The organism is Lentzea sp. NPDC003310 (assembly GCF_040610935.1).
GTDB lineage: Bacteria > Actinomycetota > Actinomycetes > Mycobacteriales > Pseudonocardiaceae > Lentzea.
The window spans coordinates 112905-167491 of sequence record NZ_JBEXNC010000008.1; the positions used below are offsets into that span (position 1 = coordinate 112905).

Annotated in this window: 61 protein-coding genes and 1 tRNA gene (2 of these 62 cut by a window edge); 32 read left to right on the forward strand and 30 right to left on the reverse strand. The window is 70.6% G+C overall.

The window, feature by feature from the left end; translation table 11 throughout:
* The 4 genes in view from ABZX02_RS17680 to ABZX02_RS17695 are tightly spaced (each overlapping or abutting the next) and all read left to right on the forward strand, a layout consistent with a single transcriptional unit that may run on beyond the window.
* Window positions 1-168, forward strand: the 3' portion of a protein-coding gene (locus ABZX02_RS17680) for an ABC transporter permease (protein ID WP_355299344.1). 813 nt of this gene lie to the left of the window's left edge; 168 of the gene's 981 nt are visible here — the last part of the coding sequence; its start codon lies beyond the left edge, outside the window; its stop codon occupies window positions 166-168.
* Window positions 161-1045 carry an ABC transporter permease gene (locus tag ABZX02_RS17685; RefSeq protein ID WP_355299346.1) on the forward strand — a complete coding sequence of 295 codons (885 nt, stop codon included), beginning with the start codon at window positions 161-163 and terminating at the stop codon, window positions 1043-1045. Before ABZX02_RS17680 ends, ABZX02_RS17685 begins: the two co-directional genes overlap by 8 nt.
* Window positions 1039-1941, forward strand: coding sequence for an ABC transporter ATP-binding protein (locus ABZX02_RS17690; RefSeq protein ID WP_355299348.1), 903 nt, complete (start codon window positions 1039-1041; stop codon window positions 1939-1941). The genes ABZX02_RS17685 and ABZX02_RS17690 overlap by 7 nt, the downstream gene beginning before the upstream one ends.
* Entirely contained in the window at window positions 1923-2555 is a 633-nt protein-coding gene (locus tag ABZX02_RS17695; protein WP_355299350.1) for an ATP-binding cassette domain-containing protein, read from the forward strand. The genes ABZX02_RS17690 and ABZX02_RS17695 overlap by 19 nt, the downstream gene beginning before the upstream one ends.
* On the opposite strand, the gene ABZX02_RS17700 is transcribed toward ABZX02_RS17695, so the two are convergent.
* The 5 genes from ABZX02_RS17700 to ABZX02_RS17720 are packed head-to-tail and all read right to left on the reverse strand — an operon-like array spanning window position 2527 to window position 6630.
* Window positions 2527-3051, reverse strand: coding sequence for a class F sortase (locus tag ABZX02_RS17700; protein ID WP_355299351.1), 525 nt, complete (start codon window positions 3049-3051; stop codon window positions 2527-2529). The two genes, ABZX02_RS17695 and ABZX02_RS17700, sit on opposite strands and share 29 nt — an antisense overlap.
* Window positions 3051-3788 (reverse strand): DUF4397 domain-containing protein, encoded by a 738-nt coding sequence (locus ABZX02_RS17705; RefSeq protein WP_355299353.1) that lies wholly within the window; start codon window positions 3786-3788, stop codon window positions 3051-3053. The genes ABZX02_RS17700 and ABZX02_RS17705 overlap by 1 nt, the downstream gene beginning before the upstream one ends.
* 26 nt (window positions 3789-3814) lie before the next feature.
* A complete protein-coding gene (locus tag ABZX02_RS17710; protein ID WP_355299355.1) occupies window positions 3815-4711 on the reverse strand; it encodes a PfkB family carbohydrate kinase in 897 nt (298 codons plus the stop codon).
* 28 nt (window positions 4712-4739) lie between these two features.
* Window positions 4740-5480 (reverse strand): hypothetical protein, encoded by a 741-nt coding sequence (locus ABZX02_RS17715; RefSeq protein WP_355299357.1) that lies wholly within the window; start codon window positions 5478-5480, stop codon window positions 4740-4742.
* 25 nt (window positions 5481-5505) lie between these two features.
* Window positions 5506-6630, reverse strand: coding sequence for a GAF domain-containing protein (locus tag ABZX02_RS17720; protein ID WP_355299358.1), 1125 nt, complete (start codon window positions 6628-6630; stop codon window positions 5506-5508).
* Between the two features lie 128 nt (window positions 6631-6758).
* Between ABZX02_RS17720 and adh the strand changes: the two genes are divergently transcribed.
* The 6 genes from adh to ABZX02_RS17750 all read left to right on the forward strand — a co-directional run bounded on the left by adh (window position 6759) and on the right by ABZX02_RS17750 (window position 12154).
* On the forward strand, window positions 6759-8282 hold the full coding sequence (gene adh / locus ABZX02_RS17725; protein WP_355299360.1) for an aldehyde dehydrogenase: 1524 nt from the start codon (window positions 6759-6761) through the stop codon (window positions 8280-8282).
* Window positions 8279-8632, forward strand: a complete 354-nt coding sequence (locus ABZX02_RS17730; protein ID WP_355299851.1) for a DUF779 domain-containing protein — start codon at window positions 8279-8281, stop codon at window positions 8630-8632. The genes adh and ABZX02_RS17730 overlap by 4 nt, the downstream gene beginning before the upstream one ends.
* A 9-nt stretch (window positions 8633-8641) precedes the next feature.
* Entirely contained in the window at window positions 8642-9496 is an 855-nt protein-coding gene (locus tag ABZX02_RS17735; protein WP_355299362.1) for a hypothetical protein, read from the forward strand.
* Window positions 9493-10323 (forward strand): hypothetical protein, encoded by an 831-nt coding sequence (locus ABZX02_RS17740; protein ID WP_355299363.1) that lies wholly within the window; start codon window positions 9493-9495, stop codon window positions 10321-10323. Before ABZX02_RS17735 ends, ABZX02_RS17740 begins: the two co-directional genes overlap by 4 nt.
* Before the next feature lie 80 nt (window positions 10324-10403).
* Entirely contained in the window at window positions 10404-11678 is a 1275-nt protein-coding gene (locus ABZX02_RS17745; protein ID WP_355299364.1) for a hypothetical protein, read from the forward strand.
* A gap of 89 nt (window positions 11679-11767) precedes the next feature.
* Entirely contained in the window at window positions 11768-12154 is a 387-nt protein-coding gene (locus ABZX02_RS17750; RefSeq protein WP_355299365.1) for an SgcJ/EcaC family oxidoreductase, read from the forward strand.
* Here ABZX02_RS17750 and ABZX02_RS17755 read toward each other — a convergent pair.
* From ABZX02_RS17755 to ABZX02_RS17765, 3 genes are all read right to left on the reverse strand, one after another.
* Window positions 12151-13149, reverse strand: coding sequence for a chitinase (locus ABZX02_RS17755; RefSeq protein WP_355299367.1), 999 nt, complete (start codon window positions 13147-13149; stop codon window positions 12151-12153). The genes ABZX02_RS17750 and ABZX02_RS17755 overlap by 4 nt on opposite strands.
* A 693-nt stretch (window positions 13150-13842) precedes the next feature.
* A complete protein-coding gene (locus tag ABZX02_RS17760) occupies window positions 13843-14787 on the reverse strand; it encodes an SDR family NAD(P)-dependent oxidoreductase (RefSeq protein ID WP_355299369.1) in 945 nt (314 codons plus the stop codon).
* On the reverse strand, window positions 14784-15728 hold the full coding sequence (locus tag ABZX02_RS17765; RefSeq protein ID WP_355299371.1) for an SDR family NAD(P)-dependent oxidoreductase: 945 nt from the start codon (window positions 15726-15728) through the stop codon (window positions 14784-14786). The genes ABZX02_RS17760 and ABZX02_RS17765 overlap by 4 nt, the downstream gene beginning before the upstream one ends.
* Before the next feature lie 113 nt (window positions 15729-15841).
* On the opposite strand from ABZX02_RS17765, the gene ABZX02_RS17770 reads away from it, so the two are divergent.
* Window positions 15842-16393 carry a helix-turn-helix domain-containing protein gene (locus ABZX02_RS17770; protein WP_355299372.1) on the forward strand — a complete coding sequence of 184 codons (552 nt, stop codon included), beginning with the start codon at window positions 15842-15844 and terminating at the stop codon, window positions 16391-16393.
* On the opposite strand, the gene ABZX02_RS17775 is transcribed toward ABZX02_RS17770, so the two are convergent.
* Window positions 16329-16799, reverse strand: coding sequence for a MarR family transcriptional regulator (locus ABZX02_RS17775; protein WP_355299374.1), 471 nt, complete (start codon window positions 16797-16799; stop codon window positions 16329-16331). The two genes, ABZX02_RS17770 and ABZX02_RS17775, sit on opposite strands and share 65 nt — an antisense overlap.
* 65 nt (window positions 16800-16864) lie before the next feature.
* On the opposite strand from ABZX02_RS17775, the gene ABZX02_RS17780 reads away from it, so the two are divergent.
* Genes ABZX02_RS17780 through ABZX02_RS17790 form a run of 3 tightly spaced genes read left to right on the forward strand, consistent with a single transcriptional unit; the run spans window position 16865 to window position 20042 of the window.
* Entirely contained in the window at window positions 16865-17398 is a 534-nt protein-coding gene (locus tag ABZX02_RS17780; protein WP_355299375.1) for a hypothetical protein, read from the forward strand.
* Window positions 17399-17409: 11 nt separating this feature from the next.
* Window positions 17410-18924 carry an alkaline phosphatase D family protein gene (locus tag ABZX02_RS17785; RefSeq protein WP_355299377.1) on the forward strand — a complete coding sequence of 505 codons (1515 nt, stop codon included), beginning with the start codon at window positions 17410-17412 and terminating at the stop codon, window positions 18922-18924.
* Window positions 18921-20042: a hypothetical protein gene (locus ABZX02_RS17790; RefSeq protein WP_355299379.1), complete on the forward strand. Its 1122-nt coding sequence runs from the start codon at window positions 18921-18923 to the stop codon at window positions 20040-20042. Before ABZX02_RS17785 ends, ABZX02_RS17790 begins: the two co-directional genes overlap by 4 nt.
* A gap of 1 nt (window position 20043) precedes the next feature.
* On the opposite strand, the gene ABZX02_RS17795 is transcribed toward ABZX02_RS17790, so the two are convergent.
* Window positions 20044-21078, reverse strand: a complete 1035-nt coding sequence (locus ABZX02_RS17795) for an aldo/keto reductase (protein WP_355299853.1) — start codon at window positions 21076-21078, stop codon at window positions 20044-20046.
* Window positions 21079-21144: 66 nt separating this feature from the next.
* On the opposite strand from ABZX02_RS17795, the gene ABZX02_RS17800 reads away from it, so the two are divergent.
* From ABZX02_RS17800 to ABZX02_RS17810, 3 genes are read left to right on the forward strand one after another with little or no spacing between them, the layout of a single operon-like run.
* A complete protein-coding gene (locus ABZX02_RS17800) occupies window positions 21145-21807 on the forward strand; it encodes a hypothetical protein (protein WP_355299381.1) in 663 nt (220 codons plus the stop codon).
* 22 nt (window positions 21808-21829) lie between these two features.
* Window positions 21830-22219 carry a MerR family transcriptional regulator gene (locus tag ABZX02_RS17805; protein WP_355299383.1) on the forward strand — a complete coding sequence of 130 codons (390 nt, stop codon included), beginning with the start codon at window positions 21830-21832 and terminating at the stop codon, window positions 22217-22219.
* 10 nt (window positions 22220-22229) lie between these two features.
* A complete protein-coding gene (locus ABZX02_RS17810) occupies window positions 22230-22898 on the forward strand; it encodes an MOSC domain-containing protein (protein WP_355299385.1) in 669 nt (222 codons plus the stop codon).
* Here ABZX02_RS17810 and ABZX02_RS17815 read toward each other — a convergent pair.
* From ABZX02_RS17815 to ABZX02_RS17825, 3 genes are read right to left on the reverse strand one after another with little or no spacing between them, the layout of a single operon-like run.
* Window positions 22895-23299 carry a protein-tyrosine phosphatase family protein gene (locus tag ABZX02_RS17815; RefSeq protein ID WP_355299386.1) on the reverse strand — a complete coding sequence of 135 codons (405 nt, stop codon included), beginning with the start codon at window positions 23297-23299 and terminating at the stop codon, window positions 22895-22897. The genes ABZX02_RS17810 and ABZX02_RS17815 overlap by 4 nt on opposite strands.
* Window positions 23300-23323: 24 nt before the next feature.
* Complete coding sequence (locus tag ABZX02_RS17820) at window positions 23324-23713, reverse strand: DUF1304 family protein (RefSeq protein WP_355299387.1); 390 nt, start codon at window positions 23711-23713, stop codon at window positions 23324-23326.
* The gene (locus ABZX02_RS17825) at window positions 23710-24099 is read right to left on the reverse strand and encodes a cupin domain-containing protein (RefSeq protein ID WP_355299389.1); all 390 of its coding nucleotides are present in this window, start codon (window positions 24097-24099) and stop codon (window positions 23710-23712) included. The genes ABZX02_RS17820 and ABZX02_RS17825 overlap by 4 nt, the downstream gene beginning before the upstream one ends.
* An 88-nt stretch (window positions 24100-24187) precedes the next feature.
* Here ABZX02_RS17825 and ABZX02_RS17830 point away from each other — a divergent pair, with 88 nt between their 5' ends.
* Together ABZX02_RS17830 and ABZX02_RS17835 are read left to right on the forward strand one after the other, a co-directional pair.
* Window positions 24188-25177 carry a helix-turn-helix transcriptional regulator gene (locus ABZX02_RS17830; protein WP_355299391.1) on the forward strand — a complete coding sequence of 330 codons (990 nt, stop codon included), beginning with the start codon at window positions 24188-24190 and terminating at the stop codon, window positions 25175-25177.
* A gap of 65 nt (window positions 25178-25242) precedes the next feature.
* Window positions 25243-26589: an FAD-dependent monooxygenase gene (locus ABZX02_RS17835; RefSeq protein WP_355299393.1), complete on the forward strand. Its 1347-nt coding sequence runs from the start codon at window positions 25243-25245 to the stop codon at window positions 26587-26589.
* Here ABZX02_RS17835 and ABZX02_RS17840 read toward each other — a convergent pair.
* Together ABZX02_RS17840 and ABZX02_RS17845 are read right to left on the reverse strand one after the other, a co-directional pair.
* The gene (locus ABZX02_RS17840; protein WP_355299395.1) at window positions 26529-27002 is read right to left on the reverse strand and encodes a hypothetical protein; all 474 of its coding nucleotides are present in this window, start codon (window positions 27000-27002) and stop codon (window positions 26529-26531) included. The two genes, ABZX02_RS17835 and ABZX02_RS17840, sit on opposite strands and share 61 nt — an antisense overlap.
* A gap of 16 nt (window positions 27003-27018) precedes the next feature.
* Window positions 27019-27420, reverse strand: a complete 402-nt coding sequence (locus tag ABZX02_RS17845; RefSeq protein WP_355299396.1) for a VOC family protein — start codon at window positions 27418-27420, stop codon at window positions 27019-27021.
* Window positions 27421-27522: 102 nt separating this feature from the next.
* Here ABZX02_RS17845 and ABZX02_RS17850 point away from each other — a divergent pair, with 102 nt between their 5' ends.
* A complete protein-coding gene (locus ABZX02_RS17850; protein WP_355299398.1) occupies window positions 27523-28488 on the forward strand; it encodes a WYL domain-containing protein in 966 nt (321 codons plus the stop codon).
* On the opposite strand, the gene ABZX02_RS17855 is transcribed toward ABZX02_RS17850, so the two are convergent.
* Complete coding sequence (locus tag ABZX02_RS17855) at window positions 28442-29107, reverse strand: Clp protease N-terminal domain-containing protein (RefSeq protein ID WP_355299399.1); 666 nt, start codon at window positions 29105-29107, stop codon at window positions 28442-28444. The genes ABZX02_RS17850 and ABZX02_RS17855 overlap by 47 nt on opposite strands.
* A gap of 93 nt (window positions 29108-29200) precedes the next feature.
* Between ABZX02_RS17855 and ABZX02_RS17860 the strand changes: the two genes are divergently transcribed.
* From ABZX02_RS17860 to ABZX02_RS17870, 3 genes are all read left to right on the forward strand, one after another.
* A complete protein-coding gene (locus tag ABZX02_RS17860) occupies window positions 29201-31033 on the forward strand; it encodes a protein kinase (protein ID WP_355299401.1) in 1833 nt (610 codons plus the stop codon).
* A 7-nt stretch (window positions 31034-31040) separates the two neighbouring features.
* Entirely contained in the window at window positions 31041-31778 is a 738-nt protein-coding gene (locus tag ABZX02_RS17865) for an SDR family oxidoreductase (RefSeq protein ID WP_355299403.1), read from the forward strand.
* A gap of 178 nt (window positions 31779-31956) precedes the next feature.
* Window positions 31957-33231, forward strand: a complete 1275-nt coding sequence (locus ABZX02_RS17870; protein ID WP_355299405.1) for a glycosyl hydrolase family 18 protein — start codon at window positions 31957-31959, stop codon at window positions 33229-33231.
* Here the strand turns inward: ABZX02_RS17870 and ABZX02_RS17875 are convergent.
* Together ABZX02_RS17875 and ABZX02_RS17880 are read right to left on the reverse strand one after the other, a co-directional pair.
* Entirely contained in the window at window positions 33124-33522 is a 399-nt protein-coding gene (locus ABZX02_RS17875; RefSeq protein WP_355299407.1) for an SMR family transporter, read from the reverse strand. The genes ABZX02_RS17870 and ABZX02_RS17875 overlap by 108 nt on opposite strands.
* Complete coding sequence (locus ABZX02_RS17880) at window positions 33523-33837, reverse strand: multidrug efflux SMR transporter (RefSeq protein WP_355299409.1); 315 nt, start codon at window positions 33835-33837, stop codon at window positions 33523-33525. It abuts the gene before it with no gap.
* A gap of 41 nt (window positions 33838-33878) precedes the next feature.
* Here ABZX02_RS17880 and ABZX02_RS17885 point away from each other — a divergent pair, with 41 nt between their 5' ends.
* Window positions 33879-34751, forward strand: coding sequence for a 5'-nucleotidase (locus ABZX02_RS17885; protein ID WP_355299411.1), 873 nt, complete (start codon window positions 33879-33881; stop codon window positions 34749-34751).
* Here the strand turns inward: ABZX02_RS17885 and ABZX02_RS17890 are convergent, their stop codons facing one another.
* From ABZX02_RS17890 to ABZX02_RS17910, 5 genes are all read right to left on the reverse strand, one after another.
* The gene (locus ABZX02_RS17890) at window positions 34752-35438 is read right to left on the reverse strand and encodes a DUF2625 family protein (protein ID WP_355299412.1); all 687 of its coding nucleotides are present in this window, start codon (window positions 35436-35438) and stop codon (window positions 34752-34754) included.
* 8 nt (window positions 35439-35446) lie between these two features.
* Window positions 35447-36169 carry a hypothetical protein gene (locus tag ABZX02_RS17895; protein ID WP_355299414.1) on the reverse strand — a complete coding sequence of 241 codons (723 nt, stop codon included), beginning with the start codon at window positions 36167-36169 and terminating at the stop codon, window positions 35447-35449.
* A 59-nt stretch (window positions 36170-36228) separates the two neighbouring features.
* Window positions 36229-41694 (reverse strand): carboxyl transferase domain-containing protein, encoded by a 5466-nt coding sequence (locus ABZX02_RS17900; RefSeq protein ID WP_355299416.1) that lies wholly within the window; start codon window positions 41692-41694, stop codon window positions 36229-36231.
* Between the two features lie 232 nt (window positions 41695-41926).
* Complete coding sequence (locus ABZX02_RS17905; protein WP_355299418.1) at window positions 41927-42418, reverse strand: Gmad2 immunoglobulin-like domain-containing protein; 492 nt, start codon at window positions 42416-42418, stop codon at window positions 41927-41929.
* Window positions 42419-42496: 78 nt separating this feature from the next.
* Window positions 42497-42580: transfer RNA gene (locus ABZX02_RS17910), tRNA-Tyr, on the reverse strand.
* Between the two features lie 231 nt (window positions 42581-42811).
* Here ABZX02_RS17910 and ABZX02_RS17915 point away from each other — a divergent pair.
* The 3 genes from ABZX02_RS17915 to ABZX02_RS17925 are packed head-to-tail and all read left to right on the forward strand — an operon-like array spanning window position 42812 to window position 46136.
* A complete protein-coding gene (locus ABZX02_RS17915) occupies window positions 42812-45367 on the forward strand; it encodes an AAA family ATPase (protein ID WP_355299420.1) in 2556 nt (851 codons plus the stop codon).
* Window positions 45360-45698, forward strand: a complete 339-nt coding sequence (locus tag ABZX02_RS17920) for a hypothetical protein (RefSeq protein WP_355299422.1) — start codon at window positions 45360-45362, stop codon at window positions 45696-45698. The genes ABZX02_RS17915 and ABZX02_RS17920 overlap by 8 nt, the downstream gene beginning before the upstream one ends.
* Before the next feature lie 9 nt (window positions 45699-45707).
* A complete protein-coding gene (locus tag ABZX02_RS17925) occupies window positions 45708-46136 on the forward strand; it encodes a DUF4383 domain-containing protein (protein ID WP_355299424.1) in 429 nt (142 codons plus the stop codon).
* Window positions 46137-46143: 7 nt separating this feature from the next.
* Here ABZX02_RS17925 and ABZX02_RS17930 read toward each other — a convergent pair whose 3' ends face one another.
* The gene (locus ABZX02_RS17930) at window positions 46144-46617 is read right to left on the reverse strand and encodes a TspO/MBR family protein (RefSeq protein WP_355299425.1); all 474 of its coding nucleotides are present in this window, start codon (window positions 46615-46617) and stop codon (window positions 46144-46146) included.
* Window positions 46614-46922, reverse strand: coding sequence for a hypothetical protein (locus ABZX02_RS17935; protein ID WP_355299427.1), 309 nt, complete (start codon window positions 46920-46922; stop codon window positions 46614-46616). The genes ABZX02_RS17930 and ABZX02_RS17935 overlap by 4 nt, the downstream gene beginning before the upstream one ends.
* 128 nt (window positions 46923-47050) lie before the next feature.
* Between ABZX02_RS17935 and ABZX02_RS17940 the strand changes: the two genes are divergently transcribed.
* Window positions 47051-47215, forward strand: coding sequence for a hypothetical protein (locus ABZX02_RS17940; protein ID WP_355299429.1), 165 nt, complete (start codon window positions 47051-47053; stop codon window positions 47213-47215).
* A gap of 52 nt (window positions 47216-47267) precedes the next feature.
* On the opposite strand, the gene ABZX02_RS17945 is transcribed toward ABZX02_RS17940, so the two are convergent.
* The gene (locus ABZX02_RS17945) at window positions 47268-48035 is read right to left on the reverse strand and encodes a polyprenol monophosphomannose synthase (RefSeq protein ID WP_355299431.1); all 768 of its coding nucleotides are present in this window, start codon (window positions 48033-48035) and stop codon (window positions 47268-47270) included.
* Complete coding sequence (gene lnt, locus ABZX02_RS17950; RefSeq protein ID WP_355299433.1) at window positions 48019-49509, reverse strand: apolipoprotein N-acyltransferase; 1491 nt, start codon at window positions 49507-49509, stop codon at window positions 48019-48021. Before lnt ends, ABZX02_RS17945 begins: the two co-directional genes overlap by 17 nt.
* 148 nt (window positions 49510-49657) lie before the next feature.
* Here lnt and ABZX02_RS17955 point away from each other — a divergent pair, with 148 nt between their 5' ends.
* From ABZX02_RS17955 to ABZX02_RS17970, 4 genes are all read left to right on the forward strand, one after another.
* Complete coding sequence (locus tag ABZX02_RS17955) at window positions 49658-50866, forward strand: transposase (protein WP_355299435.1); 1209 nt, start codon at window positions 49658-49660, stop codon at window positions 50864-50866.
* A gap of 55 nt (window positions 50867-50921) precedes the next feature.
* Window positions 50922-52280, forward strand: a complete 1359-nt coding sequence (locus ABZX02_RS17960; protein ID WP_355299437.1) for an AMP-binding protein — start codon at window positions 50922-50924, stop codon at window positions 52278-52280.
* A 28-nt stretch (window positions 52281-52308) separates the two neighbouring features.
* The gene (locus ABZX02_RS17965) at window positions 52309-52914 is read left to right on the forward strand and encodes a TetR/AcrR family transcriptional regulator (RefSeq protein WP_355299439.1); all 606 of its coding nucleotides are present in this window, start codon (window positions 52309-52311) and stop codon (window positions 52912-52914) included.
* A 125-nt stretch (window positions 52915-53039) separates the two neighbouring features.
* Entirely contained in the window at window positions 53040-53234 is a 195-nt protein-coding gene (locus ABZX02_RS17970) for a PspC domain-containing protein (protein ID WP_090064506.1), read from the forward strand.
* On the opposite strand, the gene ABZX02_RS17975 is transcribed toward ABZX02_RS17970, so the two are convergent.
* The 3 genes from ABZX02_RS17975 to ABZX02_RS17985 form a co-directional block, all read right to left on the reverse strand.
* A complete protein-coding gene (locus ABZX02_RS17975) occupies window positions 53209-53379 on the reverse strand; it encodes a DUF397 domain-containing protein (protein ID WP_355299441.1) in 171 nt (56 codons plus the stop codon). The genes ABZX02_RS17970 and ABZX02_RS17975 overlap by 26 nt on opposite strands.
* A 10-nt stretch (window positions 53380-53389) precedes the next feature.
* Window positions 53390-54208, reverse strand: coding sequence for a helix-turn-helix transcriptional regulator (locus ABZX02_RS17980; protein WP_355299442.1), 819 nt, complete (start codon window positions 54206-54208; stop codon window positions 53390-53392).
* Window positions 54209-54301: 93 nt separating this feature from the next.
* Window positions 54302-54587 carry the end of a hypothetical protein gene (locus ABZX02_RS17985; protein ID WP_355299444.1) on the reverse strand. It continues 503 nt past the right edge of the window, so 286 of the gene's 789 nt are visible here — the last part of the coding sequence; the start codon falls outside the window, past its right edge; the stop codon is at window positions 54302-54304.

Here is a 54587-nt window from a genome sequence, read left to right on the forward strand (position 1 = left end):
TTCTCGTGGCCCGGCATCGCGCGGGCCACCGTGGAGGCGGCGCTGAACGTCGACTTCGCCCTGCTCGGCGCGCTGACCGTGATGGCGACCGGCGTGGTGCTGGTCGGCAACCTGCTGGCCGACGTCCTCTACGCACTGGCCGACCCGAGGGTGGCGCTCGATGGCTGACCTGACCTGGCGTCCCGCCCCGCGCAGCCGCCTCACCGCCGCGTCGCCGCCGCGGTCGCCGAAGTGGCGGCTGCTGCCGTCGGCGGTCGTCCTCGGGCTCGTCGCGGTGACCGTGCTGGTGGTGCCGCTCTTCGTCGAGCTCAACGAGCAGTACGTCGACCTCGCGATCGCCAATCAGCCGCCGTCCGCCGCGCACCTGTTCGGCACCGACGAACTGGGCCGCGACGTGCTGCTGCGCTGCGTCTACGCGCTGCGCGTCTCGCTCACGGTCGGCGTGGTCGCCGCGGTGATCTCCGCGGTCGTCGGCACGGCGGTCGGCGCGCTGGCCGGGTCGATCGGCGGCTGGTTCGACCGGCTCCTGATGCGCGTGGTCGACGCGATCGCCTCGGTGCCACACCTGCTGCTGGGCATCGTGATCGTCGCGATCCTGCGCCCCAGCCTGCACGCCGTGATCATCTCGATCGCGCTGACGCACTGGCTCACCGCCGCCCGGATCGTGCGGTCCGAGGTGTTGTCGTTGCGCACCAGGCCGTTCATCGACGCGGCGATCGTCGGCGGCGCCTCGCGGCTCCAGGTGCTGACCCGGCACCTGCTGCCGAACGTCGCCCCGCAGGTGCTGCTCGCGACCACGCTGATGGTGCCGCACGCCGTGTGGCACGAGACGGCGCTGTCGTTCCTGGGCCTCGGCCTTCCGCCGCACGCGGCCAGCGTCGGCAACATGATCAACGACGCCCAGCGCTCGCTGCTGATCGGCGGCTGGTGGATGTCGCTCGCTCCCGGCCTGCTGCTGATCGTCACGACGCTCGCGGTGTCCGGCGTGAGCGGCGTGTGGCGGGACCGGCTGAACCCCAAGCGGCGCACGGAGTTGACGTGGTGAACCTGGAGATCGACCGGGTGTCGGTGCGGTTCGCGCTGCAGGGCGCGACCGTCGAGGCCGTGAACGACGTGTCGCTCGTGCTGCGGCCCGGCGAGTGCGTGGCGCTGGTCGGCGAGAGCGGCTGCGGCAAGACCGTGCTGGCCTCGGCGCTGCTCGGGTTCCTGCCGGGCAACGCGGAGACCTCCGGCAGCGCGCGGCTCGGCGACGTGGACCTGCTCGCGGCGTCCGACCACGAGCTCGCGACCACGATCCGCGGCCGCCGGATCGGCCTGATCCCGCAGAGCCCGGCGAGCCACCTCACGCCGGTCCGCACGGCGCGGGCCCAGTTGGAGGAGGCCGCGCGGGTCCTCGGCGGCGACGCGGCGCGGGCGGCCGAACGGGCCGGCCTGCTGCCCGAGCACCTCGACCGCTACCCGCACGAGCTGTCCGGCGGCATGGCGCAGCGGGTCGCGAACGCGCTGGCGCTCGTCGGCGACCCGTCGCTGCTGATCGCCGACGAACCGACCACCGGTCTCGACCGCGACCTCGTGGACGGGCTGCTGGCCGAGTTCCGGCGGCTGGTCGACGACGGCCACGCCGTCCTGCTGATCACGCACGACCTCGCGGCCGCCCACCAGGTCGCCGACCGGATCGCGGTGATGTACGCGGGCCGGATCGTCGAGGTCGGACCGTCGCACGAGGTGCTCGACAACGCCAAGCACCCGTACGCGAGAGGTCTCGCCAACGCGTTGCCGGACCGGGACTTCGTGCCGGTACCGGGCCAGCCTCCCCTGCTCACCGACCTGCCCGCGGGCTGCGCGTTCGCCCCGCGCTGCGAGCAGGCCACAGCGATCTGCGAGGACCGCCCCGTGCTCACCGACTCGCCGCACGCCGTCGCGTGCCACCGCCCGTGCTGACCGGCCTGGGCATCACCGCGGGCTACCGCGCCCCGGTGATCACCGACGTCAGCCTGACCGTCCAGCCGGGACAGACCGTGGGGCTCGCCGGGCCGAGCGGGTCCGGGAAGTCCACTTTGGCGCGCGTGCTCGCGTTGCTGCACAAGCCGTTCGCCGGCACCGTCGAGATCGACGGCGAGACGGTGACCGGGTACCGGTTCCAGGCCCGTCAGCGCACGAAGATCGGCGTGCTGTTCCAGCAGCCCCGGCTGTCGGTCGACCCGCGGTTCACGCTGCGCCAGGCCATCGCCGAACCGGGCGCGGACCGCGTGGACGAGCTGGCCGAGAAGGTCATGCTCACCGACGACCTGCTGGGCCGGCGCCCGCACGAGGTCAGCGACGGCCAGCTGCAACGCGCCTGCCTCGCCCGCGCGCTCGCGCTGAACCCGCGGTACCTGATCTGCGACGAGATGACGACGATGCTCGACGCCTCGACCACCGCGGCGCTGGTCGGCGTGATCCGGGACTACCAGCGCGAGTCCGGCGCGGGCGTGCTCGCGATCTCGCACGACGCCGTGCTGCTGGACAGGTGGGCGGACGAGACCGTCAGACTTTCAGCACCGCCGTCACGATGACGTTCTCCCGGTAGCTGCCCGCAGCCCGGTCGAACTCTCCCCCGCACGTCACGAGCCGCAGCTCCGACAGCGGCGTCGGCCCGTACACCTCGGCCGTCGGGAACGCCGCCTTCTCGGTCTTGCGCGAGCCGCTGACGACGAACGTGAGCTTGCTGCCGTCCTCGCGCTCGACCAGCACCTCGGCCCCCGGCTGCAGCTCGGGCAGCCGGAAGAACACGCCGGGCCCGGTCTTCGAGTCGACGTGCCCCGCGATCACGGCCGGACCGGCGTCACCGGGCGCGATCCCCTTGGCGAACCAGCCGGCCTGGTCCGCACGGGTCGGCGGCTCCAGCGCGCCCGCCGAGTCGACCTTCAGCGCTTCCAGCGTCGTGTCGACGCCGATCGACGGGATCAGCACCGTGACGGGTTCGGGCACCTCGTCGCTGCCCGGCCCCTTGACCACGTAGATCAGCGTGACCAGCACCGCCACGCCCATCAGGAGCTTGCCCTTGGCCATCAGCCGAACCGGAACAGCCGGCCGCGCACCGAGTACATCGCCACGCCCACGATGAGCGCGATCACCAGGGCGGTGAGCCAGTCCCAGCCGCCCGCCATGCCGCCGAAGCCGGTCTCCTGCCCGCCCGACGGGACGACCTCGGCGCCCTTGGCGTCGGTGCGCAGCTCGATCCGCCGCGCGTTGACCAGCAGCGAGTAGACGCCACCGGGTTCGAGCGGCGCGTCCAGCGTCGTGGTGTCCTTGCCGCGCTGCCGGACCTCCAGCGGCTCCGCGCCGGGCGGGACCAGCACGTACCCGGTGGTGGAGTAGGGCTGCACACCGCGGTGCGGGGTCGTGGCGCCGCGCGCCACGTCGGTCTCCGCGTCCCCGGCGTTGATCACACGCAGCCGCGCCTGCCCGTTCGGCGGCAGGCTGATGTCGTCCTCGAGCACCTTCATCGAGGACGCGATGTCGACGACGGTGTAGGTCTTCTCGGCCTCCGCCCGCACCGTCACCGAGCGCAGCAGCGGGCTGCCCGGCTCGGACATGCGGAACTCGACGACGTGGTCGCCGGGTTCGACGCGGCGGTAGTCGTCTAGGTCGGCGTAGTCGAGGGTGCCGAGCTTGACCCCGTCCAGGACCGCGTCGACGCGCGCCTGGTCCATCGAGAAGTGCCCGACGCGCAGGTACGTGCCTGTCGCGGCCTGCGCGGGCGCGGCCGAGAGCAGCAGCAACAGCACGACGGCGAGCACTCGCACGCGGACCCCTCCCCTCACTGGACGACTCAACGATAACGCGCCTGATCAGCGTCCAGTGAGCTTCCGTCGTCGGTCAGCCGGAGGCAGGGCCGCCCACCGGGGTGCGACACCGTCGCCCCGGAGGCCGCCACCGCCAGTCGGGCCGCCCGCTCGGGTCCGTCGCCACGGGTCAGCGCGAACGTCAGCGCCGCCACGAACGCGTCCCCGCCGCCGGTCGTGTCCACCACCTCGGTGTCCCCCAGCGGCAGCACCAGCTCTCCGCCGTCCCACGCGAACACGTTGCCCACGCCGTCCACGGCGAACGCGACCAGTTCGACGCCCTCCAGCTCGCGCGCGGCCCGCAGCGCGTCGTCGGCGCTCTCGATCTCCCGGCCGGTGAGCAGCTCGGCCTCCCGGTGGTCGGCGCGGACCACGTCGGCGCACGCCAGCAGCTCGTCCCGCAGCCGTTCGGGCGCGCCGTCCAGCACGACCCGCCCGGACGCCGCCCGCGCGGCCTTCAGCGCCACCTCCGGCGGCTGCTGGAGCTGCACGACCACGGTGTCCGCCCGCGCGATGAGGTCGAGCGGGAGGTCGTCCTCGCGCAGCAACGCGCCGTCCGGGACGTCCTCCAGGTAGCGCCAGCCGTCCGCGACGACGTCCACGAACAGCGCCGTGCTGCAGTTCGGGCGCCGCACGACGCTTTCGGTGGCGATGCCGTCGGCCCCGGCCCTCGCGATCAGCCGCGTGCCGACATCGTCGTCGCCGACCACGCCGACGAGCGCGACCGGCGCGCCGAGCTGGGCCAGGCCGACCGCGATGTTCGCGCCCTTGCCGCCCAGCAGCTCCCGGCGTTCCCGCACGGGCGCGGACCCGCCGGGGCCCGGCACCTCGTCCACGACGAGGACCAGGTCCCGCGCCACCTGACCGACCACGACGACGTCCACGCCGCAGGACTACCCGGTCCGGGTGCGATCAACTCCGCGAGAACCGGTCCGTGACGTCGACGCCGTCCGGCAGCACCGCGAACAGGTCGACCGGGGTCCGCTGCGACACCAGCTCGCTGCGGTGCAGGCGCTTGAGCCGATCCCTCGCCACGGCGACCTGCTGGCTCGGCGCGGACAGCACGAGGACCGGTACCGCGCCCTGCGCGACGTGCCCGCCCACCCGGTCCTCGGTCCCGCGCCCGAACTTGAGCACCGGCCCGTACCGCACCAGGTAGAGCAGGCCCGACTCGCCGCGCACGCGCTTGAGCTGCCGCACCTCGCCCGTCTCGTCGTCGCGGCCCCACGTGCCGTGCGACCTCGTCAGCCACCGGTACCCGGTCCACGGCAGGCCGTGCACGTCCGTCGCGAGGACGGTGACGCCGGGCCGGAAGTGCTTGGCGAGCCGGATCTTCACCGTGGTCGCGGCGATGAGCTCGGAGTTCTCCCGCCAGGTGCCGTCGAGCTCCAGCCGGTGCGCGATCCGCTGCACCGCCGGGTCGGGCACGGACCTGTCGTCCAGGCACACCAGGCACCGCGTGCTCCAGCCGGTGCCGCACGAGCGCGCGGTGCCGCACCACCCGCACCGCAGGATCCGCACGGACGCGTCGTCGTGCAGCGGTTTCATCTGGTCCGCCACGACGCGCAGACACGGTTCGCACAAAGCACACCACGCGACCTCGGTGACGTCCTTGCGCGGCAACCGGGTCATGCAGTTGATGCACTGCTTCACTGTCGCCCTCCCCTTGCGGGAAAGCCTATTCCAGCGCCCTTCGCAGGCGCGAGGAGACGAGCGCGTGACGAGGGTCGGTCACCGGGAGCAGGACGTGCAGGCGTTCGAGCACCTCAGCGTCGTCCCCGTTGTCCGCGAACCGGAGCAGTGCGTCGAGATCTCCCCGCTCCAGCACGCCCCTGCGCACCGCGGCGGCGAGGTCGACCCGCTCCTCGCGGATCACCGGCGCGTCCGACCGGGGCAGCAGATCACCCTGGTAGTGCCGGGTCGCCTTGCCCGCGTCGCCGGAGCGCAGCGCCGTCCGCACGTCCAGGAAGTCGCCGCGCACCACGGCGTCGAGCCGGTACGGCCTCGTCAACAGGACACCACCGAGCTGCGCGCGCAGCCTGTGCAGCTCCGCGCGGACCGTGGTCGGGTTCCCTCGTTCACCATAGAGCAACAACGCGAGCTGTTCCGCCGTCAGGCCCTTGGGGTGCAGGGCGAGCGCGGTGAGGACCTCGGCGTTGCGCAACGTCAGCGTGAGCGGGCGGCCGTCGAGGTCGGCGTGCAGTCCGCCGAGGAAGTCCAGCGTGAGCACGTGCTGCCGCGGCGCGAACTGCCGCAGGTGGTGCGTGGCGAGCCGGGCGGCCGCGGACACGAGCTGCGCGACGGCCGGGTGCATGGTCTTGAGCGGTCCGCTGACGTCGACGACGCCGAGCAGCACGCCCGTGTGCGGGTCGTGGATCGGGCTCGCCGCGCACGTCCAGCCGTGGTAGGTGCGCACCAGGTGCTCGCTGGAGTGGACGGTGACGGGCGCGCCGGTGGCGAGCGCGGTGCCCATCGCGTTCGTGCCGATGACGTCCTCGCTCCAGCGCGACCCCTCGGTGAGGTGGACGCGTTCGGCGGTGTGCCGGACCTGGTTGTCGCCCTCGCACCACAGGATCGTGCCGCGGGTGTCGGTGACGATCATGATCGTGTCATCCATCGACAGCGTGTGCTGCAGCAGCGGCACGGTCGCGGCCAGCGGGTGCTCCCCGCGCAGGTCGGCGATCTCGTCGCGCGTGTGGACGACCGGCGCCTCGTGCCGGTCCGGGTCGACGTGCGCGGCGAGGGACCGCCGCCACGACTCGAAGATCACCGGACGCGCGGAACCCAGGTCGACGGGGTCCATCGGTCCAGGATGCAGGCCGTACCGCCACACGGGCAAGCGCGCCACTACTCCGATCGGATGCAACGTGCGTGAAACGTTGCCGGTTCTACGTTCGCCGCCTGTTCGCAACGACGCGGGAGGCAGGGCGCATGGCGAAGTACGCGGCTCCAGGACAGCCGGACAGCGTGGTCACGTTCCGCGACCGGTACGACCACTTCATCGGAGGCGAGTACGTGCCGCCCGCCAAGGGGCAGTACTTCGCCAACCCCACCCCGGTCACCGGCGAGGACTTCACCGAGATCGCACGCGGCACGGCCGAGGACGTCGAGCACGCGCTGGACGCGGCCCACGGCGCCGCCCTCGCGTGGGGCAAGACGTCGGTCGCCGACCGCGCCAACGTCCTGAACAAGATCGCCGACCGGATGGAGGCGAACCTCGAGAAGCTCGCCGTCGCCGAGACGTGGGAGAACGGCAAGGCGGTCCGCGAGACGCTGGCGGCCGACATGCCGCTCGCGATCGACCACTTCCGCTACTTCGCCGGCGCGATCCGCGCCCAGGAGGGCGGCATCTCGCAGATCGACGAGGACCTCGTCGCGTACCACTTCCACGAGCCGCTCGGCGTCGTCGGCCAGATCATCCCGTGGAACTTCCCGATCCTGATGGCGGTCTGGAAGCTCGCCCCCGCGCTCGCGGCGGGCAACGCGGTGGTGCTCAAGCCCGCCGAGCAGACGCCGGCGTCGATCCACGTGCTGATGGAGCTGATCGCCGACCTGCTGCCGCCGGGCGTGGTCAACATCGTCAACGGCTTCGGCGTCGAGGCGGGCAAGCCGCTCGCGTCCTCGCGCCGTGTCGCGAAGGTGGCGTTCACCGGCGAGACGACCACCGGCCGGTTGATCATGCAGTACGCCAGCGAGAACATCATCCCCGTCACGCTGGAGCTCGGCGGCAAGTCGCCGAACGTGTTCTTCAACGACGTGGCCGCGCAGCGGGACGCCTTCTACGACAAGGCTCTCGAGGGCTTCACGATGTTCGCGCTCAACCAGGGCGAGGTGTGCACCTGCCCGTCGCGGGCGCTGGTGCAGAGCGACATCTACGACCAGTTCATGGCCGACGCGGTGGAGCGCACCAAGGCCATCAAGCAGGGCCACCCGCTCGACACCGAGACGATGATCGGCGCGCAGGCGTCCAACGACCAGCTCGAGAAGATCCTGTCGTACATCGACATCGGCAAGCAGGAGGGCGCCCGCGTGCTGACCGGCGGCGAGCGCGCCGACCTCGGCGGCGAGCTGTCCGGCGGCTACTACGTGACGCCCACGGTGTTCGAGGGCGACAACAAGATGCGGATCTTCCAGGAGGAGATCTTCGGCCCGGTGGTCTCCGTGGCGCGCTTCAACGACTACGACGACGCCATGAAGACCGCCAACGACACCCTCTACGGCCTGGGCGCGGGCGTGTGGTCGCGCGACGGCTCCGTCGCCTACCGCGCGGGCCGCGACATCCAGGCGGGCCGGGTGTGGGTGAACAACTACCACGCCTACCCGGCGCACGCGGCGTTCGGCGGCTACAAGCAGTCCGGCATCGGCCGCGAGAACCACCGCATGATGCTCGACCACTACCAGCAGACCAAGAACCTGCTCGTCAGCTACTCCCAGAACGCCCTGGGCTTCTTCTGATGCCCCGCGTCGCACTGACTCCTGGGGCCGCGGACGTCCTCCGCGGCCTCAGGGCCGACCACGGCGACCTGATGTTCCACCAGTCCGGCGGCTGCTGCGACGGCTCGGCCCCGATGTGCTACCCGCTCGGCGAGTTCCGCACCGGCGCGTCCGACGTGCACCTCGGTGATCTCTCGGTCGACGAGTTCGTCGTTCCGGTGTGGATGTCCGCGGCCCAGTTCGAGTACTGGAGCCACACGCACCTCACCATCGACGTCGTACCTGGCCGTGGGAGCGGTTTCTCGCTGGAGGCACCACTGGGAGTGCGTTTTCTGGTGCGCTCTCGACTGCTGAGCGACGAGGAGCTCTAGCATGCCCGCATGACCGTCCAATGCGGATGCTGCGGAGCCGAGATCACCTCTACGGACCGCATCGACTACAGGTTGAACCGTCCGGAGCAACTGCTCGGGGTGCCCGGCGAGCGGCTCGGCGCGCCCACGGGCGGGCTGCTCGTCGGTCCGGGCGGGGATTCCTACATCCGTTGCCTGCTCCCGGTTCGGCTGACCGGCGGAACCGAGATCGTGTTCGGCGCGTGGACGCGGATCAGCAAAGTCGACGCCATGTACGCGCACGCCGTGTGGGACAACGACGAGCAGTACGCGAACCTGCGGATCTCCGGCACGTTCGCGAACGTCATCAAGCCGTGGGACGTGTTCGGCGTCGCTGTGGAGGCCGCCGTGCTCAACACCGACGAGCTGCCGTACTACACCTCGCACCCGTTGCTCGACCGCGAGTGGGACCGCGACGAGGTGCTGTGCCGCATCCGGCACCCGTTGCCCGTGCCGGTGCGCGAGACCCTCGGCGAGGTGTGGAGCGTCGAACGCACCGAGGGCATGCGTTGCGTCGTGGACGGCCGCACGGTCAAGTTCTCCAGCCCGGACCGCCGCGTGTCCCTGGACGTCTACGCCGATCTGACCGGCGGCAGCGTGAGCGACTTCCTGGGCGCGGTCCTCGACGGCTACCCCGCCAGCGCCGAGCACTCGGTCTCGCACGACGGGCCGGAGCTGCGCCACGCGTTCTGGCTCAGCGAGGTGATCGACGGCCACGAGGAGCAGGTGTTCCACGGGCACGTCGTGCGCCCCGGCACGATGATCTCCGTGCGCTGCGTGCACCGCTACCCGGTGGACCGAGCGTGGGCGCAGCACGTGCTCAACAGCGTCCGGTACATCGGGTGACGGCCTGTCCGTGCTGCGGCACCGAGGTCGACGACTCGGGCGCGATCGACCTCGACCTCGGACTGCCCACCGGCGTGCGGAACCCGGTGCTGCAGGCACGCGGCAACGTCCTGTTCGCCGACGAGGCGGCGTACGTCCGGTGCGTGCTGCTCGTCGAGCTGACCGGCGACCTGGAGCTGTGGTTCGGCGCGTGGATGAGGGTGGCGGTCGAGGCCGCCCGGCACGCGGCGGAGGTGTGGGACGGCCCCGGCTACGCCTCGCTGTCGTTCACCGGCACGTTCGAGCACGACATCAAACCGTGGGAGGGCCTGCGCGGCACTCCGGTCGCGGCCAAGGTCGGCGAGCCCGACGAACTGCCCGAGTACGTGGAGCACCCGTTGCTCGGCCAGGTCTGGGACCGCGACGAGGTGCTGAGCGGCTACCTGGTCGAGCTGCCGGTGTCGATCCAGCAGAAGCTGCCCGGCCGCTGGAGCATCGAACGCACCGCGGGCCTGACCCCGCACGTGCTGGAGGAGGGCCTGCGGTTCGCGGGCCCGGGCCGCGCGGTGTTCGTCGACGTGCGGCGCGCCCAGGGCACGCCGGCGGAGCGGTTCCTGGAGATGGCGCTGGACGGCGCGCCTTCCGTACCCGCGGAGCAGCGCTTCCTGGAGCGCAACGGCGTCGAGCTGCGGCACGCGCTGTGGCTCACGTCGGCGTCGGGGCAGCACGAGTTCCACGGCCACGTGGCGCGGTTCGGCGAGATGCTCGTCGTGACGTGCGTGCACGACTCGCCCGCCGACCACGCGTGGGCGCGCCACGTGCTCAACAGCGCCCGCTTCCGCGCGTGACTCGCTCGTAACGTCAGGGAAATCCCAAGTTTGTCCGAGTGAACTGGACCACTTATCCGGCCGGGCCGACGATTCCCGCCATGAACGTCCTGCTGGCATTCGCACTCACCGCGAGTCTCACGTCGCCGGTGCACCTGCCCCCGACCGCACCGTGCCCGGAGAACGTCCCGGCCGGCACCACCACCTGTTACGAGGGCAGGGACGCGAACGGCGCGTACTACCTGATCGCCGTGCCGAAGAAGTGGAACAAGACGCTCGTCGTGCACTCGCACGGCGGCCCGGACCTCGGCGACCCGACGCCGGAGCGCACCCGCGACGACCTGAACCGCTGGTCCGTCATGGTCAAGGAGGGCTACGCGTGGGCGGGCACCTCCTACCGGCGCGGCGGGTACGGCACGCGGATGGCGGCCGAGGACACCGACAACCTGCGCAAGATGGTCGTCGGGATGCTCAAGCCCCACAAGACGTACATCCACGGCCAGTCGTGGGGAGGCAACGTCGCGGCGAAGACCATCGAGCTGTACAAGGGTTATGACGCGGCGCTGCTGACGAGCGGCGTGATGGCGGGCGGCTCGCGCGGCTACGACTACCGCGTCGACCTGCGCGTGGTCTACCAGTACTACTGCGGCAACCACCCGCGCCCGTCGGAGGTGCAGTACCCGCTGTGGCAGGGCCTGCGTCCCGGCTCGACGATGACGACCGCGGGCCTGCGCAGCCGCATCGAGGAATGCCTCGGCGTGGCGGGCAGCCGCACGCCCGAGCAGCAGCAGAAGCTCACCGACATCCTCACGGTCACGAAGATCCCCGAGGAGACCCTGAACTCGCACCTGAACTTCGCGACGTTCACCTTCCGCGACATCGTCCACAACCGACTGGGCGACAAGAACCCGTGGAGCAACGCGGGCGTCGTGTACAAGGGCTCGCACGACGACGCGGCCCTCAACGCCGGCGTCGAACGCTTCTCCGCCGATCCCGAGGCCCGCGCGCAGCTGTCCTACGACAGCGACCTCACCGGCAAGATCGACATCCCGGTCCTGTCGGTGCACGCGATCGGCGACCCGACCGCGTTCGTGGAACACGAGTCGGCCTACCGCGACACCGTGCTGAAGGCGGGCCGCTGGTACAACCTCGTGCAGACCTACACGACCGAGGCGACGCACAGCTCGTTCAGCGACTCGGAGTACGCCGCAGCGATGCAGTCGTTGTCGGCGTGGGAGAAGTTCGGCGTCCGCTCGAACCCGTTCCTCATCTCGTACGCCTGCCCGAGCCACGACCAGAAGTACGGCACCGGCTGCTTCTTCAACCCCTGGTACCAGCCGAAGTCCTACGAGTCCCGGGTCGCACCCCGCACGTGACCCGGTGCCCGGCCGCGCACCTTCCTCCAGGTGCGCGGCCGGGCCTGCCTCTTGACCTCCAGCTTGGTCGAGCTACGACGATCTCCCGCATGACCGACATCGCAGAGATCGAGCAGCTCGTCGCCACCGTCGAGCACTCGCAGCAGAACGAACTGCCAGAAGAGTTCATCGATCTCTTCCGCGCCGACGCCATCTGGACCACGGCCCACGGCAAGCGGCTCACCGGCAGGGACGAGATCGCCTCCTTCACCCGCCAGGTCCTGCCCGGCGCCGCGAAGGAGGCGACCGCCACCTACGAGGTCGCGCACGTGCTGTTCATCCGCCCGGACGTGGCGGCCGTCAAGATCCGCCAGCGCCCGATCCGCCCCGACGGCACCCCGATCACCGACCAGAACGAGGGCTCACCGCTCTACATCCTGTCCAAAGAGGACGACGGCTGGCGCATCGCCGCCGGGCAGAACACCATCGTGCTCTAACGCCCCTGCAACGACTTCACCTTGTCGCCGAACGTCCAGCCCTTGGAGCCGTCCCAGTTGATCGACCAGGTCATGAGCCCCTTGAGCTGACCACCGAAGCTGTTCCACGCCTGCCCCACCAGCGTGGGGTTCATGTACCCGCCACCGGCGCCCGGCTGCGCGGGCAACCCGGGAACCTGCTTGTCGTAGGGCACCTTGATCGTGGTGCCCTGCACCACCAGCCCCTTGTTGAGGCACTGCGTCTGCGCCACGAACCCCTGCACCGTCCCGGCGGAGTAGCTGTCACCGGAACACCCGTACATGGACCCGTTGTAGTACTGCATGTTCAGCCACCACAGACGCCCGTTGTCCGCGTACTTCTTGATGATCGGCAGGTACGCACCCCAGATCGACCCGTACACGACACTGCCACCGGTCACGTACGCGGTCTCCGGCGCCATGGTGAGCCCGAACCCGGCAGGCATGGCGGCCAGCACGCCGTCGATGATGCGGATGAGGTTCGTCTGCGACGGCGAAAGCTGGTTGATGTTGCCGCTGCCCACCAGCCCGGTCTCGATGTCGATGTCGATCCCGTCGAAGTTGTACTTCTTCAGGATCGGCACCACAGTCGCGACGAACCGGTTGGCCACCGCCGCAGAACTCAGGTCGATCCCCGCCGCCGCACCGCCGATCGACAACAGGATGGTGGCGCCCTCGGCCTTGGCCGCACACATCTCGGCGGGCGTCGCGACCTTCACGCCGGCGTCCATGCCGTCCTCCCACAGCACCGTGCCGTCGGACCGGATGACGGGGAACGCCGCGTTGATGACGTTGTAGCCGTGCTGCTTGATGCGGCTGTCGGTGATGGGGGTCCAGCCGAAGGGCGGGTGCACGCCGTTGGCCGCGCCGTCCCAGTTCTCCCAGTAGCCGTGCAGGACCTTGCCTGCGGGGCGGGGTTTGAGGGCGCAGGTGTCGGCGGCTTGGGCTGTGGTCGTGGGGATGAGGAGGGTGCTCATGAGCAGAAGCAGGGCTGTCAGTGCCCTTGGGAACGTGCGGGCAGACATTCGCTCACCTTTCGTGCGCAGGCGGCGACCCGCTGTCATTGAAGCACGAAATGGTCCAGACCTCTAGCGGGGTGGGTGGGTGTGATGGAGCGAGGCGGCGGCTGGGCAGGGAGCGGCGGGCGCGGCATGCGAGGTAGCGGAGCGGAGCGGGACAGGCGGCGGTTGGCGGAGCAAGGCGAGGTCGCGGCGGGGGGGAAGACGGCGGGCGGGGGCGGCGGCGCGAGGTGGCGGGCGGGGAGGCGGGCGGGGAGGCGGGCGTGCTGCAGCAGGGTTCGGGCTCGCCGGGCCGAGAGTCAAGGGGCGGGCGAGGCCGCAGAGCGAGGCGGCGGACAGCGGAGCAAGGGGTGGCGGAGAAGGAGCGACGAAATGTGACGGGCGCGGCGGGAAGCCAAGGCTGGGCTCGCCGAGCCCGGGGGTGGAGACGGGCCGGGCGGGGTTCCCGGCGCGCCTGGACGCCTCCAGGTCGGGCGGACTGGAGTGCTAGTCGCTGGACAGCGTGGCTGAGCTCGCGGCCGTGAGGTTGCGCTGGCGGCGGGGTGTGGCTGGGCTTGATGTGAGTTGGCAGGCGCGGGCTGGGGCGCCGTGGCGCCCCAGCCCGCGGGTGACTGCGAGGTAGTGCTTGTGAAGGCTTTGGTTAGGGCTTGGTCAGGCTGCTCGGAGCGACCACAGGATTTCTTCGGAGACCTTCCACAGGTGTGCGGCTGCCTCGGGGTCTTGGGCGTAGGGGGCTACGCCGTTGAGGTGTGAGGTGCCGTCTGATGGGGCTGCTTCGTTGCAGTCTTCGAAGTAGCGGCCCGAGATGCCTTCCAGCGCGGGGCTGGCGGCCACTACCAGGGTGGTGGCTGCGCCCTGTTCTGGGGTTTTCACTCGGCGGGTGGCTGTGGCGCCGCTTTGGCGGATGCGGTCTTGCAGTTCCTCTTTGGTGAGGTGGCGTTGGAGGTTGGTGGCGATGCTGCCTGGCATCAGGGCGTTCATCGTGATGCCCTCGGAGGCCCAGCGGCGGCCGGCTTCCACGCCGAACAGGATGTTCGCCGTCTTGGACTGGCCGTAGGCCTGCCAGCGGTCGTAGGGGCGGTGGGTGTAGTGGATGTCGTCGAAGACGACTTCGCTCATCAGGTGCGCCGAGGAGCTCACGTTGACCACCCTGGCGCCTTCGGCCCTCAGGGAGTTGAAGAGGCCCTGGGTGAGGGTGAAGTGGCCGAAGTGGTTCGTGGCGAACTGGAGTTCCCAGCCCTCCTGGGTGCGGGTGAGCGGGGTGGCCATGACGCCCGCGTTGTTGACCAGGAGGTGCAGCGGGCCGTCCCAGGTCCGGGCGAAGGCCTTGACCGACGACTGGGAGGCCAGGTCCAGGTGGGCCACCGAGATGTGCTTGTTCGCGGTGGACCTGGAGAGGGAGGCCGCTACCCGCTGGGCCGCGTCGAGGTCGCGGGCCGCGATCGTCACCTCCGCGCCTGCGGTGGCCAGGGCTCGGACGGTTTCCACGCCGATGCCCGAGGCGCCGCCCGTGACGATGGCGCGGCGGCCCGTCAGGTCGGTGGTGGCGGCCACTTGCAGGGCCGTTGTGTCGAAGCCGAATCCTGTGGTGATCATGCCTGCACCTTCAGCGTTTCCTCGGAGACCTTCCACAGCTGGGCGGCGGCCTCGGGGTCGGCCGCGTAGGCGGCCAGGCCGTTGCTCATACCCTCGGCGTGCGGGAGTGCCTCGTTGCAGTCTTCGAAGTAGAGGCCCGAGCGGCCCTCCACGGCGGGGGACACGGCGAGCACCAGCGTGGTGGCCGCGCCCTGTTCCGGGGTCTTGAGCTGGAGCGGCCTGTCGCCTCCGCGCAGGCGGCGGCGCTCGGCCAGCTCCTCCGGGGTGATGTGGCGCTGCAGCGCCGTCAGGATGCCGCCGGGCATCAGGGCGTTCATCGTGATGCCCTCGGACGCCCAGCGGCGGCCCGCCTCCACGCCGAACAGGACGTTCGCCGTCTTGGACTGGCCGTAGGCCTCCCAGCGGTCGTACTCGCGGCGCTCGTAGTGGATGTCGTCGAACGCCACGGGGCTCGAGAGGTGGCCGGCCGAGCTCACGTTCACGACGCGGGCACCCTCGGCGCGCAGCGCGTCGAACAGGCCCAGCGTCAGCGTGAAGTGGCCGAAGTGGTTCGTGGCGAACTGGAGCTCCCAGCCCTCCGGCGTGCGGGTGAGCGGGGTGGCCATGACACCCGCGTTGTTGATCAGGAGGTGCAACGGGCCGCTCCACGCCGCGGCGAAGGCCTTCACCGACTCCTGCGAGGTCAGCTCCAGCGGAGCGACCAGGACGGCCTCGCGGCCGGTCGACGCGGACACCTCGGCGGCGACGCGACGGGCCGCCTCCAGGTCGCGCGCCGCGATGGTGACCTCGGCCCCGGCGGCGGCCAGCGCCCGCACGGTCTCGACGCCGATGCCCGACGCCCCACCGGTGACCACGGCGCGACGGCCCGACAGGTCGACGCCCTCGACGACCTCGAGAGCCGTGCTCCCGAACCCGAACGGGGTGGTGATGCGCTCACTCATCAGATTTCCCCAACCTCTGTCGTACACTGAAACGGAGGTTCCTCCGATTCGAGTTCCACAGTAAGCGGAGGGGCCTCCGTTTAGCAAGTGACGTCGCCCATAGGAGTGATGAAGTGCGTGCTGACGCGGTCCGGAACCGGGGACTGCTGATCGAGGTGGCGCTCGACGCGTTCACCCACGAGAAGGACGTGACACTCGGCGCCATCGCCAAGAAGGCGGGCGTCGGGATCGGCACGCTCTACCGCCACTTCCCCACCCGCGAGGCGCTGATCGAGGCGGTCTACCGCACCGAGCTGGAGAAGCTCTGCGACGCGGCCCCGGACCTGTTGCGCACCAACGACCCCGAGGCCGCTCTCCGGGAGTGGATGAACCGCTTCATCGCCTACATCACGACGAAGCGCGACCTCAAGGACGCGCTGCAGGCCGTGATCGCGCTGGGCGTCAACCCGTTCGAGCACAGCCGCGCCAAGCTCGTCGAGGCCATCTCCACGCTGCTCGCCCCGCTGCACGCCACCGCGGAACCGCTGGACGTGATGACCCTGCTCGTCGCCGTCGCGCAGAACGACGACCCGGCTCAGGCGAAGCGGCTGCTCGACCTCGTCATGGCCGGGATCGTCCACGGCGCTGGGCCTCGAAGCGCTCCACCAGCACCGGCGCCTCGTTGAGCAGGAACGCGTAGAAGTCCCGCATGTACTCGAGCCGGTCGTGCGCACGCCCCGGCCCGACCGCGTCGACCCCCTCGTCCACGGCGCGCAGCACCTCGTCGACCACGGAGTGCTGCCGCGTGTAGAGCGTCGTCCAGGCGTTGTCGCGCATCCGGAAGTGCTCGCGCCGGCTCCCCGCGACGTGCACCCTCTCGATCAGGCCCATCTGCGCGACCATCTTGACCGCGCCGGACACCGAGCCCGCGCTCACGCCCAGCTCCTCGGCCAGGTCACCGGCGGTCAGCGTCTCCTTCTCGGAGAACAGGAACGCCGCGAGGGCACGCGCGCCCATCCGCTGCATCCCGACGCCGACCAGCGTGAGCGCCAGCCGTTCGGCGGCCTCCCTGCGCTCTGTCTCGCCCGTCACAGTCACCCTGTCTTCAGAAATTTCTGAACGTTCGCTAGCCTCGATCCTAGGGGAAGGGGCTGGTCATGGCCACAGCGTTCACCGGCACAGCACTCGTCGTCGGCGCCGACGTCGCCGGCCTCGCCACCGCGCTCAGGCTGGCCCGCAGCGGGTGGGAGGTGGTCGTGCTGGACCACGACGTCCACCACGGGCCGGTCCCGATCACCGGTCCGGACCGCCACGCCGCCCGCCGGCTCGCCGCACTCCCCCACGACCTGCGCTACGAGACCCGGCGCAGCGGGGTCACCGCGCTGCACCCCGACAGGTTCGGCGTCACCGTCGAGTTCAGCGACCACGACGACGAGTGGTTCGACCTCGTCGTGTGCGCGCACCCCTGCTGCGAGGCGGAGCGATTACCCGGCCTCTGCCTGCAGACCTGGTCCCGCGACCACGTCGCCCTGCTCTACCGCGCCGTCCGCGACACCGGCCTGCCCCTGTGCGCCGCCGAACTGCTCGCCGACGCGTTCGACATCCACCGCGACGACTGCGCGGCGTTCGCTTGGTGGGAAGCCACACTGAGGCCACATTCGATTAGGCGCGCCTTTACCCGCGTTCGGTAGATCTGCGGGACATGACCACGTTACGGAGACGCACCTTCATCGTGGGCGGCCTCGCGGGAGCGAGCGCCGGGGTCCTCCTCCCCGCACTGGCCAACGCCATCGGCTACCCGTTCACCCTGGGCGTCGCGTCCGGCGAACCGGCCGCCGACGGGTTCGTCATCTGGACCCGGCTCGCCCCCAACCCGCTGAACGCCGACGGCCTCGGCGGCATGCCCAACACGAACACGGCCGTCGAGTGGCAGGTGGCCACCGACGAGCGCTTCACCGCCATCGTCCGCACCGGCACGTTCACCGCCACCCAGGCGAGCGCCCACTCCGTGCACGTGACGCTCACCGGCCTGGAGCCGGGGCGTGAGTACTGGTACCGCTTCCGCACCGGCGGCCACATCTCCCCCGTGGGCCGCGCGCTGACCGCACCGGCCGTGGGCACGCAACCCGCCCTGACGATGCTCTTCGCCTCGTGCTCGCACTACGAGGAGGGCTACTTCACGGCCTACCGGCGGATGGCCGAGGAACACCCCGACCTGATCCTGCACCTCGGCGACTACATCTACGAGGGCGCCGCCACCACCACGAAGGTCCGCAAGTTCGCGCCCGCCACCGAGATCAGCACGATCGCGAACTACCGGGTCCGCCACGCCCAGTACAAGACCGACCCGGACCTGCAGGCCGCGCACGCCACCGCGCCGTGGCTCGTCGTCTGGGACGACCACGAGGTCGAGAACAACTACGCGAACCTCGTCCGCAACGACAGCACCCCGGCCGGTGACTTCAAGGCCCGCCGCGCGGCCGCCTACAAGGCCTACTACGAGCACATGCCGCTGCGCAGCGCGCAGGCGCCGACGAACGAGAACATGCTGCTGCACCGCAGGGTTCGCTGGGGCAGCCTCGCCACGTTCCACATGCTCGACACCCGCCAGTACCGCAACGACCAGGCGTGCGGCGACGGCACGAAGGTCTGCCCGGAGGCCGACGACCCGGCGCGTTCGCTCACCGGCACCTCGCAGGAGACGTGGCTGGTCGACGGCCTGCGGCAGAAGCTCGGCACGTGGGACTTCCTGGGCCAGCAGGTGTTCTTCGCGCAACGGCTCGCCGCCGCGGACGGGTCCAAGAGCATGGACGCGTGGGACGGCTACACGGCCAACCGCGCGCGCATCCAGAACGCGTGGGACACCAACGGCAACAAGGGAACCGTCGTGCTCACCGGCGACGTGCACCGCAGCTGGGCCGCGAACCTCATGCAGAACTACGGCACCCAGAACCGCATCATCGGCACGGAGCTCGTCACGACCTCCGTCACGTCCGGCGGTGACGGCAACGCGGCCGACAACAGCCTCAACCCGACGCTGAACCCGCACGTCAAGTACTTCAAGAACCTGCGCGGCTACGTCAAGACCCAGACCACGTCGGCGGAGATGCGGGTCGACTTCCGCGCCGTCGACAAGGTCACCGTCCGCGACTACCCGGTCAAGACCGTCGGCAGCTACGTCGTCGAGTCGAACAACCCCGGATTGCAGGCACCGTGAAGACACTCCTGATCGCGAGCCTCCTGCTGGCACCCGCCCCGATGACGTGGTCCACGGTCAACAGCGACTCGACCGGCGACCAGGACAACGCGTCCGTCTCGTCCTCCCGCAACGGCTACACGGCCGTCGTCTGGGAGGACGACCGCGACACCACCGCCCCCGAGGACCCCGTCCACTCCGACGTCTGGATCCGCCTGTTCAAGGAGGGCGCGCCGGTCTACGAGAAGAAGCTCTCCACCGGCGGCACCGGCACGTGGCGGCACTGGCAGCCGGACGTGTCGGTGCGCGAGGACGGCAGCGCCGTCGTCGTGTGGTCGGAGGACCCGGACGGCAACGGCTACTACAACATCGCCGTCCGCTCGGTCAGCGCGAGCGGCACCGTGTCGGGCTCCGGCACGGCCAACGCCAACTCCGACGGCCAGCAGCACTTCCCGAGCGTCGCGGCCGATCCCGACAGCGGCGGCTTCGCCGTGGTGTGGGAGGACAAGCAGGGCACCAACCCGTCCACCACGCGCGTCAGCATGTTCGCCTCGATCAGCTCGAAGTCCTACGAGGCGCAGGTCAACAACGCCGGCGGCACGCACGCCAAGCCGCAGGTCGCGATGGGCGCGGCGGGCAACGCCGTCGTCGTGTGGGAGGCGGACGCGAACGTCGCTCGCAAGATCGTCACGCCGTCCGGTTCGGTGAAGCAGGCGCAGACCACGACGGGACAGGGCAGGCGTCCCGCCGTGGCGGCCAACTTCAACGGCGACTTCGCCGTCGCCTGGGAGCAGTCCGGCGTCCGCGTCCAGTCGTTCACGGCGGCCGGGACCTCACGCGGTGCCGTCGCCCAGACGACCGGCGCCGACCCGCAGATCGGCATCGACGACCAGCTCGGCGTCGCGGTGACCACGGCGGAGGCGCAGGACGTCCACACGAGCGTCTACAACCCCGACGGCACCACCACGGGCCGGCCGGAACGGCAGCTCACGGTCTCGAACGCCACCGGCAGGCAGGACGAGCCCGCCGTCGGCGTCGACCCGTGGGGCCGCGTCAGCGTCGTCTACACCGACGACAACGACGGCAACGGGTTCGACCAGATCTACCTCGGCACCGGCCTGAGCACCCAGCAGTGGTGACTCAGCGCTGATCGAGCGGCCTGCGTCGCTGGTGGACGTCCACCAGCGACGCGGGCCGCCAGCCCCCGCTCACGTCGTACGTGTCCGTGCCTGGAGGCACGATCTCGTCGATGCGGTCCAGCACGTCGTCGGTCAGCACCAGGGAAGCGCCCTCCAGCAACGACTCCAGCTGCTCCATCGTGCGCGGCCCGGTGATCGCCGAGGTCACGCCGGGGTGCGTCGTCGCGAACGCGATCGCGAGCGCGGGCAGCGACACCCCCATCTCGTCGGCGAGCTTCGCGAACTCCTCGACGGCGTCGAACTTCGCCGCGTTGCGCGGCAGCGACTCGTCGAAGCGGTCACTGGTCAGGGTCGCCCGGAACGACTCCGCGTTGGCGCCCCTGCGGTGCTTGCCGCTCAGGAACCCGCTGGCGAGCGGGCTCCACACCAGCACCCCCATGCCGAGCCGCCGCGCCGTCGGCAGCACCGCGCGTTCGATCCCGCGGGCCAGCAGCGAGTACGGCGGCTGCTCGGTCCGGAACCGCATCAGCCCGCGGTCGCGCGCCACCTGGTCTGCCTCGACGAGATCCTCGGCGCCGAACGTCGACGACCCGAACGCGCGGATCTTGCCCTGCCGCACCAGGTCCGTGAGCGCGGACAGGGTCTCCTCGAGGTCGGTCCTGGGATCGGGCCGGTGCACCTGGTAGACGTCGATCCAGTCGGTGTCGAGGCGGCGGAGGCTGTCCTCGACGGCGCGCACGACGTAGCGGCGCGAGTTGCCGCTGCGGTTGCGGCCCTCTCCCAGCGGGAAGTGGAACTTGGTGGCGAGCACGACGTCGTCGCGCCGGCCCTTCAAAGCCTTGCCGACGATCACCTCGGAGTCGCCCGCCGAGTACATGTCGGCGGTGTCGACGAAGTTGATGCCGGCGTCGAGCGCGCGGTGGATGATCCGCACGCCGTCTTCGTGGTCGTCGTTGGCGACGGAGCCGAACATCATGGCGCCGAGGCAGTGGTGGCTGACCTCGATGCCGGTTCCCCCGAGAACGCGATAGCGCATGTTCATGCGGCCGAACCTACGAAGTAGAGCCGACTCTAGGTCAAGAGCGCGGTTACCCTCGGGATCATGACCTCCGAAGGCGACAGACGGGTGTTCCAGCCGCTCCCCGCTCAGGTGAGCTACCACTTGGCCGAGTACCACGCCGTCCTGCGCGACCTGCTCGAACTGACCGGTGCGGAGGCCGGGGAGGACGGCGGCGAACGGTGGCATCACAGCGCAAGACATGCCATCAGCAAAGCGGTCTCCGTGCGCGCGAACGGCTCGGTGCCCGAAGAGTGGTTCGAGCCCTTGGTGCGGGCGGCGGTCCTCGAACCGGATCCCAGCTTCGGCAGGCAGCTCGTCGGGCCCGCCATGGCCGCGTTCGGCCGCCGCCGGGTGAAGCTCGCCATCCTGGACCACCTCGAGAACGGCACGACCTCCGACGTCGCGGGCGCCTCGAAAGCCTGGTACCACACGCACTTCGGCATCCGGGCCCCCGGCTACACCGGCCCGAACGACGACGAACGGTGCTCCGACCTCAACCAGAGGTACGTGCACGCCGCGCTGCGCCGGTTCGTCGCGGAGGACGACCTGGACCTGCGGCGCTGCGTCCTGCCGGGGCTGCCGCTGCACAGGTCGCACTACCCCGCCGAGCTGCACGACCTGGTCGACGAGGCGGTGCGCATCGCCCGCACGTCCGACGACGGCTACCTGCGCCACCGCGTCGAGATCCAGGTCGAGGCGGACTGACCCGGCACCTATGCTCGGTGACATGGGGTTGAGCATCGGGCAGGTGGCCGAACGCACCGGACTGAGCGTGCACGCGCTGCGGTTCTACGAGAAGGAGGGCATCCTCGCCCACCAGGTCCACAGAGGACCGGGCGGCCGCCGCGTCTACACGCAGCAGGACGTCGACTGGCTGCGGATGTGCATCATGCTGCGCATGTCCGGGATGCCGGTGCCGGAGATCCGCCGCTACACCGAGCTGGTCCGCCAGGGCGACGGCAACGAGCTGCAGCGCCTCGACATCCTCAAGGAGCACCAGGAACGGGTGCGGCAGCAGATGGTGCAGCTGCAGGAGTGCATGGACCTGATCACCTACAAGGTCGGCAAGTACGAGGACTACGTCAATTCGATCGCCGCGAAGGCGGTCGGCCAATAGGGTCGGGACCATGCCTGTCGTGCTCTCGCTGAACGTCGCCCCGAAGACGGTCCCGGCCGACCACGCCCGCGCGGGCGCCACCGGCATCGACAAACGCCCGGTCGACGGGCCGCTGCGGGTCGAACCCGCCGGTCCCAAGGGTTCGGCGGGCAGCGGGGTCGCCGGGGACTCCATCGCCGACTGGAGCGTGCACGGCGGCGAGTACCAGGCCGTGTACGGGTACGCGCGCGAGGACCTCGACTGGTGGCAGGCCGAACTGGGCACCGAGTTCGGCAACGGCCAGTTCGGCGAGAACCTCACCACGCAGGGCATCGACCACACGACGGCGCTGGTCGGCGAGCACTGGCGGATCGGCACGGCGTTGCTGGAGGTCACCGGGCCGCGCATCCCGTGCCGCACGTTCGCCGAGTTCCTCGGGCAGCGCGGCTGGGTGAAGCGGTTCACGCGCGAGGTCCGGCCCGGTGCCTACTTCCGCGTGCTCGAAGCAGGTCTGGTCGGGCCGGGCGACGAGATCACCGTCGTGCACCGGCCCGCCCACGACGTGACGGTCGAGCTGTTCTTCCGCGCCGTCACCACGGAGGCCGACCTGCTGCCGAGGCTGCTCGCGGCCGGTGACTCGGTGCCACCGGAGGTCGTCGACCTGGTGCACAAGCGGTCCGTGGTGGAGCTCGACTCCTAGACCGGGAAGTTCCTCACCCACTTCTTCTGCCACGGCGTCTCGACGGCGCGCGGGTGGTAGTGCGCGCGCGTCCACGCCACGGCCTCCGTGCCGGGGACGCCTGCGAGCACGGCCAGGCACGAGATCACCGTGCCGGTCCGGCCGATGCCGCCGCTGCACGCCACCTCGACCTGCTCGCCCGACAGCGCGCGGGCGTGCAGCGAGCGGATCACCGCGATCGCGGCGGCGTGGTCACGCGGCAGGCGGAAGTCCGGCCAGTCGATCCAGTCGTGCGGCCACGGCACGTCGACCGGCTTGGGCTGCAGGTACACCCCGTACTGCGGGTGCGGCTCCACGATCCGGCCGTCGCGCAGGCCGCGCCCGGTGATCACGGCGCCGTCCGGTAGTTCGATGGTCTTCATCGAGCACGTTCCCCCATGTGGTCGTCAGGCGAACAGGAGCACGACCAGCGGCGGAATCCCTTCCGCCGCAACGCCTCCCCACGCCGAGTTGCGCTTGCGGCTCAGCGCCAGCTGATCGGCCACGGCCAGCACGACGCTGCCGGCGAGCATGAACCACGACACGTAGAAGATCAGCGTACGCCCGACCAGCTCCTGGCCGGTGTGCAGTGCGACCAGCCCGGCGATCAGGCCGCAGGCGAGGAACAGGTTGTAGAACCCGACCCCGAACGCCCACAGCCGGATGGCCGGCACGTCCTGCGCGGGCTGCCCGAACATCGACTGGTGGACGCGCCCGATCAGGAACGCCTCGCAGATCCACACGACGACGTGCACCAGGGCCGCGACCACCACGGCGACCTGGGCGACGACGCTCATTGCGTCACCCCGTGCCGGGCCAGCGACTCCAGGCCGTTCGCGGACAGGTCGGCGAAGAACGCGCCCATGCCCTCCCCCACCGCGAACGCCAGGAACTGCACCGACGGCGTGTGCACGGTGAACGTGTGGGACGCGTTGGGTGGAATGGTGATGGCATCGCCCGGTGAGAGGTCGAACAGCTCCCCGTCGAGGTACACCGCCATGCGGCCGTGCAGCACGTAGTACGCCTTGGGCCACGGTGTGCGGTGCGGTGGCGCGGCCTCACCACGAGGCGCGTCCACCTCGAACAGCTCGTAGGCGCCGCCGGTGTCCTTCGCGGAGACCCGGACGGTGATGGTCGCGTCGGGCACGGTCAGCACCGCGCCCTCGCCTGCGGTCGTCAACATGCGCTCCAGCGTCCGCGCGCCGGCAGCACGTCCCCATCCCGGAAAACTGGGATCCCGGACCGCCGCGAGCGGGCGCATACTGCCAACCATGTGGGAGGGTCGGGCGCTCGGCGTGCGACGCGACGTCACGGCACTGGCGAGCGCGGGGCTCGACGTCGCCCAGCTGCACGCGGCGGCCATCGCGCTGGTGGACCGGGTGGTCCCGTGCGAGCTCACCTGCTGGGCGTCGATGGACCCGGACACCACCGTCATCAGCACCATGACCAGCGGCGCCAACCACATCCCGCCGCAGTACGAACCGGTGCTCGCGGCCTGCGAGTACACCCCGGGCGAACCGCACACCTTCGCGTCGCTCGCCCGGCGCGGCGACACCGTGGCGCGGCTCGAGGACGAGCGGTCGACGCGGCTGAACGAGGTCTGGCGCCCGCTCGGCCTCAGCCACGAGCTGCGGGCGCTGTTCCGCGCCGACGACACCTGCTGGGGCGCGGCGGGCATGGTCCGCGCCGGCGAGTTCACCGACCGCGAACTGGAGTTCCTGGCCTCGGTGGCCCCCGCACTGGGAGCCGCCACCAGGGTCGCGGCCCGCGTCGCCACGCGCGGTGGCGGCAGCCCGGCCATCGTCGTGGTCGCGGCCGACGGCACCGTCCGGGCCTCGACCGCGTCGGCCGCGCGGTGGCGCGACGAGTTGGAGGACGTCGCCCCCGGCCGGTTCGCGGTGATGCTGCGGGCGGCCGCGGCGGGCGCGCGGTCCGGCACGTTCCGGGCGCGGGTCCGCGACGCGCACGGGGGCTGGATCCTGCTGGAGGCGAGCGCGCTCGTGAGCGACGACGGCGACGGCGAGGCGGCCGTGACGATCAGCCGCGCGACCGGCGCCGACCTGCTGGGCCTGCTGGTCAAGGCGCACGGCGTGACCAGCAGGGAGGAGGACGTCTGCCACGGGGTGCTCGCCGGGCGGCCGACGGCGGAGATCGCGGCCGAGCTGGGCATCTCGGCCTACACCGTGCAGGACCACCTCAAGTCGCTCTTCGTGAAGTTCGGGGTCCGCAGCCGGGCGGAGCTCGCCGCCAGGCTGTCCTGACCGGCGCCGAAACACAGGACTCTTGGCGGGTCCGCGCCACGCGGGGCTCTGCCAGCATGGCCGCCATGTACTCCGACCGCGCCCTCGTCATCGGCGCCGGCTTCGCGGGGCTGCTGGCGGCGAGGGTGTTGTCCGAGTCGTACGGCGACGTCGTGCTGGTCGAACGGGACACGATCACCGCGGACGTCGAACACCGCGCGGGCATCCCGCAGGCACGTCACCCGCACGCGCTGCTGGCGCGCGGGGCGGCCCTCCTCGAAGACCTCTTCCCGCGGCTGGGCGCCGAACTGGAGCACGCGGGCGCCGTCCGCGCCGACCTCGGCAGCGACTACCTGATCCGCGTCCCGGGCGGCTGGGCGCCGCGCGACCACCTCGGCCTGGACGTGCTGTCGGTGACCAGGGTGACGCTCGAGCGGATCGTCCGGCGCCGGGTGATACGGCTGCCCAACGTGTCCGTTGTGGACGGTGTGCGCGTCGAGGGCCTGCTGCACGACCGGGGCACCGTCACGGGCGTGCACGGCCGGCGCGGCGACCGCCCGTTCACCGACTACGCCGACCTCGTGGTGGACGCGTCCGGCCGCGACACCAAGCTGGTGTCGTGGCTCGCCGAGATGGGCGTGCACTGCCCGGCGCCGATGATCGTCAACGGACACGTCTCCTGCACCTCCCGCCTCTACGAGGTGAACCGGGACCTGAAGCTCGACTGGCTGACCGCGTTCGAGGTCACCCACGCGCCCGGCACCCGGCGCGGCGGCTCGGTGTCCTCTGTGGACAGACTGCTGTGGTTCGTCACGCTGTTCGGCGCGGACGGCGAGGTCGCCCCCGCCGACGAGGACGGTTTCCTCGAGTACGCGCTGGGCCTGCGGTGCCAGGACATCGCGGAGATCATCAAGACCGCCACCCCGGTGTCCGGCACCTACCGCGCGGAGAACCTGCGCAGCCGCTGGAACCGCTTCCACCAGGTGCCGGACTGGCCGCGCGGCCTGCTCGCGCTCGGCGACTCGGTGGTCTCGCTCAACCCGGTGCACGGCCAGGGCCTGACGCTCGCCGCCCAGCACTGCACCGACCTGCGGGACCTGGCGCGCGAGCACGACCTCGCCGCCGAACCGCTGGTGTTCCAGCGCGGTCGCCAGGTCCGCCAGGACGCCGTGGACCGCCGCCACGACCGCCGACCTGGGCTGGAGCAGGAAGAAGCTCACGCTGACGACGCGCCTGCTGCGGTGGTACTCCGGCCGCGTGCTCGCGGCCGTTCCCGGCAACCGGCACGTCTACCGCGCGTTCGTCCGCGTCTCGCAGCTGGTCGACCACCCGGTGACACTGCTGCGGCCGTCGGTGCTGGTACGCGTGCTGCTCAGCGGACGGCACCCTCGGGCCACAGGACCGTGACCGGCACGCCCCGCGACCGCGCGTAGGCCACGACGTCGGCCGTGCCACCGGGTCCGCGCCCCGGCAACCCGTCCCACACCGCGAGCAGCACGTCGGACTCGTCGACCATCCGCTTGCCCGCCTCCATGTACGCGTGCGGGTCGGGCGTGATGAACTCCAGCTGCACGACCTTGCCCGCCCGCGCGAGCAACCGGTCGTAGACGGGCCGGTAGAGCTCGGGCAACGCCTCGCGGTACCGCGCCGCGGGCAGCACCGCGACCAGCGCCCCGCCCGCGTCCAGCACGGCCTGCGCGAACACCGCGTCCGCGCCGTCGGCGAGGCACGAGACCCCGACGACGGAGCCGGTCGCGGCGACCGCGGCCCGGATCATCCGGTCGACCTCGGCCTCCAGGTCGGCGGAGAGGCCGCGGTGTCCGGTGATGGCGAGCCGTGTCGTCATCACCGGAGGATAGGCGTCACCGCCGGTTGCCCGCGGCGATCGCCAGGTAGTGGGTGTTCGTCATGACGCCGAGGATGTTGCCGAACGGGTCGACCACCGACGCCGTCACGAAGCCCTCGCCCCGCACGCGCGGTTCGTCGTGGACCTTCGCGCCCAGCTCCAACAGCCGCGCGAGCGTGGCGTCGAGGTCGTCGACCGCCCAGTAGAGGACCTGACCCGACGGGCCGTCGGACGGCGTGACCTCGAACGAGCGGTGCACGATGCCCAGCTCGGCCTGGTAGTCGCCGATGCGGAACTCGACGTAGGCGAGCAGGCCGTCCGGGGTGCTGCGCTCGAAGTAGGCGTCGACGCCGAGGAACGCCGCGTACCAGTCGCGGGCCTCGGTCAGGTCGTCGGCGAAGTAGGACACGGTCGACATTCCTCGCAACACAACTGCCTCCAGAAACTTTCGGTCGGTGTGGATTCAGCATCGGCCGTAAAGTGCTCATCCAGTGAGCACTTTCCACGGAAACCTGGAGACATGCGCGCAGACCGTCTCGTCGCCACGTTGTTGCTGATGCAGGCCCGCGGCCGGGTGACCGCCGCCGAGCTGGCCGCGGAGCTGGAGGTCTCGAACGCCACCGCGCGGCGCGACCTCGAGGCGCTGTCCGCGGCGGGGGTGCCCGTGTACCCCCAGCCGGGCCGCGGCGGGGGCTGGTCGCTCGTCGGCGGCGCCCGCACGGATCTCAGCGGACTGACCGCGGCGGAGGCCCAGGCGCTGTTCCTGGTCGCCGGACCGGCCGCGTCCGTCGCGCCGGAGATCAAGTCCGCGCTGCGCAAGCTGGTCAGGGCGTTGCCGCAGACGTTTCGCGCCGAGGCCGAGGCGGCGGCGGACGCGACGGTCGTCGACACGGCGGCGTGGGGCGAGGACACCCGCGACCGACCGGCACTGGCGGGCACGTTGCAGCAGGCCGTGGTGAAGCAGGTCCGGGTGCGGCTGACCTACCAGAAGCGCGGCGAGGCACCGAAAGCCCGCGAGGTCGACCCCTGGGGACTCGTCGACAAGGACGGCACCTGGTACTTCGTCGCGGGCACCGCCGACGGGCAGCGGACGTTCCGGCTCGACCGGATCCTGGGCGTGTCCCTCACCGGCACGCCCGCGTCCCGGCCGGCGGACTTCGAGCTCGCCGGCGCCTGGGACGAGGTCGTCACGGCCGTCGAGGCGAAACGGTCGGAGACGTCCGCGTTCGTGCTGGTGCCGACGAGGTTCCTGGGCGTCTTCCAGCACCAGCACGGACGGCACTGCACGGTCGTCGAGGAACTGGGCGAGCACACGCGGGTGGAGCTGACGGCGCCGCGGCCGCTCGACATCGCCCGCAACGTCGCCGGGTGGGGCGGGCTGATCACCGTCGAGTCGCCCGAGGTGGAGGAGCACCTGGCCCGCATCGGGGCCGAGCTCGTCAGCCGATACCGGCGTGCTGCTCCAGCCGGGCCAGCCGAGCCATGATCATCTCCAGGACCTTCGCCGCGTCCGGGGCCGCCGTCTGCTGCTTCTTCAGGTGGATGATGCCCGCGAGCGCCGTCTGGACGGCGCGGCGCGTGCCCTTGAGATCGGCGCCCAGCCCACGCAGTTCCTCGCCGCCAGGGCCGTCCGGTTCGGCGATGACGCCGAGCAGCAGGTGCTCGCAGCCCACGTAGTTGTGGCCGAGCGCGATGGACTCCGTGACCGCGAGTTCCAGCGCCGACGCCGCGTCGTCGCCGAATCCCGGTTTCCCGCCGGTGCCCGCGGGCAACGCAGAGGGGAGGCTCTCGGGCGTGATGTCGAGCGCACGCAGCACGTCCAGGGCCAGGTTGCCGCCCTCGCGCACGATGCCGTCCAGGAGGTGGGCCGTGCTGATCTTGCCGCCGTCCGCCGCCCCGGCGGCCAGCTTGAGCACGGTCCAGGCGCGGTCGGTGAACTGCGGGAGTGACTCGCGGGCGAGGTCGTCGACGGTGAGCTGCCGGATCGCGATGATCCGTTTGACGGAACCCTCCAGGGCTCTCTGGCAGATCGCCGAGACGGGAATGTTCATGTCCTTGACCGAATCGGCCAGGTCATCGGGCAGGTACACGTTGATTTTCGGCATAACCCCATATGTACCCCCACATAGGGTTATGGTCAACGACGAACGCGGCAACCGTCACACTTGTGAGTGATCAGAGGGGACGGGAGCACCGGCGTGGAGGAGAGCAGCAGGCTCATCGGGAGCCGCTACCAGTTGAAGCAGAAGGTCGGCCAAGGAGCGATGGGAGTCGTCTGGCAGGCCTACGACGAGCAGCTGCAACGCGTGGTCGCGGCCAAGGAACTGCTCGCGCTCGACGGCCTCGACGACGCCAGGGTGGCCCGCGCGAAGGCCAGAGCCATGCGCGAGGCCCGCCTCGCCGCGCGACTGGAGCACCCGAACGCCATCCGCGTCTACGACGTCGTGGAGGAGGACGGCCGCCCCTGGCTGATCATGGAGTACCTGCCGTCCCGCAGCCTCGCCGCCGTGATCACCGAGCAGGGCACGCTGCCGCCGCGCGAGGTCGCCCGCATCGGCTGCTACACCGCCGCCGCGCTGGCCGCCGCGCACCGCCACGGCATCCAGCACCGCGACGTGAAGCCGGGCAACGTCCTGATCGGCGACCAGGAAGTCAAGATCACCGACTTCGGCATCTCCCGCGCCACCGGCGAGGACGCCACCGCGACCGCGACGGGCACCGTCGGCACCCCCGCCTTCTTCTCCCCCGAGGTCGCTCGCGGCGAGGACGCGGGCCTCGCCTCCGACGTCTTCTCCCTGGGCGCCACCCTCTACAACGCGGTCGAGGGCGGCCCGCCCTTCGGCACCGCCGACAACCACCTCGCGATGCTGCACCGCGTCGCCGGCGGCTCGTTCATGCCGCCCGCCAACGCCGGGCCGCTGCTCGCCCCCGTGCTGTTCCGGCTGCTCGCGACCGAGCCCGAGCGCCGGCCGAGCATGCAGGAGGCCGTGCACCTGCTGGCCGCCGTCGTGAACGAGACGCCGCAGGTGTCCGAGGCGACCGTCGTCATCCCGGCGACCGTGCAGCTCCCGGCCGAGGCGCAGCCCGAGGAGAAGGCCAAGCAGGAGGCGGCGGCCGCGGCGGCCGGACTGGTGGCCGGTGCGGCCGCGGCGGAGGCGGCCGGGTTGACGGCGCCGCCCGCGAAGCCCGAGACGCCGGAACCGGAGCCCGAGGCAGCGGTCGAGGAGAAGCCCGCCGAGGTGGCCGCGCAACCCGTGCCGGCCGAGGAGAAGCCGGCCGACGACGAGACGGCGGTGGCCCCGGCAGCAGACGACGCGACGGCGGTGGCGGAACCACCCGCCGCTCCCCCGCCGTCCACCCCCGCCCGGCAGACCCTCGTCGCCTCCGGTGCGGGCGCTGCGGCGTCCATGCCGCCCGCGCCCGTTCCCCCGCCTCCGGCCGCGACGGACGAGAACCGGCGCAAGTTCCCGCTCGTCCCGATCGCGATCGTGCTGCTCGTGATCGCCGTCGGCGTGGGTTCGTTCCTGTTGTGGCCCAAGGGCAACAACAACCAGAACTCGCAGGCCCCGAGCAGCGGCAGCCAGTCCACGAGCGCGCCGAACCAATCGACCGGGCAGCAGACGACGACGCAGACCGAGCCGCCGGCCACCAGCCAGACCCAGCCCCCGGCCAACTCCGAGACCCCGCCGGCGACCGGCACCCCGAGCCAGAACCCGCCGCCCCCGGCCGGCCCGAAGAACGCCCAGGAGGCGATCACCGCCTACTACGCGCTGATCCCCGGCAACCTGGAGGCGGGCTACGCCTCGCTCACGGACCGGTTCAAGTCGATCAAGGCGCGCAGCTTCGCGGACTACCAGCAGTTCTGGAGCCAGTACAGCTCCGTGCAGCTCTCGAACTTCGTGCCGCAGGGCGACAACGCCGTGACCGTGACGCTGCAGTACATGCAGGGGTCGGTCGTGTCCTTCACCGAGACGCCCACCTTCACGTTCGTGCAGCAGAACGGCAAGTGGATGATCGACAACCAGACATGATGGACGCATGACCCGACGCGCACTCGTCACCGGAGCGTCCCGCGGCATCGGCGCCGCCGTCGCCCGGGCACTCGCCCAGCAGGGCCACCAGGTCGCCGTCCACTACCGCTCCGGCGCCGAGGAGGCGCGGGCGGTGGTGGCGAGCCTCGACGGCGAAGGCCACGTCACCGTCCAGGGCGACCTCGGCGCGAACGAGGCCGGGAAGATCGTCGACGAGGCCGTCGCGGGGCTCGGCGGGCTCGACGTCCTCGTGAACAACGCGGGCGTCTACTTCTTCCACCCCATCACCGCGACGACGTTCGAGGAGTGGCAGGCGGCCTGGCGCCGCACCGTCGAGCTCAACCTGTACGGCCCGGCGGACCTCGCGTGGCACGCCGTCCGGCACATGACGAGCGGCGGCCGCATCGTCAACATCGGCTCTCGCGGCGCGTACCGGGGCGAGCCCGACGCGCCCGCGTACGGGGCGGCGAAGGCGGGACTGCACGCGATGACGCAGTCGCTCGCGCAGTCGCTGGCACCGCGGGGCATCGCGGTCGCGGGCGTCGCGCCGGGGTTCGTGCGCACCGACATGGTCACCGACCTGCTCGCGAGCCCGGCCGGTGAGCAGATCCGCGCGCAGAGCCCGTTCGGGCGCGTGGCGGAGCCCGAGGAGGTCGCCGCGGCCGTCGCGTGGCTGACCACCGAGCACGCGGTGTGGGCCAGTGGCACGATCATGGATGTGAACGGCGCCTCCCACCTGCGCTGATTTCCCTTGCGGCAGACCGGAACCAGTTCCGGTACCGAGTCGATCTTCCCGCAACCGGTCTAGACCACTAACGTCCGCGGTGGGCGCTCGACGAAGTGGAAGGCCTCCCCCTGCAATGCGTTCATTTCGCAAACGCCTCGGTGCAGCCGGCCTCGCGCTGGCCGCAGCCGCGGCGACAGTGACAGTTCTGGCGCCTGCCGCGCAGGCCGCCTACCCCGCCGGGTTCAAGAGCGTCGGCTACATGCCGTCGTGGTCCGGCAACGTCAGCACGCTCCCCTACACCAAGCTGACGCACATCAACTACTCGTTCGTGCTGCCGAACGGCAACGGCACGCTCCAGGGCGTGCCCGACCCGGGCAAGCTGCAGCAGCTGGTGAGCCTCGGCCACCAGAACGGCGTGAAGGTCTCGATCGCGGTCGGTGGCTGGAACGACGGCAACGACTCCGCGTTCGAGCAGCTGGCGGGCAACGCCAGCTCGCGCACGACGTTCGTCAACAGCCTGATCAACCTCGTCAACCAGTACAACCTCGACGGCGTCGACATGGACTGGGAGTACCCGGACCCCGGGACCTCGGCGAACAACTACACCGCGATGATGCAGCAGCTGGGCAACGAGCTGCACAGCCGCGGCAAGCTGCTCACGGCCGCGGTCGTGAGCGAGGGCGGCACGGCGAACGGCGTGCAGCCCGCGGTCTTCGGCATCGTCGACTGGCTGAACATCATGGCCTACGACGGTGGCAGCCCGCACGCGAACTACGACTGGTCGATCAACTCGGTCAACTTCTGGAAGAGCCGCGGTCTGCCGGCCAGCAAGGCCGTCCTGGGCGTGCCCTTCTACAGCCGGCCGACGTACATCTCCTACCGCGACCTCGTCGCGCAGGACCCGGCCAACGCCAACCGCGACAGCTACAACGGCAACCAGTACAACGGCATCCCCACGATCAAGCGCAAGACGACGTGGGCGCTGGCCAACGCGGGCGGCATCATGAACTGGGAGCTCTCCCAGGACACGACCGGCAGCACCAGCCTGCTCAACGCCATCTGGGAGACCGCGTCCGGCGGCAACCCGAACCCGCCCACCGGTGGCACGATCACCGGTTTCGGCGGCAAGTGCGTCGACGTGGCCGCGGCCAACTCGGCCAACGGCTCGGCGGTGCAGCTCTACACGTGCAACGGCACCAACGCCCAGCAGTGGACCCGCAACGGGAACTCGTTGCGCGCCTTGGGCAAGTGCCTCGACGCGTCGGGCACCGCCAACGGTTCCGTGACCCAGCTGTGGGACTGCACGGGAGCGGGCAACCAGTCCTGGACCCTCGAGTCCAACGGCCAGCTGCGCAACGCGGCGTCAGGGAGATGTCTCGACGCCACCGGCAACAGCTCCGCCGACGGCACCAGGCTCCAGCTCTGGGACTGCGCCGCCACCGCCAACCAGCGGTGGACCATCAACGCCTGATTTCAGGAACTTCAGGCCGATGACGCAGGCGATGATCCCGGTGAGGAACACGATCTTCCACAGGGAGACCGACTCCTCACCGGTGATCATCGCCCACGTCACCGTCAGCGCGGCCCCGGTCCCGACCCACACCGCGTAGGCGGTCCCGACCGGAATCCTCTTCATACCAACGGAAAGCCCGACCATGCTCAACGTCGCGGCGACCACGAAGACCACATAGGCCCCCTGGGACAACGCCGTCGCCCACACGGCTTCGAGCACGGCACTCCCGAGCAGCACGGCCCAGTACATCTAGCTCACCACCTTCAGGCCCGCGACGCAGCCGATCAACGCGACCAGCAGCAGAGCGCGCGCCACCCCGAGCTTCTCCTCACCGCGCAGCACCGCGACGAGCACCGTGAGCACGGCCCCCACGCCGACCCACACCGCGTACGCCGTGCCGACGGGAATCCCCCGCATCGCCCACGCGAGCCCGACCACGCTCAGCGTCATCGACACGGCGAACACCACCACAGGCCAAAGCCTGCGAAACCCCTTCGACGCCGCGAGCGCCGTGGCCCACACGGCCTCCAGCACCCCGGACGCGACCAGCACCACCCAGTACATTGGTACGACCGTACCAGAACCAGCGGCTACGATCACGTGATGTGGCTCCCAGCCTGGATAACCTGCTGGTCGTAGGCGTCGCGTCGAGCGCTCTGTTCGACCTGGCGCAGTCCGACGCCGTCTTCAAAACAGAGGGCGAACAGGCCTACCGCGCCCACCAGGAAGCACACCTGGACGACCCGTTCGCCCCCGGCGTGGCGTTCCCCTTCCTCCGCCGCCTGCTGAGCCTCAACGCCCTGGCACCACTGGTCGAGGTGATCGTGCTGTCGCGCAACTCCCCCGACACCGGCCTGCGCATCCTGAGGTCAGCCGCGCACCACGGCCTCACCATCACCAGAGCGATCTTCACCGAGGGCCGCGCCCCACACGAGTTCATGCCCGCCCTCAACATGTCACTCTTCTTGTCCGCCAACGAAAAGGACGTCCGCCGGGCGACAGCGGCGGGCCTCCCGGCGGGCCAGGTGCTGAAGTCGTCCTTCCGCGACGACGACGATCCAGCACTGCGCATAGCGTTCGACTTCGACGGCGTGCTCGCCGACGACGCGTCCGAGCGGATCTACCAGAGCGGCGGCCTGGCCGAGTTCCAACAGCACGAGGCCACCAACGTGGTCACTCCGCTGGACCCCGGACCGCTGCGCAACTTCCTGGCAGGCGTGAACCGAATCCAACGCCAGGCAGAAGACCGCATCCGCGTGTCCGTCGTGACCGCCCGCTCGGCCCCGGCACACGAACGCGCGATCAACAGCCTCAAGGCGTGGGGCCTGACGGTGAACGACGCGTTCTTCCTGGGAGGCCTGAAGAAGGCACCGATCCTCGACGTTCTGAAGCCGCACATCTTCTTCGACGACCAACGCGGCCATTTGATCCAAACCGTGCCGTGCGTGCACGTCCCCTTCGGCGTGGCGAACGAGTGATCAGCCGAGCTGCCGGGCCGTGTCCACGTGGAACGCCACCAGCTCGGGCATCGGCACGGCCTTGCGACTCGTGCCGGCGATGTCACCAGAGCCCTCGGCCGACCACAGCGGCGGGTACATGACGATCCCCTCCCGCGGCCCGAGCGCGGCCACCTCCTCCTGCCAGCCCGGCCAGAACACCGTCGAGTAGTACTCCTCCAGCCCTCCGCCGAGCATCCACAGCAGCCAGTGGCTGTAGCCGCCGTCGAAGGTCTCCCACTCCAGCGTGTCCGGTGCGAAGTAGACGATCTGCCCCGGCTCACCCGGCCTGCCGAACCGGGCGGGATCCGCGCCGTTCAGCGCGAACTCGCCGCCCAGCACGTCGTGCGCGACGACCAGTCCGGCGGCCGGAGCCCACGCGGGGTCGGCCTCGGCAGGGAAACCGTTGACCTCGGGCATGCCCGCCTGCGCGTCACCTGACCCGCCGTAGACGCGCAGCCAGCCGTGGTGCAGCAGCATCCCGCCGCTGTTGAGCACGACCGCACCCAGCAACGACCGTGCGGTCACCTGCAGCTGCAGCAACGCCGCCTGGCACGCACCGGGCTCCGCCGGCAGCACGACGCACTCGGTCGGGCCGTTCTCGACGGCCTCCAGCACGACCGGCCAGGCCGGATCGTCCACACCGGTCAGGTCGGCGATGTCCCGCATACCGCTCCTCACGAACGACGCCACCACTTCTTCACCGGGCGCTCCACCCCTCGCACCGGGTCCAGCCCCATTGTCTCCAGCTCGGCCAGGAACTCCGCGTGCGCCTTTGTGTTCAGCGCCATCGTCCCCACCCGCTGGTCCCCGAGCGCGACGTCCTCGCCCAGCACCAGGTCCGCCAACCGCTTCGCCGAAGGAGACGGGATCGGTTCGTCCACCGCCACGTGCACCATCAGCTGCTCCATTCCCGTGTCGATCCACCGCGCGTTCGACACCCAGACCGCCCTCACCGCGGGGAAGTCCGCAATCCGTCGCGCCAGCGCCTGGCGGAGCGCGAGAGCCACCACGTGGGTGGACGGACGCAGCTGCATCCGCTCCCCCGTCGCGTCCCGGCCACGCTCCCGCATCGCCTGGTTCAGCACGGGAACCGGCACGCGCGCCCAGCCACCGGGCGAGTGCAGCGACAGCACCCCGACACCGGTCTGGTCGGCGATGTCCAGCAGCCGCAGCACGTCGCAGTGCACGGAACCGGCCGCGTCCGGCAACGTCGCCGCACAGCAGGCCTCGCTGACGAACCCGGGCAGGGCGGGACCGCCGTCCTGCCCCGCCGCGAAGAGGACGGACCCGTTGGCCCGCACCGGCACGAACACACCGTGGTCGATCAGCGCGGCGAGCAGGTCGGCGGAACCGGACTGGTTGTTCAGGGCAGCGGCGAGCGCCGTGTTCTCGGTCATCTTCCCCCCAGGAAAAGGCCCGGCCGTCCACCGAGGACGACCGGGCCTGATTCTAGGTGTTACTTCGCGAGACCGTCCTCAACAGCCTTGATGATCGCCGGCCTCAACTCGGCAGCAGAGATGATCGCATCCACAGCCCCGACCTCGACAGCACGCTGAACACTGTGCACCCGGTCGAACTCGGCAGCCATCTCGTTCAACTTCTCCGTCCGAACAGACTGCCGGGTAGAAGCCAGCTCCCCGGTCAAAGCAGCCCGCTCAGCCCCAGAAGCCTCCGCCACAGCCGACTCCAGCTTCTTCACCCGAGGATCGTTGGCCGTACGACCATCGACCTCGCGAGCGAACACCACGGCCGCGGCAGGCGCTCCACCGATGACCGAGGCGAACGACCCCTCGACGGCCAGCACCGTCATGGACGGGTTCAGGGCCTTCGAGAAGACCACGAACGCGCCACCGTGGTACCGCGAGATCACGGTGAACACGATCGGCCCGCGGAAGTTGACGATCGCCCGGCCGATCTCGGCGCCGTACTCGAGCTGCAGCTCCCGCATCGACTCCGGCGACCCGTCGAACCCGGACAGGTTCGCGAGCACCACCAGCGGCCGGTTCCCGGAGGCAGCGTTGATCGCGCGGGCCGCCTTCTTCGACGACTTCGGGAACAGCGTGCCGGCGGTGTAGGTGTCCGGGCCGTCGGTGGGCGGGAAGCCGGTGCGGGCGACGCCGCGTGACTCGATGCCCAGCAGCGTCACCGGGATGCCGCCGAGGTGCACGTCCTGGACGACGGCGGTGTCGGCGTCGGCCATGCCGGCCCAGCGCTCCAGCACCTCGTGGTCCTGGTCGGACAGCGCGCGCATCACCGTGCGGATGTCGAACGGCTTCTTGCGGTCCGGGTTGGACTCGATCGAGAAGATCTCGCCGACCGTGGTGAACGGGCTGTCGCCGACGACGTGCGGGTACACAGACACGTCACGGGAGACCGGGTCGCTCGAAGCAACGCGACGAGGACCGGCCTCGCCCGGCGCGATGTAGCTGTGCTCGTAGTGGCCCAGGAGCACGTCGAACGCCGAGCGCAGGTTCGGAGCCCAGTACTGCGCCTGGCCGTTCGGGCCCATGACGCGGTCGTAGCCGCCGATGCCGTAGTTGTCCTCCGCCGAGACGCCGCCGGAGAAGTCGAGCGCCTGCTTTCCGGTCAGCACCATCGCCGAGTCCGGCGTCATGACCAGGATGCCCTTGGTGTGCATGAGCATCGTGGCCTCGGCGTTCCAGTACGGCTGGGCGCCGACGTTGATGCCGTTGACGACGACGTTGATCTCGCCACCGTCCTGCGTGAACTCGACGATCCGCTTCAGAGCGGCCGCGACCCAGTCCATGTTCTCGACACCGGAGCTCATCGAGATCTTCGCGCCGGACGAGAGCGAGAACCACTCCAGCGGCACGGAGAGCGTCTCGGCCAGGTCGATCGCGTGGATCACTCGCGAGCACTCGGGCTCGGCCAGCGCGCCCAGCGACTTGGTCGGGTCGCCCAGCAGCACCACGCGCTTCATGCCCTCGGGGTACGCCGGGGTCGGGGTGGTGACCACACCGACGACGATGCCCGCCTTGTTGCCGCCGCGCGGGCGGTCGACCGGCACCAGGGCGCCGTCGACGAGGTCGTGCTCCACGAACGAGCCGCCGTCGCCGACGAGCATGTCGACCAGCTCGTACGGGTAGATCGTGCCACGCGACTGGGCGCGCAGGACGTTCTGGCGGTAGTCGTCCAGGGGCTGGATCGGGTCGGTCGGCGGCTGCACGAACGAGAACCGCACGCCGGCGCCGGCGTCGTTCGCGATCCGCACACCGATGTCGGTGAGCTCACCGGAGACCGGGTCGCGGCGGCGCGCCAGGAACAGGACCTCTTCGAGGTCGAGGCCCGCGGTCGTCGGCAGCACGCGCTGGCCGATGGCGTCGAGGTCCTTCGAGCCGAGCTCGGTGGGCGGCCACGCGTAGAGCACCACGCGGTTGGTCGCCAGACGCGTGCGGCCACCGGACTGCGCACGAGCCCGGCGGATGCCGTCGAGGCACGTCGCGAGCACGTCCTCCGCGGCGGGCAGCGCCACGATCCGGCCCTCGTCGTCGCGCAACGGGGTCAGGTCGCGGACCTGGCCGAGCGCGACGAGCCGCTCGTCGGACTTGTTCGCCTTGGCCACGGCGCGGAACAGGTAGACGTCCTCGTCCACAGAGGACAGCCGGGTGAGGTCGAACTCGCGCAGGCGCTCCAGCTGCATGCGTTCGGCGATGCGCGGGTGCAGCCCGCGCACCAGCCTCTCCTCCGCGAACCCGTTCGACGACGGGCGGAACGTGAAGTGGTGGTGCATCGACTCGCCGCGGCGGCCCGCCACGGTGGTGGTGATGCGGGTGATCGTCGGCGGCAGCGGGTGCGACGCGAGCGCGGCACCGAGTCCGGCGGCCATCTCGTCCTGGTCGGACGGTCCGCCGGGCCAGTTGACGTAGAGGTCCGCGACGACCGCGCTGCCGTGGCCGTGCTTGACCACGTCGCCGATCGCCTCGGCGAGCGACGGGAACTCCACCGCCGTCGACACGAGCCGGGTCTGCTCGGGCTCGTTCTCCGCGAGGAAGAACGCCCCGGTCACGCGCGGGTTCTCCAGCGCCTTCTTGGTGTAGTAGCGGCGGGCCAGCACCTCCAGCAGCGGGGTGTTGTCCGCGCCGGGCTTGCCGATGCGCTGGCCGAGCAGGCGCACCAGCGGTTCGGCCGACGCGACCATCGCGACGATCCGCTCCTCGCGGTCCGCGGCGTCCGGCTGCGCGTCCAGGTGGATCAGGTGCTTGCGGACCTCGCTGTGCACGCGGGCGCGGTTGCGGCGCACCAGCGGCTGGGCGAACCAGGTGAACACGACGCTGCGGGCCAGGTCGGCCACGGCCGGGTAGCGGACCTGGGTGGCGGCGACGATGTGCTCCAGCACCAGGCCGACGCGGACCCGCTCGGACTCGACCGGCGGCGCCTCCTGCACCCACTGGCGCAGCAGGGTGGTCGCGACGGCCGCGTCGAACACGCCGCGGCGCAGCGCCACGAAGATCCGGAAGACGGCCTGCTCCAGCTCCGGCGTCCGGTCGAGCTCGGTGATGCCGTAGTGGCCGATCACGTTCGCCAGGCGGGCGCGGAAGCCCTCCGGCAGCGCGGCGCGGTCGGCGTCGAGCGTCTTCAGGTACGTGTGGAAGTGCTCGCGCGGGGAGTGGATGTGGTTCTCCGGCTTGGTCTCCTCGCCGGCCGGGCGGTTGCGCGAGAGGTCGCACAGGTCGGCGAAGATGCCGAGCAGCTCGGCCTCCTGCACGAGCGGGCGTTCCGCGAGGTCCTGCCGCGCGTCCATGTAGCTCTTCAGCACCCGGTCGGTCTCGGCGGCCGTGGTGTCGAAGCCCAGCAACAGGTTGCGCAGGTCGTCGATACCGCTCGCGACGAGCTCCTCCGGCAGGACGTCCGCGCGCGGCGCGGGCAGCTCCAGCTCGACCGCCGACTCGGACTTCGCCACCTCGGCGGCGCCGGCCTCGTCCTCGATCTCCTCCAGCTTGAGCAGCGCGCCACCGGCGGGCACCTGGGTGCCGACGACGACGTTGAGCTCCTTGAGCCGGGCGCGGAACGGCGCGCGCAGCACCGTCTCCATCTTCATCGCCTCGAGCACCAGCACGGGTGCCCCGGCCTCGACCTCGGCACCGACCGCGAGCGGCGTGGCGACGACGAGCGCGGGCATCGGCGAGCGCAGCACGCCGCCCTCGTCACGGGTCACGCGGTGGGTGACGCCGTCGACCTCGACCTGGTGGACCGGGCCGTGCGTGCCGGTGACGACGCGGAACCGCGTGCCGTTGACGGTGATCTGGCCGACGTGGTGGTCGAACCGCTCGACGTCGACGTCCCCGGTCAGCACGGTGCCGGAGTCCGCGGCGGACACGCCGACGCGGTAGCTCGTGGCGCCGACGCGGGCGACGTTCACGACGTAGGGCTGGCCGCGCAGCACGAACTCCAGCTTGACCGCGCCCTCGTGGTTCGTGCGCGGCTGGCCACCGCGGGCGGACGCCAGCAGTTCGGTGCGGTTGATCTGCTCCTCGTCCTCGTACACCTCGATGCCGGCCGCGGCCAGCGCGATCGCGGAGTGGCGGTGCGAGACCAGGCCGCCGTCGGCGCGGACGCGGTCGATCCACGAGGTGTCGGCCGAGCCGTCGATCACGGCGGGCTCGTCGAGCAGGTCGAGCACGAAGCTCTTGTTGGTCGTGCCGCCCTCGATGATGACCGTGGTCTCGGCCATCGCGCGGCGCAGCTTGCCGAGCGCCTCGTCGCGGGTCCGGCCGTACGCGATGATCTTCGCGATCATCGAGTCGAAGTCGGCGGGGATCTGCGAGCCCTCGGCCACACCGGTGTCGACGCGGATGCCGGGGCCGGCGGGCAGCTCGAGACGAACGATCGTGCCGGGGCACGGCGCGAAGTCGCGGTCCGGGTCCTCGGCGTTCAGGCGCGCCTCGACCGCGTGACCCTGCTCGACGGGCTTGACGCCTTCGAGCCTGCCGCCGCCCGCGACGTGCAGCTGGGCCTTGACCAGGTCGAAGCCCGTGGTGATCTCGGTGATCGGGTGCTCGACCTGCAGGCGGGTGTTGACCTCGAGGAACGCGAAGAGCTTCTCCCCGGGGTGGTAGAGGAACTCGACGGTGCACGCGCCGCGGTAGCCCACCGCGTTCGCGAGCCGCTCGGCGGAGGCCTTCAGCTCGTCGACCTGGTGCTGCTCCAGCACGCAGGAGGCCGACTCCTCGATGATCTTCTGGTTGCGCCGCTGCACCGAGCAGTCGCGGACGCCGAGCGCCCACGCCGTGCCCTGGCCGTCGGCGATGACCTGCACCTCGACGTGCCGGGCGCCGGTGACGAGGCGCTCCAGGAACATCACGCCGGAGCCGAACGCGCGCTCGGCCTCCATGCTGGTGCGGTCGAAGTTCTCCTCCATCTCGGCGGGAGAGGTGATCTTGCGGATGCCGCGGCCGCCACCACCGGCGGTCGCCTTCAGCATCAGCGGGTAGGTGACCTCCTCGGCCACCTTCAGGGCGTGCTCGAGGTTCTCGACGGCGCCGCGCGACCACGGCGCGACCGGCACGCCGACCTCCTCGGCGATCAGCTTCGAGCCGATCTTGTCGCCGAGCTTGCGCATGGCCTCGGCGGACGGACCGACGAACGTGACGCCGACCTTCTCGCAGAGCTCCGCGAACTCCGGGATCTCGGCGACGAAGCCCCAGCCGACCCACGCGGCGTCGGCCTTCGTCTCGACGAGCGCCTTCTCCAGGACCTGCAGGTTCAGGTACGGGCGGTCGGCGGCGAGGCCGAGGTTGTAGGCCAGGTCGGCTTCCCGCACGAACGGCGCCGACTTGTCGACATCGGTGTACAGGGCGACGGTCTCGATCCGTTCCCCTGACTCGGCGGCGAGTTCACGGACGGCGTGGATCAGCCGCATTGCGGCTTCCCCGCGGTTGACGATCGCTACACGACTGAACAACGACTTCTCTCCTCGCGGACAGACAACCTCAGCGGCAGTCGCCGCCCAATCGATGTACACACTCTCGTCTACTTACGGGTAACAAAACCGCTAGTACGGAACGAGTTGAGCAGCGTGCTTTGTATGAAACCAACAAGCCACCAGGTCCTCGGCACAGCTTCACTTGAGCCCGTGTCCCAACTCACGACCCGGGTCCTCCCCCTTGTCCGCTTCGGGGAGGACCCGGCCGGTCCTACGGCTGCGGGACCCGGATCACGGTGCCCGGGGTGATCACGTTCGGGTCGGTGATGACGTGCGGGTTCGCCCGCACCAGTCGCGTGTAGAGGGTGCCGCTGCCGTAGAAGTGGGTGGCGATGGCCCACAACGTGTCACCGGCCTTGATCTTGTACTCCTGGTACACGCGGTAGCCGGGCACGATCCGCGGCCCGTAGACGACCGGCACGATGACCTTGTCGAGCTCGGCGCCGTCCTTCGGCGAGACCCAGAACACCTCGACGAAGAGCCGGTCCAGGGCGAACGACGCGCCGGAGACGTCGACCTGCACCTGGAACTGGCCGTGGCCTCCGGTGCCGTCGCCCGCCATGAAGCCGCCGACGACCTCGTCGTGGCCTTCGTGGATCCGGTAGTTGAACTGGGCCTCGAACGCTCCGCCCGCGGTGCCGGCGATGTGCACGTGGCTCCCGACCAGGCCCTGCGGCCGGGGCTGCTGGATGTCGATGGACATGTCTTCCCCTTCCCTCCACCGGTAGGTCGTGGAGGCACAGGGCGTCGTTGCCGGGGTTCACCCCGGTGGCGCAACGGCTGGTGGTGGAGGTCGGAGTCGAACCGACTCTGCGCGAGGCTCCCGTTTTACAGACGGGCGGGGCTCCACAGCCCCTTCTCCACCATTGTTCGAGCACATTTCCAGCGCACGAAAAAGCCGCCCGGCCCGTTCTGCACGGGCGGGCGGCTCTCGACGTCGGCGAGGCCTTACGGCATCACGACGGAGAGCCTGAGCTGGGCTGATAGCTGCGATAGCGGCGCATGCGGACCACCTTGCCCGATCTTGCGGGGACCCGCGAACGATTTATCGCGGAAACGCGGTCCCGGCGGCGGGCGATATCCAGGCGTGCAGGTCGTGGGACGCGCTCGCGAGCTGGCCGCGGTCCGGTCGTGGCTCGTGGCGGAGACCGGGCGGCTGGTGCTCTGCGGCGGCGAGCCGGGCATCGGCAAGACGCGGCTGGCCCAGGAACTGGCCGGCCACGCGCTCGCACTCGGCCGGGAGGTCGTCTGGGGCCACTGCGTCGAGACGGCCGGGGCGCCGGCGTTCTGGCCGTGGCGGCAGGTGCTCAAGGCGGCCGGCGCCGATCCCGAGGTGGTGCTCGCGCACGACGCCGAGGTGCCGCAGGACCGGTTCCGGGTGTTCGACGCGGTCGCGGCCGCGCTCGACCGGGACGGCCTGGTGGTCGTGGTCGAGGACGTCCACTGGGCCGACGAGGCGTCGCTGCTCGTGCTCGCCCACCTCGCCACCCACCTGCGGGGCGTGCTGCTGTTCGCGACCTTCCGAGACCCCTGCCCCGCGGTCGCGGACCTGATGCGCGCGGCCGAGCGGATCGACCTGCACGGACTGGCCGCCGACGACGTCGCCCAGCTCGTCGGCCCCGAGCACGCGGCCACGATCACCGAGCTGACCGGCGGCAACCCGTTGTTCGTCACCGAGATCGCCCGCGCGGCCGCGGACGGCACGTGGCGTGCGGACCAGCCGCCGCGCAGCGTCCGCGACATCGTCACCGCCCGGCTCGCACGGTTGTCCCCGCCGGCGCGGGAGCTGGTGAAGACGGCGGCGCTGATCGGCCGCGACTTCGACCTGGACCTCGCCGAGGCGGCCTCGGGGCTGCCGATCGGCCTGCTGGACGAGGCGACGACGCTGATCGACGCGACCGGTCACCGGTTCGCGCACGCGCTGACCCGCGACGCCGTCGAGGCCGCGCTCTCCCCCGCCGAACGCCGCGCGCTGCACCGCCGGATCGCCGAGGCGATGGCGGACAGCACCCGCTACGCCGACGTCGCCCGGCACTGGCACGCCTGCGGCGCACCGGACGAGGCTCGCAAGTGGACGGTCCGTGCGGCGCAGGACGCGGTGCGGAGACTCGCCTACGAGGAGGGCGTGCGCCTCTACCGCGCGGCGGCGTCCATCGAGGACGGTCACGAGGTCCAGGTCGCGCTGGGCAGGGCCGCCTACTTCGCCGGGGACCTCGCGGGCTGCGTCGCGGCCGCCCAGCGCGCCGCCGAGCTCGCCGCGACGCCCGAGCAGGTCGCGGAGGCGGCCCTGGTCCTCGAAGCCGCGCCCGGCGCGGGCGTCAACGCGATCGCGACCCCGTTGTGCGACAACGCCCTGCGCCACGACGTCGGCCGCGCCACCCGCGCCCGGTTGCTCGCCCAGCGCAGCCACCTCGCGTTCTACCGCGGCGAGCAGCACCGGCTCGACGAGCTCAGCCGCGAGGCGCTGCGCCTGGCCCGGGGTGACGACCGCGCGCTCGCCGAGGCGCTGCACGCCCGGCAGGAGGCGTGCCCCGGTCCGGCCGGGCGCGCGGAACGCCTCGCGCTCGCCGCGGAGATGATCGGCCTCGCCCACCGCACGCACAGCCCGCGCGGCGCGATGTGGGGCTCGCTGTGGAGGGTGCACGCCCTGGTCGAGAGCGGCGAACTCGCTGCGGCGCAAGGAGAGCTGCCGGCGTTGAAGCTCGCGTGCGACCGGGTCGGCGGCCCGGTCCCGTTGTGGCACCTGGACGTCGTGACGGCGTGCCTCGCCCAGGCGCAGGGCCGGTTCGCGGAGGCGCGCGAAGTGGGCAGGCGCGGTTACGACCGGATGCGGGTCATCGAACGGGAACCGGCGTCGGGCGCGTACTTCGCGCTGCAGTGCGGTCTCGCCTGCCACCTGGACCCGACCGAGGACGGTCTCGCACTGGCCCGGCACTTCCACGACCCGCCGCCGCGGTTCCGGCTGATGTCGAAGCTCACCAGGGCGTTCCTGCTGCTGCGCGCGGGCCTGCGCGACGAGGCGCTGGACTTCTACCGCCGCTGCGGCCCGGTCGCGGAGTGGGACCTGCCCGCGTTCTTCGTGCTGCCCGGCCTGGTCGACGCCGTCCTGGCGACGTCCGGGCTCGGTCTGACCGACGACCTCGCGCTGGTCCTGCCCCGTCTCGCGGAGTTCCGCGGCGAGCACGCGGCCGGCAACGGCGTCGCCTACATGGGACCGGTGACGCTCGCGCTCGGCCGCGGCCACCTGGCGCTCGGCGCGCACGAGCAGGCCGTCGCCGACCTCACCGCCGCCGTCGACGAGGCCTCCGTGGCGGGCGCCCCCGCGTTCGCCGCCGAGGCCCGCTGGCACCTCGCGAAGGCGTTGCGCGCGCTGGGCCGCGACGCCGACGCCGTGCAGCGCGCCGCGGACCGGGCGATCCGCTCGCTGGGCATGACCGCGTTCGGCACGACCGAGCTGAGCGGCCGGGAGCACGAGGTCGCCCGCCTCGTCGCCGAAGGGCTCACGAACCGGCAGATCGCGCGGCGCCTCGTCATCTCCGAGCGCACCGCCCAGAACCACGTCCAGCACGTCCTGACCAAGCTCGGCTTCCGCTCGCGCAGTCAGATCGCGGCGTGGATGAGTACCTCGGCGAGTACTCCGGCGGATGGCTGACCAGCGCGAACTCCCTACCTTCAGCGGCAACGACCTGAAGGAGGACACCATGTGGCTCACCATCGCGACCCCGCCCACCCAGTCCCTCGACCAGCTCGACCAGGTGATGGGGGCGACCTCCCCGGACGGCCTGCGCGCCCGCTACGCCTGCCGGGCCGGCGGCGAGTTCCGGGTCATCGCCGTGTGGGACTCGCAGGAGCACGCCGACCGGTTCTTCCGCGAGGTGCTCGGCCCGGTCCTCGCCCGCGTGCTCGGTCCCGAACCGGCCGGTGCGCCCGCGATGACCGGCATGGAGGTGCTGCGGGAGTTCATTCCGGCGAACGCCGGGTAGCCACCCCGCATGCGACCAGTCCAATCGGCTGCCTCGGTGGTCGGCGCGGCGTTCCTGCTCGTCGGGGTTCTCGGCTTCGTCCCGGGCCTCACCACGCACTACGACGAGCTCGCCTTCGCCGGCCACTCGGGCGCCCTCCTGTTCGGCCTCTTCGCGGTCTCGGTCCTGCACAACCTCGTGCACCTGGTGTTCGGGGTGGCCGGGCTGCTGGCCGCGAAGACGACCCAGTTCGCCCGCGCGTACCTCGTCGTGGGCGGCGGGCTCTACGTCCTGCTGTGGGTGTACGGCTCGGCGATCGGCGAGCACACCGACGCGAACATCCTGCCGGTCAACACCGCCGACAACTGGCTGCACCTCGGCCTCGGCGCCGCGATGATCCTGCTGGGCGTGGTCACCACCGCGGTCGAACGCGCCCGCAGCGACTCCCCGGTCAACTGAGCCCGGGTCAGTTGAGCAGGGCGATCGACAGGTTCAGGGCCGCCGCGAAGCTCACCCAGCACAGGTAGGGCACGAGCAGCAGCCCGGCGGCCTTGCTGCGCCGGAAGAACCCCACGAGCACCGCGACGATCGCGAGCCACAGCACCACGATCTCGGCGAACGCCACCCAGAACCAGCCGAGCCCGAAGAACAACGGCGTCCAGGCCGCGTTCAGCACGAGCTGCGCGCCGAACAGGGTCAGCTCGCCCCGCGTCGCCCCGGCGCGCCACGCGAGCCAGCCGGAGGCCGCGATCATCACGTACAGCGTCGTCCACACCGGACCGAACAGCCACGCGGGCGGCGCCCACGACGGCTGCTCCAGTGCCATGTAGGTCGAGCCGGCGGAGACGGAGAAGAGCGACCCCACCACGGCGGTCACCAGCACGGCCGCCGCGAACAGCCCGAGAGCGCGGACGGGGTGCCGTTGCGATACCAGCGTCATGCCGGGGTGGTACCCGTTCCGGAACCGGGCAAAGCACGAATGATCCCGAGCACCGCCGCCCGGCTCGGCCGCGCCCGGTCGGCGGCGTCGAGCAGGGTCACCTCGTCGGCGAGCACGGCCGCGCGGATCTCGGCGGCGCGCTCGGGCAGCTCGGCCCGCAACGCCTCCACCAGCCGTGACCGCAGCGCCCGGCCCAGCGGGTCGTCGGACGGCTGCGGCCGCCAGTGCGCGCGCAGCACCCGTGCCGCCACGTCCTCTCCCCCGACCGCCCACAACAGGCGGATCATCCGGTCGGCGAGGCTCATGCGACAACGGTAATACCCGTCTCCCGACGCGACTCATTACCTTCGACCACGAATCTTTCCCAGAACGGGTAATGCGCGCGGGACTGTTCCCGACAGGGGATTCACCGACGAATCCCCGGAGGCGAGAAATGGCCTGGAACGGAAGACCCGCGAACTGCCGGAAGTGCCACGGCAGCACGATCCGCTGCGACACGTGCAAGGGCAACGGCAAGGTGCAGTGGACGTTCGGCGACTGCACCACCTGCGACGGAACGGGTCACGTGTGCCCGTCCGACGGGAAGTACTGGAGATGACCGCCACCACTTCGGACCGTTCCCGGGGAAACGGTCCGAAGTGGTCGCGCGACTACTTCTTCTTGCCCGCGAACAACGCCTTGACCTGGTTGCCGCGGCGGCGCAGGCCCCACTTCGTGACGCGGATCAGGGCCTCGCGCACGATGTTGCCGCTCATCTTCGACTCGCCGAACTCGCGCTCGAGGAACGTGATCGGCACCTCGCGCACCCGGAAGCCCAGCTCGATCGTCCGCCACAGCAGGTCGATCTGGAAGCAGTACCCGGCCGACGCGACCGAGGCGAGGTTCAGCTTGCGCAGCGTGTCCGCGCGGAACGCCCGGAAGCCGCCCGTCATGTCGCGGACGTTCGCACCCAGCGCGAGCCGCGAGTACAGCGAGCCGCCCAGCGACAGGAACTTGCGCTGCGCGGGCCAGTTCACGACCTCGCCGCCGGGCACCCAGCGCGAGCCGAGCACCAGGTCGGCCTTCGGAAGGGCGTCGAGCAGCCGGTGCAGCTGCTCCGGCGCGTGCGAGCCGTCGGCGTCCATCTCGCAGATGACGCCGTAGTCGCGGTCGAGCGCCCACTGGAAACCCGCGACGTACGCGGCGCCCAGACCGGCCTTCTCGGTGCGGTGCATCACGTGGACGCGGTCGTCAGCGGCCGCCATCTCGTCGGCGAGCTGGCCGGTGCCATCGGGGCTGCCGTCGTCGACCACCAGCACGTGCACCTCGGGCAGCGCCGTGTGCAGTCGCTTGACGATCTTTCCGATGTTGTCCCGCTCGTTGTAGGTCGGGATCACCACCAGCACCTGCCCGAGTTCCTGGTCAGGCTGCTGCGCCATTCGAGTCCTTCCGTCGTCGGGTGAAGCCCAGCACCAATGCCGCGAGGCCCGCAGCGGCGATCACCCACTCGGGCCAGGCTCCTAGCCAAGTCGCCAGCGTAGTCTGCGACCTCAGCGGCAGTGTCGCGACCAGGGCACCCGGCTCGAAAAGCCCAGTCTTCCGAGTGACGGAACCGTCGGGTTCGACGATCCCGCTGACCCCCGACGTGGCGGCCACGACGACCGCCCGGCCGTGCTCCACCGCCCGCAGCCTGGACATGGAAAGCTGCTGGTAGGTCATCTCCGTGTACCCGAACGTGGCGTTGTTCGTCGGGATCGCGATGATCGTCGCGCCGGCCGTCACGGAGTCGCGGACGACTGAGTCGAACGCCACTTCGTAACATGTGTCAAGTGCGACCTTCGCGGGCCCCATGACGAAACCCTCGGGGTCCGTGCCGGGCTGGAACCTCCCCGCCCGGTCCACCTCCTCGGCGAACAGCCGGAAGAACGACCGCAGCGGCATCGTCTCGCCGAACGGCTGCAGCTTGCGCTTGGTGTAGGTGTCGGTCGGCCCCTTGCCGGGCTCCCACAGCACCACGGTGTTGCGCGGCAGTCCGTCGTTCTGGTCGATGGTCACGGCGCCCACCGCGATCGGTGCCTTGATCGCGTCGGCGGCCGCGTCGATCACAGCGGCGGCGTCCGGGTTGCGGAACGGGTCGATGTCGGAGGAGTTCTCCGGCCAGATGACGATGTCGGGCTGCTTCTCCTTGCCGGCCTTCACGTCGTCGGCCAGCTGCGTGGTGCGCTTGGCGTGGTTGTCGAGCACGGCCCGGCGCTGCGCGTTGAAGTCGAGCCCGGCACGCGGCACGTTGCCCTGGATCGCCGCGATCGTGACGGTCCCGGCCGAGGCGTCCACCCCGACGGGGACGACGAGGCCGGCGAGCAGCGGCACGAGGACCAGCGGCACCCCCAGCCTCCAGTTCCGCGTGAGCCAGAACAGCCCGAACCCGGTCAGCACGACCGCGAACGTCACGAGCGGCGCCCCGCCGAGCGACGCGAGCGGCAGGTACCAGCCCTCCGGCTGCCCGAACGCGACCTTGCCCCAGGTGAAGCCGCCGAACGGGAAGACGCCGCGCAGCGCCTCGTCCGCCACCCACAGGCACGCGGCCCACACCGGCCAGCCCGGCACGCGGGACGCGGCCGCCATCGCCGCGGTGCCGAGCGAGATCATCAGCGCGCAGACGAACGCCAGCGGCAGCCACGCGATCAGCCCGACGAACTCCCCCGTCCACCGCAGCAGCGGCACCATGAACCCGAGCCCGAACAGCAGCCCGTACCCGAACCCGGCGCGCGCCCGCCTGTCGAAGATCACATGCGCGAGGAGCGCGAACCCCACCGGCGCCAGGAACCACAGCGGGCGCGGCGGAAAGCTCAGGTAGACCAGCACACCGCCGGCGACGGCGAGTGCCATGCGCGTGAGAACCGGAAGGCTCACTTTTCGCCTGCGCGCGGGCGATTCCGGCGATTCCGGCGCGATGGGGGGTGCGACCACCCGATCAGCGTACGAGGCCCAGGAGTACACAGGACGTGTGCCCAGGGCGACTCACCGACGAGATGATCTTGCGAGAATATAATTCGGGACCATGCGAGCCGGATATCGCTATCGGATCGAACCGACCGAGCCTCAGAAGGAGCTGCTCGCCCGCACGTTCGGGTGCGCTCGCGTGGTGTACAACGACGCCGTCCGCTGCCGCGAGGAGGCATTTCGAGCAGGGGTCAAGTTGACTCCAACCGACGTGCAACGGCAGGTCATCACCCAGGCCAAAACCCGCGAGGACCGGTCGTGGCTGTCGGAAGTCGCGTCAGTGGCCCTCGTGCAGTCCGTGCGGGACGCGAACCAGGCTTACAGCAACTTCTTCGCCTCGGTGAAAGGCAGGCGCGCCGGACGGCGGATCTGCGCACCGAAGTTCAAGTCGCGCAAGGCGACCCGTCAGACCTTCCGGCTGACCCGCAACGGCTTCATCGTGCGCCCGGACGGGCGGTTGTACGTCGCGAAGGTAGGGCACCTGCGAGTTCGTTGGTCGCGTCCCCTACCCGCGACACCGAGTTCGGTGACGATCATCCTGGAACCGGATGGCCACTACTACGCGAGCTTCGTGACAGAGATCAACCGTGCACCACTTCCGTTCACGGACCGGGAGGCAGGAGTCGACCTCGGCATCGCTGTGCTCGCCGCGGTTGCCGATACAACCGGTCGTCACACGACTGTGCCCAACCCGAAGCACCTTGACGCGAAACGGCGCAAACTCGCCCGGCTGCAGCGACGTAACGCGCGTCGCGTCCCAGGCAGCACGAACCGGGCGAAGTCCCGCCGCGCGATTGCCGTGCAGCACGGCAAGGTCGCCCGCTGCCGGCGGGACTTCCACCACAAGCAGGCACTCCACCTGATTCGCGAGAACCAAGCGATCTACGTGGAGGATCTGAACGTCGGCGGAATGCTCCGCAACCACCGGCTCGCACGAGCCACTTCGGATGCCGGATGGGCGCAGTTCGTCCGACTGCTGAAAGAGAAAGCCGAACGACACGGTCGCGTGGTGCACAAGGTGTCCCGTTGGCTGCCAAGCTCCAAGACATGTTCGGTTTGTGGTCACGTCATGGATGAGATGCCCCTGAAAGTCAGGTCTTGGAGCTGCCCCGTCTGCCGGACGAAGCACGACCGGGACCACAACGCTGCTCGGAACATCCTCGCCGCCGGGCGGGCGGAGAGACAAAACGCCTGCGGAGCCTCAGTAAGTCCTCCCCTGCGGGAGGCGGTGGGCAATGAACCAGGAAGCATCCAGGTCACGGTCTGACCGCGCCGGAATCTCTGGCGTTCGAGCCAGGGAGCACGTCAACTATGTCGATCTTGTGCTCGAACGACTGTCCACAGACGACGAACGCGAGGCCCTGATCGGCGGCGACACCAGACTCACCCGCGCGCAGGCCCGTGACCTGCTGCTCCGCCTCGCCGACGGCCTGGCGAGCCGCGGCGTCGGCCCCGGCGACGGCGTGGCCGCCTTCGTCGGCAACACCCCCGAGGCCGTCCTGCTCGTCGTCGCCGTCCACCTCCTCGGCGCCCGGCTCGTCTACGTACCGCCCGAACCGGGCACGAACGAACTGAAAGCGCTGGTCGAGCGCGCGGACGTGAAGGGTGTCGTGGTCGACCCGGCCTTCAGCACCCGCCTCGACGGCCGGCCCCTCGCGGACCTGCCGGGCGAGCCCGTCGAACGCACGCCCGCGCCGGACTACACCACGATCATGTACACCGGCGGCACGACCGGCCTGCCGAAGCTCGCCGTCCACCACGCTGACGGCCGGTGGGAGGCGTTCCGGCACACGCCCGCGATGAACGTCCTCTGCAACACCCTCATCACCCACGGCAGCGGTGCCGCGGCCTGCCAGCTCGCGCTCACCACCGCCTCGAAGCTCGTGCTGGGGCCGTCGGTGTTCGACGCGGACACGTGCGTCCGGCTGATCCGCGACGAGAAGATCACCATGACCGTGTTCGTGCCGCCGATGATGTACGAGGTGCTCGACCACCCGGACTGCCCCGGCCCTCAGCTGGGCTACGTCATCGTCGGCGGGTCCGCGCTCGCACCCCGGCGGCTGCGGCAGGCGGTCGAGCGGTGGGGGCCGGTCGTCAACCAGGCCTACGGCATGACGGAGGCCATGTCGATCACGATGATGCCCGCCGCGGAGGTCGACCTCGACAGGCCGGACTCCCTGCGCACGGTCGGCAGGCCCAACCCCCTGATGGAGGTGGAGACGCGCGACGGTGACATTTGGGTGCGCGGCCCGTTCGTCATGCAGGGCTATTGGGGTGAAGCCCCATTGAGCGAAACGGCGGATGGCTGGTTCAACACCGGCGACGTGGGTCATTTCGACGACGACGGTTACCTGTACCTCGACGACCGCAGCAAAGACGTCATCGTCACTGGTAGAACGTCCGACAACGTCTATTCGCGACTGCTAGACGACTTTCTCGTCTCGTTGCCCGGCATTCGGCAAGCGGCGGCCGTGGCCAGGCCGGACGAGGCGCTCGGCGAGGCCGTGCACGTTTTCCTGGTCGCCGACGGACCGGATGTCGATGTCGACAGGATTCGTGCTTCGGTCGTGGCCGAACTGGGTGAGCTCTACCAGCCCAGAGGGGTCACGATCCTGCCGGAACTGCCCAAGACGACGATCGGAAAGGTCGACAAGCGCAAGTTGCGTTCCCTGTTTCGGTAAGGTTCTGGACAAACCCGGGAGGTGACGGATGCCCCGTCCTAGCGTGGAAGCCGAACGCAAGGCGCAGATCCTCGCGTCCACCTGCAAGGTGATCGCGGCCGAGGGCTTCCGCCACCTCCGGGTGTCCGACGTGGCGAAGGACGCGGGCGTCTCCGGCGGCACGGTCCACTACTACTTCGAGACCAAGCGCGAGCTCACCGACGCGGCATTCGAGCACTGCTTTGAGCAGTCGGTGCGGCGCCGCCGGTGGATCCTCGAGTCGGACGAGCCGCCGCTCTCGCGGCTGCGCATGGTGGTCGAGTCGTACCTGCCCGAGGGCGCGGAGACCGTCGAGGCGTGGAAGGTCTGGGTCGAGCTCTGGGTCGAGGCCATCCGCAACCCGGAGCTGCAGGACCTCAACGAGCGCTTCTACGGCGAGTGGCGCGACATCGTGGCGAGCATCTTCCGCGCCGGCCAGGAGTCCGGGGACATCCACGACTCCGGCGACCCGCTGGAGCTCGCGAACATGATGGTCAGCATGCTCGACGGCCTGGCGCTGCAGGTGCTCGCGGGGTCGCGGGCGATGACGGTCGACGTCATGCGCGCCACGTGCCTGCGGTTCGTGGACCAGTTGTCCACCGCGTCCGTCGCCTAGGCCAACGTTCCGGGTTCCCGTTCTGTTGCAGCGCGAATCCCCGGATTCGCGTGACGTCGCTCATCGGGGTCGAACCAGGGTTCGCCCCCGATGCGAGGAGCGGCCGCGTGCCGCACAGTGGGTGTATGACCACGACAGTTGCTTTGAGCAGGCCCAGGACCAACCGGATGATCGCGGGTGTCTGCGCGGGGCTCGCCCAGCGCTGGGGGATGAAGGCGGGCACCGTGCGCCTTCTGTTCCTGCTGTCCTGCCTTCTGCCGGGACCGCAGTTCGTCGTCTACCTCGTGCTGTGGGTCATGCTGCCGGACCGCGGCTACTGACGAACCGCAGGAACGCTGCCCACGCTGCCGGCTCGACCGGCACGTGGGCGGCGGGCGCCTTCGAGTCCCGGATGCCGACACCGCGCCCGACCTCGACGCAGTCCTGGCCGGTCGCGCTGTAGCTGCTCTTCCGCCACTCGACCATCCGAGCCTCCTCAGGACGCGATCCTGGTGATCAACTCCCTCGATTCTTCCCTACCGAGGGCGACGCGGTCCATGTGCCTCACCACGTCCTGGTAGAGGCCGATCGAGGCCTTGTCGTCGAGGAACAGTGCCGTGTTCAGCCCTCCGTCGAACACGACCGGCTCGTACTTCTCGAACTTCAGCAGGGTGAAGTCGCCGGTGAGCGCACGCCCCGCCGGAACCACCCGCAGGGTGATGTACGGGCGGATCATCATGCGCAGCAACTCGTGCACCTGCTCGGTCAGCACGTCGCCGCCGCCGACAGGCGAGTGCAACACGGGCTCGTACACGTAGAAGACGAACTTCTTGTGCCCCGCCACGATTCCGGTGCGCTCGATGCGGGCCGAGACCCACTCCCCCAGGTCGTCGTCCTTGACGAACGGCGAGTCCTCGCCGACCGCGCGTGCGTAGGACTCGGTCTGCAGCAGGCCGGGGACGAACAGCGAGCTCCAGATCACGATCTCCTTGGCGAGCCGCTCGTGCTGGATCAACGTGCGCACGTGCGGCGGCAGCACGGACTCGTAGAGCTGGAGCCAGCCCTTCTCCCGCGACTGCAGGAAGAGCGCCTTCAGGTACTGGAACTCGGCCTGCTTCGCACCGCACGCGCCGAGCAGGTAGGTGAACTCCTCCAGCGAGGTCCCGCCCTTGCCGTTCACCAGGTCCGACAGCTTGGCGTGCTCCCAGCCGAGCCTGCGCGCCAGCTCGGACTCCTTCGCCCCGGTGGTGGCGATCAGCGCGCGGAGGTTCTCGCCGAACTCCCGACCCTGCACAGTGGACACTCTCTTCGGCATGCCGGAAAAGCTAGCGCCACCGCTGCGCCGACCTCCATTGCTTCGGGCCCGAATTGACCTGAAAGGTGCAGGCGTAGAAGGGTTCTACGGAATTCAGCGGTTCTCGTCCACGGGGATGCCGGCCAGTTCCTCCGTCAGGCTCGTGAACGCCTCCGGCCGCACCCGGAACCACCCGTCGAACGGCTGGGTCATCCCCAGGCACAGCAAGCAGACGAACGCGAGCACGGCCGAGGTCAGGCTCATCTGCAGGATGTGCCGCTTGCGCGCGGTGAACCCGATCAGCATCGGGAACGCGATCATCGCGACGGCGCCCGCGATCGTGCCGATCAGCATGATCTTGCCGGTGTTGTCGAGGCCGCCCGCCGAGTCCAGCCGGTCG

Bases quoted from the DNA above. Each gene is read 5' to 3' on its own strand.
- ABZX02_RS17905 (WP_355299418.1), bottom strand. From the start codon at position 42,418: ATGTCCATCGACATCCAGCAGCCCCGGCCGCAGGGCCTGGTCGGGAGC.
- ABZX02_RS17760 (WP_355299369.1), bottom strand. From the start codon at position 14,787: ATGATCACCACAGGATTCGGCTTCGACACAACGGCCCTGCAAGTGGCC.
- ABZX02_RS17945 (WP_355299431.1), bottom strand. From the start codon at position 48,035: ATGGCGCAGCAGCCTGACCAGGAACTCGGGCAGGTGCTGGTGGTGATC.
- ABZX02_RS17800 (WP_355299381.1), top strand. From the start codon at position 21,145: ATGACCTCCGAAGGCGACAGACGGGTGTTCCAGCCGCTCCCCGCTCAG.
- ABZX02_RS17940 (WP_355299429.1), top strand. From the start codon at position 47,051: ATGGCCTGGAACGGAAGACCCGCGAACTGCCGGAAGTGCCACGGCAGC.
- ABZX02_RS17700 (WP_355299351.1), bottom strand. From the start codon at position 3,051: ATGGCCAAGGGCAAGCTCCTGATGGGCGTGGCGGTGCTGGTCACGCTG.
- ABZX02_RS17750 (WP_355299365.1), top strand. From the start codon at position 11,768: ATGACCGACATCGCAGAGATCGAGCAGCTCGTCGCCACCGTCGAGCAC.
- ABZX02_RS17840 (WP_355299395.1), bottom strand. From the start codon at position 27,002: ATGACGACACGGCTCGCCATCACCGGACACCGCGGCCTCTCCGCCGAC.
- ABZX02_RS17865 (WP_355299403.1), top strand. From the start codon at position 31,041: ATGACCCGACGCGCACTCGTCACCGGAGCGTCCCGCGGCATCGGCGCC.
- ABZX02_RS17835 (WP_355299393.1), top strand. From the start codon at position 25,243: ATGTACTCCGACCGCGCCCTCGTCATCGGCGCCGGCTTCGCGGGGCTG.
- ABZX02_RS17805 (WP_355299383.1), top strand. From the start codon at position 21,830: ATGGGGTTGAGCATCGGGCAGGTGGCCGAACGCACCGGACTGAGCGTG.
- ABZX02_RS17975 (WP_355299441.1), bottom strand. From the start codon at position 53,379: ATGGTCGAGTGGCGGAAGAGCAGCTACAGCGCGACCGGCCAGGACTGC.
- ABZX02_RS17735 (WP_355299362.1), top strand. From the start codon at position 8,642: ATGACCGTCCAATGCGGATGCTGCGGAGCCGAGATCACCTCTACGGAC.
- ABZX02_RS17970 (WP_090064506.1), top strand. From the start codon at position 53,040: ATGACCACGACAGTTGCTTTGAGCAGGCCCAGGACCAACCGGATGATC.
- ABZX02_RS17685 (WP_355299346.1), top strand. From the start codon at position 161: ATGGCTGACCTGACCTGGCGTCCCGCCCCGCGCAGCCGCCTCACCGCC.
- ABZX02_RS17720 (WP_355299358.1), bottom strand. From the start codon at position 6,630: ATGGACCCCGTCGACCTGGGTTCCGCGCGTCCGGTGATCTTCGAGTCG.
- ABZX02_RS17780 (WP_355299375.1), top strand. From the start codon at position 16,865: ATGGCCACAGCGTTCACCGGCACAGCACTCGTCGTCGGCGCCGACGTC.
- ABZX02_RS17830 (WP_355299391.1), top strand. From the start codon at position 24,188: ATGTGGGAGGGTCGGGCGCTCGGCGTGCGACGCGACGTCACGGCACTG.
- ABZX02_RS17825 (WP_355299389.1), bottom strand. From the start codon at position 24,099: ATGTTGACGACCGCAGGCGAGGGCGCGGTGCTGACCGTGCCCGACGCG.
- adh (WP_355299360.1), top strand. From the start codon at position 6,759: ATGGCGAAGTACGCGGCTCCAGGACAGCCGGACAGCGTGGTCACGTTC.
- ABZX02_RS17795 (WP_355299853.1), bottom strand. From the start codon at position 21,078: ATGCGCTATCGCGTTCTCGGGGGAACCGGCATCGAGGTCAGCCACCAC.
- ABZX02_RS17755 (WP_355299367.1), bottom strand. From the start codon at position 13,149: ATGAGCACCCTCCTCATCCCCACGACCACAGCCCAAGCCGCCGACACC.
- ABZX02_RS17935 (WP_355299427.1), bottom strand. From the start codon at position 46,922: ATGAGCCTCGCCGACCGGATGATCCGCCTGTTGTGGGCGGTCGGGGGA.
- ABZX02_RS17930 (WP_355299425.1), bottom strand. From the start codon at position 46,617: ATGACGCTGGTATCGCAACGGCACCCCGTCCGCGCTCTCGGGCTGTTC.
- ABZX02_RS17890 (WP_355299412.1), bottom strand. From the start codon at position 35,438: ATGCGGGACATCGCCGACCTGACCGGTGTGGACGATCCGGCCTGGCCG.
- ABZX02_RS17785 (WP_355299377.1), top strand. From the start codon at position 17,410: ATGACCACGTTACGGAGACGCACCTTCATCGTGGGCGGCCTCGCGGGA.
- ABZX02_RS17920 (WP_355299422.1), top strand. From the start codon at position 45,360: ATGGCTGACCAGCGCGAACTCCCTACCTTCAGCGGCAACGACCTGAAG.
- ABZX02_RS17925 (WP_355299424.1), top strand. From the start codon at position 45,708: ATGCGACCAGTCCAATCGGCTGCCTCGGTGGTCGGCGCGGCGTTCCTG.
- ABZX02_RS17880 (WP_355299409.1), bottom strand. From the start codon at position 33,837: ATGTACTGGGTGGTGCTGGTCGCGTCCGGGGTGCTGGAGGCCGTGTGG.
- ABZX02_RS17810 (WP_355299385.1), top strand. From the start codon at position 22,230: ATGCCTGTCGTGCTCTCGCTGAACGTCGCCCCGAAGACGGTCCCGGCC.
- ABZX02_RS17855 (WP_355299399.1), bottom strand. From the start codon at position 29,107: ATGCCGAAAATCAACGTGTACCTGCCCGATGACCTGGCCGATTCGGTC.
- ABZX02_RS17955 (WP_355299435.1), top strand. From the start codon at position 49,658: ATGCGAGCCGGATATCGCTATCGGATCGAACCGACCGAGCCTCAGAAG.
- ABZX02_RS17845 (WP_355299396.1), bottom strand. From the start codon at position 27,420: ATGTCGACCGTGTCCTACTTCGCCGACGACCTGACCGAGGCCCGCGAC.
- ABZX02_RS17895 (WP_355299414.1), bottom strand. From the start codon at position 36,169: ATGACCGAGAACACGGCGCTCGCCGCTGCCCTGAACAACCAGTCCGGT.
- ABZX02_RS17875 (WP_355299407.1), bottom strand. From the start codon at position 33,522: ATGTACTGGGCCGTGCTGCTCGGGAGTGCCGTGCTCGAAGCCGTGTGG.
- ABZX02_RS17980 (WP_355299442.1), bottom strand. From the start codon at position 54,208: ATGCCGAAGAGAGTGTCCACTGTGCAGGGTCGGGAGTTCGGCGAGAAC.
- ABZX02_RS17765 (WP_355299371.1), bottom strand. From the start codon at position 15,728: ATGAGTGAGCGCATCACCACCCCGTTCGGGTTCGGGAGCACGGCTCTC.
- ABZX02_RS17850 (WP_355299398.1), top strand. From the start codon at position 27,523: ATGCGCGCAGACCGTCTCGTCGCCACGTTGTTGCTGATGCAGGCCCGC.
- ABZX02_RS17965 (WP_355299439.1), top strand. From the start codon at position 52,309: ATGCCCCGTCCTAGCGTGGAAGCCGAACGCAAGGCGCAGATCCTCGCG.
- ABZX02_RS17745 (WP_355299364.1), top strand. From the start codon at position 10,404: ATGAACGTCCTGCTGGCATTCGCACTCACCGCGAGTCTCACGTCGCCG.
- ABZX02_RS17815 (WP_355299386.1), bottom strand. From the start codon at position 23,299: ATGAAGACCATCGAACTACCGGACGGCGCCGTGATCACCGGGCGCGGC.
- ABZX02_RS17820 (WP_355299387.1), bottom strand. From the start codon at position 23,713: ATGAGCGTCGTCGCCCAGGTCGCCGTGGTGGTCGCGGCCCTGGTGCAC.